Source organism: Ochrobactrum sp. AN78, assembly GCF_029909885.1.
Taxonomy (GTDB): domain Bacteria; phylum Pseudomonadota; class Alphaproteobacteria; order Rhizobiales; family Rhizobiaceae; genus Brucella; species Brucella quorumnocens.
The window spans coordinates 285,871-343,541 of sequence record NZ_JASAMU010000004.1 but is presented as its reverse complement, the minus strand read 5'-3'; the positions used below and the strand labels follow the sequence as shown (position 1 = coordinate 343,541).

Here is a 57,671-nt window from a genome sequence, read left to right as displayed (position 1 = left end):
CGCCGTACCCTTTTCGCCATTCCGGCCTGCAAAACGGTCGGCGATTGCCTGCTGCTCGCCCGAAAGAATGTTGAGGCAGAAATGACGTTCTGCATTAATTGTCGGCCACACCGATGCGGTCAGATTGATATTGACGATGATTGTCGGCGGTTCGACGGAAAGAGCGGTCGCAGACGTGACGGTTGCGCCGGTCTTGCTATCACCGGTTCCTGCGGTCAACACGCTGATGCCGGCAGCAAGCTGTCGCATCGCAGCTTTCAATTCATCCGCCGTGGCCGTATCGGGGCGTGAATCAAGCGCTGCTGGGTTCAGTCTGTTCGGGTGTGCCATCAATCATGCCAACCGGAAACCTTGGTAGCGCTTCCGGCCTTTTGTTTGGGGGATATAAATATTGCAGCCGCACCGTATGCTTGAGGGAGGAGGGCGATGCGGCTGCTTTCTTTATGTATGCTTTATTTCAGGCCGAGCAATATTGAGATGATCACGTAATGTCGAGCCCGTATATTCAGTGCGGAACAGACCACGTTCCTGCAGGATCGGCACAACCTGTCTGTTGAAGTCTTCAAGACCGCCCGGGAAATAAGGTGGCATCACATTGAAGCCATCAGCAGCTTTGCCCTCAAACCATTCCTGCATTCGGTCGGCGATCTGCTCAGGTGTGCCAAGAACTATATGGTGGCCACGGCCAGCGGCGACGCGAAGCGCCAGATCACGGATGGTGAGATTCTCACGGCGTGCCAGATCGCGCAGAAGCTCTGCACGACTGCGAAGCTGATCGGAAATTGGCAGATCAGGCAGCGGACCGTCGAGATCATAATCAGCAAGGCTATGACCGATGCGCTCTTCGAGAAGCGGCATGGCGCTCTTGATATCTGTCCAGCGGTTCAGCTCCTTGAGCTTTTCCGCAGCATCGTCGAAACTGTCGCCGATCACCGGCATGAAACCGGGCATTACGGCAACGCTGTCCGGGTCGCGACCGGCTTTCGCCACGCGTTCCTTCAGGCTTGCATAGAAGGCCTGTGCTTCGGCAAGGCTTTGCTGTGCCGTAAACACAATATCTGCAATACGCGCTGCGAGATCCTGACCAGGGCCGGACGAGCCTGCCTGAATGAGAACGGGATGGCCCTGCGGAGAACGCGGAATGTTGAGCGGACCCTGAACCGAGTAATATTTGCCCGCATGATTGAGCACATGCACTTTGTTGGGATCGGCATAGACTCCGTTTTCCTTGTCTTTCGGAAAAGCATCGTCGTCCCAGCTATCCCAAAGACCGCGCACGACATCGACGAATTCCTCGGCAACGGCATAACGCTCGTCATGTTCAGGATGGCTTTTCGAAAAGTTGTTGGCGGTGCGGGCATACGATGTGGTGACGATGTTCCACGCAGCCCGTCCGTGGCTCAAATGGTCGATAGACGCGAATGCGCGTGCGGTATGATAGGGCTCGCCGTAAGTGGTCGAAGCGGTGGCAGCCAGGCCGATCTTGTCTGTGACCATGGCAAGTGCAGAAAGCAGGGTCAGCGGTTCAAAACGCGCAACCATCGATGGGTGAGCGTCAACGCCGCTGGTCAGGCCATCAGCCAGAAATATCATGTCGAATTTCGCGTCTTCCGCTTCTTTCGCCACGCGGCGCAGCAGATCGAAATTCTCGCTGCCCGCTTCTGCATCCGGGTGCCGCCAGCCCGAAACATGGTGGCCTGCGCCTTGCAGGAAGAGGCCGAGATGCATTTGTTTCTTGGTCATGTCTTTTACTCCGGGGATTGGTTGAGCCACGAGATGAGCTTTTGCAAGTCGTCTGCGCTGGTCATGGATTGGACGAGGTCCGGGATACCTGCAAAGCGCGGATCATCCTTCGTTGCGTCCTTGAATTTGTCGGTTGGATCACTGATGCTCGGCAGACCATCGACACGCTGCGAAAGCGTCGAGCCGTCCTTGAGCGTTACATCGATGATGACGAAGCGGGTCTTAGGATCGGGCGAGAGCCGCGGCGCATTCTCGTCATGGCGTCGTGTTACCTTCGCTGCAAGTTGTGCCAGATCCGCATCCACCGGACGATCATCGAAATGAGCAATCGCCAGCTTTCCGTCGCGCAGTGCAGCCGCAAAGATATATTCCGGGCTGAACCGCGCATCGATGCCCGTCACAGGCCAGGTCGTCACAAGTGCAGCATCGCCGCCGGGCGGAAAGGTAATCGAAACCGCTGCGATTTGATCGGGCTGCAAAGCTTTCTCATTGCGTAGTGCCAGAGCGCCAACGCCAACCGGATGGGCGGCGGTGCAACACGGGAAGGCTTTGAGTGTCAGTCCCGGCACGATGATCTGCCATGGCTCACCCCAGCCTTGCGTCACGCGCGATACATCGTCTGCACCAAAGGCGAAGGCTTGTAAAAACCCGATAGAACTATCAATGAAATCCGGCGCACCCTGAAACCCGGCTTCGGCCAGTCGGGCGGCAGTGAGACCTGCGCGCGCGGCAAATCCTGCATGAAGCGGTTTCGCATCATAGCCAAATTGCAGGCGAAGGCCTGCCGATTGTGTGGCGGCCAGACCGAGCGCAACGGCGGTGGTCGCAGCATCGAATTTGAGAAGATGCGCGATGGCTGCTGCAGCCCCGATGGTGCCGAGCGTTGCTGTTGCGTGAAAGCCGGTTTCATAATGCTTAGTGCCCATGGCAAGGCCAAGACGCGCCATGGTTTCAAGCCCGACAATATAGGCAGCAACAAACGCGTCAGCACGGACGTTGTTTTCATCTGTAACGGCCAGAAGGGCTGGGACGATGGCAATTGTCGGGTGTCCGCGCACGCTGCCATGCACATCGTCATAATCAAGCACATGGGCCGCATGGGCGTTGATCAGCGCTGCCGTGAAAGGATCGGCTGTGCCGCTACTTCCAATCAACGCGACATTGCCGCTGGCACCCAGAACCTTTCTGACAAGAAGCGTGCTGCGATCATTCGCTCCGCCAAGCGCACAAGCAAGAAAATCAACAATTGCCGTGCGAGCAACAGCGATTGCTTCTGGCGATGGCTCAGAGCCGACAATAGCCTGACTTAGGTTCTTGGTTACATGATCGGCCATGTCAGATCCCTTCGCCACCTTCATTGACGCGGCTTGCATTGCCGCCAAGCCCGTTGACGAAGGCGCTTATGCGTGGGTTCGTTGACTTATAGAAAAGCTGCTCTGGCGAGCCTTGTTCGATGATGCGACCGTTTTCCGTGAAGACAATCGTATCGCTGATTTCTTCGGCAAAGCGCATTTCGTGGGTTACCAGAATGCTGGTCATGCCTTCATTGACGAGGTCGCGAATCACTGACAGCACTTCGCCGACCGTTTCTGGATCGAGTGCGGAGGTGACTTCATCGAACAGAACCAGTTCCGGCCGCATAGCGAGCGCGCGGGCAATGGCGACGCGCTGTTGCTGACCGCCCGAAAGCTCACCCGGATAGGCATCCGTCTTGTGTTCAAGCCGCACTTTTTTCAGCAGTTCTTTGGCGTGGCGCTCGGCTTCGGCTTTAGGCGTGCGCAGGATTTTGACCGGTGCAATGGTGATGTTTTCCAGAACCGTCAGGTGCGGAAACAAGTTGAACTGCTGGAACACAATGCCGATGCGCTTGCGCAGCGTAATGCGTTCAGCTTCGGTTTTAAGCTCGTCCACGCGGGTTGAGCCCACGGTGATCCTGCCCGATTGCGGGATCAGCAAACCGTTGATGCAGCGCAGGATCGTTGATTTTCCAGAACCCGATGGTCCGATGATCGAGACTGCATCGCCCTTGTTGATCTCGAGGTCGATGCCCTTGAGCACTTCATTCTGCCCGAAAGACAGATGAACGTTCTCCAGTTCGACCAGTGTAGTTTTGGTGGTGTCGCTCATGTGAATTTCAGATCCTTGTCAGCGGGAGGAGAGCCGCTTTTCGAGCCGCTGCGTGAAGCGCGACACGGGATAGCAGAAGAGGAAGAACGCCATCAGCACGGTCAGATAGATGATGACGGTGAAGTCATTGCGCTGGACTGCGGTACTTGCATCGGTAGCCGAATGTAACAGCTCATGCACGCCCACAAGCGAGGCCAAAGCCGTACCCATGGTGATGGAGGTATAGAGGTTCATCCAGGGCGGCAGCGAACGCTTGACGCATTGCGGCAGGATGATCCAGCGCAGCGATTGCAGGCGCGAAAAGCCAAGGCCCTGCGCCGCTTCCCACTGCGCGGTCGGGATCGACTGGATGGAGCCGCGAGTGATTTCCGCGATATGCGCGCTTGCCGGAATGGCAAGTCCGACAACCGCTTTGATCCAATCGGGGAAAGCGATGTAATTGCCGAAGATCACCAGCTCGAACGGGAAAATATAGGTTGCAGCAAAGATAAGCACGAGATGCGGCGCGTTGCGGAAAATCTGCACATAGGTCACAGCCGGTGCGCGGATGATCTTGTAAGGTGCCAGCTCCATGATGCCGAGCAACACGCCCGCAAAGGTGCCAAGCGTGATCGCAAAAATGCTGATCAGCACGTTCATGGCAAAGCCTTTGCCAAGATAGGGCAGCCAGTCGAGCCAGACCTGACTAAGCGACGGATCAAGATAGAACCAGAGTGCAGTGGCCAGAATGATAGTCGTGAATGTGAGGGTCGCAGGAGACAGCCAGAGGCTGGGCTTTTGTTCGATAGCGATGTTCATTGGCCATATCCCGGAATTGCAAGGCGCTTTTCAAACCAGTAGCCAACGCGCGCGACGATGAGATTGATGATGCTGAAGAACAGAAGAATGACCAGCATCAGCTCGACCACATTATCGCGCTGTGTCCAGATCAGGATCGAAGCGTAAGTGATTTCACTGACCGCAATGGCCGAGCCAACTGTCGTGAGCTTCACCAGATTGACGAGATTATTGACAACAGCCGGAAGTGCCGTGCGGATGGCCAGCGGCAGCTCGACATAGATCAGCACCTGAAACGAATTGAAGCCGATGGCGCGTGCCGCTTCGATCGTTGTGCCGGGAACAGCTTCAATACCGCCGCGCAGCGCTTCCGCATGCAGGGCTGCAATATGCAGACCCGTGATCGCAACCAGCCAGAAGAATGGTGTGAGCGGATTGTTCTGCGCGCCTCCAATGGCGTTGGAAATCAGCATATTGAGCACGAGAAAGCCGCACATCAGCTGAACGAGTGTAGGCGTATTGCGGGTGAGTTCGACATAGCCGCGTACCGGCACTGACAGCCAGCGCTTGCCGGATGTCAGCGCGCCTGCGAACAAGACACCGAAAAACAGGCTTAGTGGAATGGTGATCGCGACCAGCTCAAGCGTCGTGACCATGCCATTGAGCCACATATCAAGCTCATAGCCACTATTGAGAAATTCATAATTGAGGCCGATTGCGCTGGTGAGCTCGATGAAGCGCGAAATCAGAGCTTCTTTCATTGAAATGATCCGATTGCGTTTTAGAGCGTTGATCTGTTTGCATAAGATCAGCGCTCTGAAATTGCGGACGGATGAACCGCCCGCAAATATTCTGACAAGGTAGCGTTTTGAGGCTTACTGGCTCTTGAGCTTGTTATGCTCTTCTTCGAGATAGCTCAGGTTCGGCAGACGGTTTGCCTTGGCAATCTCGATCATCTTGCCCGATGCGTGCAGATCGCGGACGATCTTGTCGAGAGCGGCTTCGGTGTCGTTCTCGTCCTTTTTCAGCCAGATGACTGAATCCGAAGGGATGAGGTCGGTCGGGATCAGGATGCCATAATCCTTCCACTCCTCAGCACGGTCCTGAAGCATCAGGCCAAGTGTAGCGCTGACATGCACGGAAACGTCGCAATTGCCGCCCTTGAGCGCCAGCATTGATTCCGGCTGGCTTGGCAGCGCCTTGACGTTTGCGCCATATTCTTCAATCAGCGGCTGGGTGTAGTTGGAGCCCTGCGAAACGCAGGCGATCTTACCTTTGAGGTCTTTCCAGTCCTTGATGCCGCTATCCTTGCGGCCAATCGCTGCCCCACCCATACGGTCATAAGGCGTCTTCACATAGCCGAGCGACTTGGCGCGTTCTTCCGTATATTGCATGTTGGCGATCAGAATATCGACCTTGCCCTGCTGGAGGAACTGCACGCGGTTTGGCGGCGTAACGGTCTGCGTTGCAAGTTCCACGCCGAGGCCTTTCGCCAGTTCCTTGGCGATGTCGATGTTAAGGCCCTTCTGTTCCTGCGTCTTGGAATCAATATAGCCGAACGGTGCGCCTGAAAGGATGATGCCAACGGTCAGTTTGCCCTTGGCTTTGATGCGATCCAGTGTTGCGTCTGCATGGGCCGCACCCGACGCGGTAAGGGCCATGAGAGAGCCTGCAATAAGGGTCTTGGTGAGGTTTTTGACGCTGAGGATCATGGGGGGACTTCCTTCGATTAAGCTGGCGCGAATTTACAGGAAGGAGAACCCTCTTTACGACGAACGGAATTCCATTGCTGGAAACAGAATTAGAATATCGTTCTAATAATCTTGAAAATTGGCATGAATTTCTGGTCTGCCGATTAAGCTACAGCTAAAAGAAGCCTTGTCTGGTCAGGTTAGTCCTGTATCAGAGTCTATTCAGAAGTTCAGACACGAATCCAACTATCCAGCTCTGGATAAATTGATAAGGTCTGTTCTGGAGAGCGTGCGGGTCTGGTTCGATGACATCCGTGCGGAATGAGGGACAACTACAGAAGAGTGACATTCATGTCTATTCGGTTCAATCGGCTGATACTGGCCTTTACGACTGCGTTCTGCCTTGCGACATCATTCGGATTATCCTTTGGGGCTAGTGCTGCCGAAACACGACGCATCGAGACCACGCCCGATAGCGATTATTTCGGCTTCGATTTGAGAACCGAAAAGAATGTCTCGCTCGATCAGTGCAAAAGTATCTGCCTTGGCGATAATTCCTGTCTGGCCTTCACTTACAATCCGAAGGTCAAATGGTGCTTTCTGAAAGCCGATTTCAACAAGCTCAATCAGTCCGTCGGCTCTATCGCTGGCAAGGTTGTGACCGAAGCAAAGGCTGCCAAGGGCGAAGATCTTGGTGCCGCACCTGCCATCTCGTTCTTTGCCGCCAATCTGGTTGACGAAGCCCGTCGTCTGAAGCGCGAAATCAGCGGACTTGAAAGCTCTGACAGCCTGCGCGATCTGCGCAATGAGGCAGGCGCTGCTGGCATGAATGGCGATCCGCGCACGGCAATGGAAAAGTTCCGCATGGCTGCCAGCATGTCCCCTGACGAAAGCGAAATCTGGGCCGGATATGCGCTGTCGGCGCTTGCGACCGAGCCGTCCAATGGCCAGGAACGTTCCAAGTTCCAGCGCGATGCGACGTCTGCCTCGTGGTTTGCCTACCAGACTTCACGCACCAAGGATGAGCGCGCGCAAGCGCTTGCCGTCATGGCGCAGGCACTGGAAAAACGCGATGCATCGCGTCCGGCATTGCAGGCCTATGAAGCCAGCCTTGATCTCGTCAATTCCGCATCCGTTCGTGCAGCCTATGAAGATTTGAAAGCCCGCAAAGGCTTCCGCATCGTCAACAACACTGTTGATAATGACAATGCAGCACCACGCATCTGCGCGCAATTCTCGGAAGAGCTGGTGAAAAGCGGTGTCGATTATTCTAGCTTCGTCAAGCTCGACAATGGTTCCCCGCAGGCGGTTGAGGCCAAGGATCGCCAGATTTGCGTCGAGGGTCTGGAACATGGCCGCAATTATACAGTGACGTTCCGTCAGGGCCTGCCATCGGCTGTTGGCGAAGTGCTGCCAGCCCCGGTTAATCTTTCGATCTATGTGCAGGATCGTGCGCCATCGGTGCGCTTTACCGGCGACAGCTTCGTGCTGCCTGCCAAGGCACGTCGCGGCATTCCGCTGGTCAGCGTCAATCTCGATGCGGCCAAGGTCAAGCTGTACCGTGTTGGCGACCGTTCGCTCGCACAGCTTCTTTCCGGTTATCAGTTTCTGCGCCAGCTCGACAGCTACGACCTCAGCACGGTTTCCGAACAGATGGGCGCGCCTGTCTGGCAAGGCGAGATCGAGGTTGCAGGCAACGAGCTGAACAAGGAAGCGACAACCAGCTTCCCGGTCGATGAAGCGCTGCCCGAACGCAAACCGGGCGTTTATGTGCTGACCGCCGAACCACTGGTCCAGAAGTCCGATGACGAATACGGGACCAAGGCAACGCAGTGGTTTGTCGTCTCCGACATCGGCCTTTCGACCTATACCGGACAGGACGGCATCAATGTGTTTGCCCGTTCGCTGGAAAGCGCAGAACCGCTTAAAGGCGTTAAGCTGACGCTGCTTGCCCGCAACAATGAAGTACTGGGCGAAGCGACCACCGACAGCGATGGCCGTGCAACGTTCACGCCCGGTCTGACCCGCGGCACAGACGGCATGGTGCCAGCGGTGCTGATGGCCAGTCAGAATGATGATGATTTCACATTCCTCGATATGGCGCGCGCTGGTTTTGATCTTTCTGATCGTGGTGTGAGGGGCCGTGCAGTGCCCAAGGCGCTTGATCTTTATGCATGGACCGAGCGTGGCATCTATCGCGCTGGCGAAATTGTGCATGTGGGTGCGCTGGCGCGCGATGATCGTGCTGAGGCAATTGACGATCTGCCGCTTACTTTCATCTTCACGCGTCCTGATGGTGTGGAAGATCGCCGTCTTGTTTCCGACAGCAAGCTCGCCGGTGGTCATGCCATCGACCTGACATTGCCGACAAACGCCATGCGCGGCACTTGGAATGTTTCGATCTATACCGATCCAAAACAGCCAGCCATCGAATCGCAGATGTTTCTGGTTGAAGACTTTGTACCGGACCGGATCGAGTTCGATCTGACGTCTGACAAACCGGAAATCGCCGTGGGTGAAACGGCCAATATCACCGTAGACGGTCGTTTCCTCTATGGTGCGCCTGCCGCCGGTCTTGCGCTTGAAGGCGAAGTAACACTTTCAACCAAGCGTCAGTGGGACCGCTTCAAGGGCTATTATTTCGGCCTCGCCGACGAGGAACAGGGCGAAGCCACACGCCTTCCGCTTGATGGCCTGTCAAAAGTTGATGACAACGGCAAAGCGACTTTCCCGGTTGCAGTCGATGAAATGCCGTCGACGACACGTCTCGTCAACGCAGCCGTGACCGTTCGTATGCGGGAAACCGGCGGTCGTGCCGTTGAGCGCAAGATCGATGTCGCTATCCAGCCGGAAACTGATCTCATCGGCATTCGTCCCGATTTTTCCGGCGATGAAGTCCCGCAGGGCGGAACGGCGAAGTTCAGCTTGATCGCATCCGACAGCAAGGGTGATCGCAAGGCGCTTGATGGCGCACAATGGTCGCTGGTCAAGATCGAGCGTAATTATCAGTGGTATCGCAGCGGCAACAGCTGGAATTACGAGCCGGTGACATTGACCAAGGCCATCTCCAACGGCAAGATCGATCTCAAAACCGATAGCGAGGCTGAAATCAGCCTGCCGGTCGATTGGGGTCGTTATCGTCTGGAAATCGAAACTGCAGATGCTTCGGGGCCGACCACCAGCTATGAATTCGATGCCGGCTGGTATGTCAGCTCGACCTCGACCGAAACACCTGACGGGCTCGAAATTGCGCTCGACAAGGAACATTACGCAGTCGGCGATACGGCTGAACTGAAAGTGTCTCCGCGTTTTGCCGGTGAACTGCTCATCACCATTGGTGCGGAAAAGCTGCTCAAGACAATCACCGCAAGCGTGCCGGAAGGTGGAACGACCATCGAAATTCCGGTGGGTGAGGATTGGGGTGCGGGCGCCTATGTTACGGCAACGCTGTTCCGTCCGGGTGAGGCGATTGAAAGCCGTATGCCTGCGCGTGCGATTGGCCTTAAATGGCTGAAGGTCGATCCTGCCGACAAGCAGCTTGCTGTCAAGCTGACCCCGCCTGAAAAGATCGTTCCGCGGTCCACACTTTCTATCCCCGTTTCAGTTGAAAATGCGGGTGGCGAGCAGGCCTATGTGATGGTAGCAGCGGTCGATGTTGGCATCCTCAATCTGACGCGTTACCAGCCGCCGAACCCTGAAAACTGGTTCTTCGGTCAACGTCAGCTCGGCCTTGAAATGCGCGATATGTATGGCCGCCTAATCGATGGTTCGCTCGGTGTTACCGGCAAGCTGCGCACAGGTGGCGACGGTGGCAATATGGCAGCCGAAGGCAGCCCGCCCACCGAGAAGCTGGTCGCACTGTTCTCCGGTCCGGTTGAACTCGACAGCGATGGCAAGGCGAGCATAGACTTCGACATACCGCAGTTCAACGGCACCGCGCGTGTCATGGCGGTGGCATGGACCAAGAAGGCCGTCGGCCACGCGGTTACAGATGTCATCATCCGCGATCCTGTGGTCATCACCGCTGGTCTGCCACGCTTCATGGCCCCTGGCGATCAGGCCAATATCCGCTTCGATATTGCTAATACCGATGCGCGAGACGGCAATTATCGTGTGAGCCTTGAAACTACCGATAATCTCGGTGTCGAGGTTGGCTCCTATCCCGAAACAATCGCACTTGCCGGTGGCAAGCGGCAGTCAATTGCCGTGCCGCTCAATGCGGTGGCCACGGGTGCCGGTGGTGTGACGATCCGGCTTTCCAACGATGCAGGCCTCTCAGTCGAACAGGCACTTGCATTGCCGGTACGTCCGGTCGATCTGCCGGTCACGAGCCGTCATGTCGTCAATCTCGCGGCCAATGGCGGAAGCCTCAAGGTTGATGGCGGTCTTCTGTCTGAAAGCCTGCTTGATGGTGCTTTTGTCAGCGTTGGCGTCACGCGCAGTGCAGCCTTTGATGTGCCAGCTTTGTTGATGGCGCTCGACCGCTATCCTTATGGTTGCACCGAGCAGACCACGAGCCGCGCATTGCCGCTGCTTTATTTGAGCGAAATGGCGGCAGGCACAGAAGCTGCAGCGGGTCTGGAAAGTCAGGAAGAACTTAAAAAGCGCGTACAGGATTCCATCTTCCGCGTGCTCAACAACCAGTCTTCGAGTGGTTCGTTTGGCCTCTGGTCGCCGGGATCAGGTGATCTCTGGATGGACGCTTATGTGACCGACTTCCTGACGCGTGCCCGCGAAAAGGGCTATGACGTGCCGCAGCAGGCGATGCTGTCCGCACTTTCTAATCTGCAAAATGCGCTCGGCTACACCACCGACGTCAAGGAACGCGGCAACGACATTGCCTATGCGCTCTATGTTCTGGCACGCAACAAGAAGGCTTCAGTTGGCGATCTGCGTTACTTTGCCGATACCCAGCTTGAAAACTTTGCAAGCCCGATGGCCGTTGCCCAGCTTGGTGCGGCCCTTGCTCTTTACGGTGATCAACCGCGTTCGGAACGCGTATTCAATTCGTCGCTCCAGCTCGCAACCAGCCAGTCGAGCTACGATTATAATCGCTCCGATTATGGTTCGCCTTTGCGTGATGGCGCGGCCATGTTGGCCTTGGCTTCTGAAACCAAGCCTGCGCCGAAAGTGCTTCCCGCCCTTATTACGCTGGTCGAATTCCAGCGTGAAAAGGCGCGTTACCTCAGCACGCAGGATCAGGCATGGATGCTGCTTGCAGCACGCGGGCTTCAGGATGACAATGGCGCAATCAGCCTCGACATCAATGGCACAGCGCATCAAGGTGCGTTCTCCGAGCGTCTGAACGGTTCAGCGCTTGAAGCACAGCCTTTTGTCGTTACCAACACCGGCAAAGGCTCGGTCGATGCTGTTGTGACGGCGGTCGCACCGCCTGTACAATCGCTGCCAGCTGGTGGTGAGGGTTTCAACATCGAGCGCACTTACTATACCCTTGATGGCGAACCGGCCAATGTCACAGGCGTCAATCAGAATGAACGCTATGTGGTTGTTCTGAAAATCGACGATTTGCAGCAATGGCAGTCGCGTCTGCTTGTGACCGATCTGCTGCCAGCTGGATTCGAGATCGACAATCCGGGCCTTGTTTCGAGTGCTGATCTTGGTAATTTCCCATGGCTTGAAAGCACACAGGCAGCGCATCTCGAATTCCGCAACGACCGTTTTGTGGCTGCTTTCGACCGCTCCGCAGGCGAGAAGAAGCCGATCACGCTGGCCTATGTCGTGCGTGCGGTGACGCCGGGGCTCTTTACCCATCCGGCAGCAACCGTTGAGGACATGTATCGTCCGCAATTTGCGGCGCGCACGGCAACGGGCATGATGGAGGTGGCGGCACCGTAAGCCATGATGCCGAAAAGTGGGAACCGGTTTTCGGACAAGATCATGGCAAAAAAAATGAAAAGGCGTTGGAAAATAGCCATTGGCGGTGCCGCATTCTGTGGCATCGCTGCACTCGGAACCGTGGTTGGGCTTGACTGGCTCGACCGCGCTTTTCCTCCACCGTTGCCTGAACGGCTGACCATTTCCACTGAAGTCATGGATCGCGATGGCGCTTTGCTGCGCGCCTATGCAACGCCGGATGGCTATTGGCGTCTCAATACGCGGATCGAGGATGTCGATCCGAAATTCTTGAAAATGCTGATCGCCTATGAGGACAAGCGTTTTTACGATCACGGCGGCATTGATTTCTGGGCATTGGCGCGGGCGGCAACACAGCTCGCAGGGAGTGGGCGCATTGTATCTGGCGGCTCCACCCTTTCCATGCAGCTTGCCCGACTGATCGAGCCGCGTGAAATCCGCAGCTTCGGTTCCAAATTCCGACAGCTGGCACGTGCGATCCAGATCGAACGACGGCTGAGCAAGCCTGAAATTCTCGAACGCTATCTGACACTTGCACCCTATGGCGGCAATCTGGAAGGCGTGCGTTCGGCATCATTAGCCTATTTTGGCAAGGAGCCGCTGCGCCTTACTACATCGGAAGCCGCATTGCTTGTGGCTTTGCCGCAATTGCCAGAACGCCGCCGCCCGGATCGTGAATTGAGCAATGCGGTCGCGGCGCGGGATCGTGTGTTAAATCGCATGGTAACGTCCGCTGTGTTCACGGTCGAGGAAGCCGAGCGTGCATCGCGTGAACGCATATCCGATGTGCGCCATCCGCTGCCAGCGCTCGCGGCCCACTTTGCCGATCTCGCATTGAAACAGGCACCGACTCAGGCCCGGCATCACCTGACGCTTAAAAAGTCGGTGCAGGCGGGGCTTGAAGTTGTGGCGCGCGAAGCCGCCGCAAAGCTCGGTACAAAAGTATCGGTCGCCATGGTGCTCGCTGACAGTCGCAACGGCAATGTCTTAGGTGAAGTCGGCTCGGCTGATTATTTCGATGGGAAGCGGCAGGGCTGGATCGATATGACCCGCGCCGTGCGTTCGCCCGGTTCCACGCTGAAGCCCTTCATCTATGGGCTGGCTTTCGAGCAGGGGCTGATTGCACAGGAAACGATTATCGAGGACCGCCCGCAGGATTTTGCGGGTTATCGTCCGCGCAATTTCGACATGAGCTATCAGGGCGATGTCAGCATCCGTCAGGCGCTGCAAATGTCGTTGAATGTCCCGACCATCAGCCTGCTTGATGCCGTTGGGCCAGCGCGCCTGACGACGCGCATTCGTCAGGCGGCGGTCAATCTGCAACTGCCAAAAGGCGAAGCGCCGGGACTGGCTATCGGCCTTGGCGGCGCAGGCATCAGCCTGCGTGATCTGGTGCAGCTTTATACCGGGCTTGCCAATGGCGGTCGTGGTGCAGCACTTCGTGACGGCACCGAAGGCTCAGAGCCTGTGCAGCCATCGGCTCCTATTTTGAGCGAGCAGGCCACATGGCAGATTGGCGATATTCTGGCCGGTGTCATGCCACCGCAAGGCGCGAAACGCCTCGGCCTCGCTTACAAGACCGGCACGTCCTATGGTTATCGTGATGCATGGTCGGTCGGCTATGACGGTCGCTATGTGCTGGGTGTCTGGGTCGGTCGCGCCGATGGCGGTTCTGTGCCGGGCCTTGCTGGCTATGTTTCAGCGGCTCCCATCCTGTTTGAAGCCTTTGTGCGTTCGGGCGTAGCGTCAGTGCCGCTGCCGCGTGCACCGGCTGGTGCGTTTCGCACGGCGCGCGCCGATCTTCCGGTGACCCAGATACGCTTTTCGTCTGCGAGCGACCCCCTGCCTGTTCTCAAAGCCGCGATTGAACCTGCGCCGCGCATCGTGTTTCCACCTGATGGCGCGCATGTGGAGCTGAAAGCGCTCACTGATAATGCATCGCCGCTGGTGCTAAAATTACAGGGCGGACGCGCGCCGTTCCGCTGGCTTGCCAATGGCAAACCTATTTCCGAACCAAATCGCCGCCGCACGGCGACATGGTTGCCGGATGGCACCGGCTATTCGACATTGACCGTTGTTGATGCAGGCGGACGGGCTACAAGTGTGAAGGTTTTCATTGAATGAGGATAGTCGATAAAGGCCGCTCAAGCGGGAGAATTGATAGTTGGAGATTTTAATGCGTGTTCGTTCTCTTTTGGTCCCTTTCGTATTGGTGCCCGCGCTTTCAATCGCGCTTTTTTCCACGACATTGGCCAACGGTGCAGGCACTCAGGCCGAGGTCCCTGAAGGCGCAACGTCATGCGCGTTCAATGCATGGACCAACAATGACAAGGCCTTGATTGAGGTGCGTGCAGCGCCGTCTGCAGACGCCCAACTTGTGGGGCAGATACCGACGGTTTCCGCTGCCGGAGAAGCTGAATATGCCTACAGCATCAGCTTTGATGTTCTTGAAGCGAAAGACGGTTGGCTGAAAATAGCCAACGCCAGTGATGCCTATAATGAAGAGAGCGACGATTATGTTCCGCGCGAGGTCTACAAGGGCGAAGGCTGGATAAAATCAGACGAGGCCAGAGTTGGCATTCAGTCGGCGCGGGGCTTTCTCAAGCCTGATCCTCAGAGCGAGCGACTGCTTGATATTGGCAGCGACTGGCTGACAGAAATGGGCAGGATCAACAACATCCTCGCCTGTAACGAGGATTGGGTGCTGTTGGATTACACGGTGCTGCACAAGCGCATGGCGAGTGAAGAACTTGTCGAACTTGCCAGCGACGAACAGTTGGCCGGACGCGCCTGGTTTCGGGGGCTATGTTCGAATGCAGAAACAACCTGCGATATGAAGTCAGTTGATCAATAACTTTCAGGTATTTGACATGAAATTGAAACTAACCGCTCTGCGTCTTTCCGTTCTGGCTGCTCTGTGTGCTTTGTCCGCACCGGCCTGGGCAATTGATTGCAGCAAGGCACAAACGCCAAGTGAAAAGCTGATCTGCTCAAGCAAATCGCTCCAGAAAGCCGATAGCAGGCTGAATAAAACCTATGCTGCAACGCTGAAGGCTGCACCCGACGAGGAAATCCGCACTATGCTGGTGGCCAGCCAGAAGCGCTGGATTGCAGCCCGCGACAAGGCGCTTGAAGGCATTATTGAAGACAGCGCACCGGATGATAAAAGTGCCACTCAGGTCGCCAACGATATGATTGCCGAACGCACAGCGCAGCTTGAGGAAAAGGGCAGAACGAGCCTCATTGAAGTGGCACGCAAACAGCAGACGTTTCTCAAGCAATTCAGTGGCGGCGACTATGCGGGCTATGAGACGTCATGCGATATGCTGCCGCCTGACCAGACCTATAACTGCTTTCCAACGCGGCATTATCAGAACGATGATCGTGTGTGCAGCGTAGAGGAATATTGGGCGACCAATACCGGTTACACCAAACGCTTTATTGCCGATATCGTCGATGGAAAGCCAAAGCTGATTGCCAGCTGTTCATTCAATGGTGACGATAACACCTGCCCCACGACGAGCGGGGAAGGGCGGAGCTGGAATGTGAAGCCAGAAGCGCAGTCGGCACTCTACAGTTCAAAACCAGAGCTGAAACTTGACGGCGAAGTTAACGATAGCGACGACTATGACTGGCTCAAGACCTGCCTGACAGACAAGAGCTTTCCTGTTGCTGATCCGACGCGTTCCGGCGTTGCCGAATAGTCTGTGCAGGAGATAGCGGCTCGCAATTCGGTCTGGCAGAGAGCGTTCACGCATTTTTGCTAAAAAGTGCGATCGGTTTTGCGTGAGGCAAATGCGTAAAAACAAATAGTTACAGCGATTCCAACGATTCAGTCTTAACTGGAACCGCTATAACGCATGTCTATATCCTAAAACCGGTTCCCAGTTTCGGGGGGTGTGTTGCAAACTTTTCGCCAACGAATGAGCTGATAGGATCTTGGCTTTTAAAGAGCCGAGTATTTTGGATGTTTAAAGGCCGCCATTTCGAAAAGTCTTTCATTCTTTTATGTTTGCGAGGGTATCCTGCTTACAATCTGAGCCTGCGCAATCTAAAGTAAATGATGGCCGAACGCGGCATTGCGATGGACCATTCCACGGTGCATCGCTGGGCCCTCCATTTCAGTCCGAAGCTGCAGCCAGCATCACGCTCGCTGGCATCGAACTCATTCACATGATGCGCAAGCAACAAGGGGCCTTCGCCTCAGCGACACCGCTTTCTATCAAGCAGCAGATTACAGCGCTCGCAGTATAACTATGTCGAAAGTTAAGCCGTATTCCGTGCTGACCGATTTTCCGCAACAGAACCGATTTATTTCAAGCCGAAAAGCTTCAAGGCGAATCTGTGCCGTGAGGGTGCCATCGCCACCAAAGAATTCTGCCAGCAGTATGGCATAGATTTCAGCGTCATCGGCAAGCTCGTTGTCGCAACTGGCTAGCTCGAATTGACGCGCCTTAAAACGCTCAAAGAGAACGCTCTTCTCAACGACATCAAGGTAGAATGGCTCGATGCTTCAGCATTACGTGAGCGTGAACCGAATGTAACCGGTCGTGGCGCCCTGCTAGTCCGCGCTTCCGGCATTGCCGACTATCCGGCTGTTGCACGCAAGATGGCGCAACTGATCGCGGAAAAAGGTGGCGTTCTTATTCACGGCGTCGAAGTTTCAAGAGTCAATGACAATCCCGATTATGTAGAGGTTATTTCCAAAGAGCGTTGTTGGCTGGCGCGCAAAGTAGTTCTTTGCAGCGGCTTGCAGGCCGACCGTTTGGCCAGACGTTCGGGTGTTGAGACAGATTTCCAGATCGTCCCATTTCGCGGTGAATATTACCGCATTCACGAAGAGAAGAAGAACATTGTCACCCATATGATCTATCCCGTTCCGGACCCGGCATTGCCGTTTCTGGGCATCCACCTGACGCCGATGATCAATGGCGATCTGACAGTTGGCCCCAATGCCGTGCTTGGACTTTCCCGTGAAGGTTACCCTAAATTTTCCACTAATCTGCGGGACATGGCGACTTATCTCGCCTTCCCGGGCTTTTGGAAAATGCTCCGCAGCAATCTTTCATCCGGAATGGTTGAGTTGCAGGACTCATTGTTCAAGAAAAGCTATCTCAAAAAATGCCAGAAATATTGCCCTGACATAGAGCTTAGAGACCTCCAACCCTATCGTGCCGGTATTCGTGCGCAGGCAGTTACGCGCAAAGGCGAGATGATGCATGATTTCCATTTCCTGCAAACATCGAATGTCTTACATGTCTGCAAAGCGCCATCGCCGGCCGCTACTTCTGCTATTCCAATTGGCAGAATGATCGTCGAGCGAATATTGGAGGAGAGGGTGCGGCCTCAAGCCTGAATCATACCGGGACCATTCAATTGAGCGTTTCAGTAAAAGTGCGAAGCGGCTTTGTGTAGGATGATGCCTACAATATGAAATTATAACATTGGATGAATGAACAGGCGGTGATCGATCAGCGGCGCGTGTGGCAAATATTCCATTGCACCCGGTGCCAGTTTTGCCAGATGTTCATTTTTAAGACGACGTTGTTCAAGCAGAACAGGACGATTAGAAAATGGGATGCAAATAATATGATCATTGAGCACCATTGGATATCTCTGACCATAGATATTCAATAAAGTGTTCAATAATACCAGATTTATTGCTCATCCTGGGTCGAATTAGCCAAATATTGAATGTAATAGCTGGCTCGAACGGCCGAACGATCAAGCTGCCATCACCGGACCCAGCCGCACTGATAGGGTCCACCACTGACACACCGGCGCCAAGACTTACAAATGTACAGGCAGTTTCCGACTGTCCCGTCTCAATCTGCATTTTGCGCGGTACTTGCAGGTCATCGAAGATTTTGTCGATAAGCATTCGCGACTGGTCTTGGGGACCCAGGGAAATAAACTGTTCTCCGACGAGATCGGTTGCATGAATAATATCTTTGCAAGCAAGAGCGTGACCCGCAGGCAGGATGCATACAGCCTGTAAGCTTTTGAGGGGGATACTCTCAATCTCGTCTCGATCGCCAGGAATGAAGCTGATACCAAAGTCGAGCTGATGACTTGCGACCGCATCAATCAGGTTTCTTGAGATCATGCTTTGCAAATGAAAGACCACATTCGGTCGTTCGTTCGCATAGTCTGCTACAATTTTTGGAAGCACACGCCGCGCAATAGCTGGAAATGCACCGATTGTCAGAGCACCCCATTTTTGATCTCTTAGAGCCGTAGCCACTCGCGATACACGAGTAATACCAGCAAACATCACTTCGACCTCCACCAGCAAAGCCTCAGCTTCTCGAGTGTGGTGCAGGCGTTTTCCCTTGCGCTCAAAGAGCGGAAAACCGCAAAAAAGCTCTAACTGACTGATCAATTGGCTAACTGCAGGTTGAGAGACACAAAGCAATTCCGCGGCGCGACTGACGCTGCCCATCGTCATAACAGCCTTGAACGCCTCGAGTTGTCTAATATACACGCCTTTTCCTTATAAGTTAGCCTTATGTTTATTTAATAAATTAGTATTATTAATTATATCGAAATTGTCTATAGAGTTTTCTCAAATAACAAAATGGGGAAGTTCGATGATTATGAATTCGTTTATCCGGCTTTCAGTTGCAGCTGCGATTTCGGGATTAATGTTTGGTGCAGCCGCACGGGCGGACCAACTCGACGACGTTAAGGCGCGTGGCAAGCTCATTGTCGGCATTAAAAATGACTATGTTCCCTTTGGCTTTTTGACCAAAGACGATCAGCTCAAGGGCTTTGAGATCGATCTGGCGAAATACATAGCAGGAAAAATTGTTGGCTTAGACACGGATATTGAATTGGTTCCGGTCGTTGCCTCTAATCGTATCGAATTGCTCAACGCGGGCCGTGTAGATTTGATCCTTGCAACACTCGGTAAGAATGTGGAGCGGGGTAAAGTCATCGACTTTACTGAAGAATACTACAACATGGCGGGTGTGGTTCTGATGGCGCCAAAAGAGACCTCCATCACAAAGTGGGAAGACGTGCGCGGGCAAAAGCTGTGCGGCATGCAAGGCAATCTGTATAACCGGGCTTTGACTGGAACCTATGGTGCGCAAACCGTGCTGTTCACCGGAACTGCAGATATGTTCAAGGCATTTCAGAACGGTCGTTGTGCGGGCCTGGCCTTTGACGGCCCTATCTTGCAGCAAAAGCTAACGGATCCCGAGTGGAGCGAGAAATACAAGATTGCGCTCGATACCTTTGATTATATTCCAATCGCTGGTGGCGCGCGTAAAAACGAGCCGCGTTTTCTAGACGCTGTAAACAAAGCCATCTTGGCAGCCGAAGCAGCGGGCATTTTAGTGAACGCCGAAAAGGCCTACGATATGGGCGAAACAGAATATGTGGCGAAACGTGCCGCGGACGCCAAGGCGGCTGGATATTGATTCATACTGGATGCGTCGAGGCCGGGCTTTGCCCGGCCAAGACCAAGTTTTAGCCATCTCTTAATCCGCTCTCGCCCGCGCTCTTCATCACTACGTAGAACCCAAAACAAAATACCGGAATTCAATAATGCTCTTCGGTCTTGATTTTGAATGGCTGGCAGACCCGCTTTATCTGGGTTGGCTACTCGATGGGCTTGGCACGACGCTTGCTCTTACTGGTGCCGGCACGCTTCTGATGTTAAGTATCGGAGTAGCCGGTGCGGCGATCATTCATTTCAATATCCCGCTCGTCAAACCACTGACGATCATTATGATCGATTTGTTCAGGAATACACCGCCGCTCGTGCAGTTGTTTTTCTTGTATTTCATGCTGTCTGATCTGGGCTTGTATTATACTGATGGAGCGACCGGAGAACGGGTGCCGCTGCTGTCTGGCTTTGCTTGTGTAGTGATCTCGCTTGCTTTGTATAACGGATCCATTGCGATCGAGATTATCAGGTCCGGTATCAATTCTGTGCCACGTCAGACAGTTGAGGGCGCAATCAGCCTTGGATACAGTCGTGTGCAGATTTTCCGCTGGGTCGAATTACCAATCGCCCTTCGGCTGACGATTCCCAACATGACCAGCAATGTCGTAAGTCTCATCAAGACCTCCGCACAGGCTGCGCTCGTTGGAGTGACGGACATCATGTTTTATGCCACGCAGGTCACGCTCGAGACGTTCCTCAATCTTGAAGTAATGATCGTCCTTTGGCTCACTTATCTAGTCATTACCACGTTCGTTGTGTTCTTCGCCAAACTGCTTGCGAGAGTTCTGACTATCCCCGGATTTGGTGGTGGAGCAATGAAATGAGCAAAGAAACCAGGTCTGCTGCATTCGGCTTTATTGGCGTCATCGTCGCCCTGTTAGCCATCCTTTTTGTGCTGTACGGGCATAAAACCACCGATGCTATAAGCGTCCTTGTCGATCGATCATCTCTTCTTTTAACCGGAAGCTCTGATTTTTCGGGTTTTGGAGGGGGTTTCTCCGCTAACGTAATCATCAGCCTGCTTTCTATGCTGATATCACTCGTTGCGGGCTTCTTCCTTGGTGGCGCAATGGTCTCACCGAAGCCGTCGGTCAGAAATCCTGCGGTCATATTCATGAACTTATTGCGTAGTTCTCCATGGCTGGTCGTGCTCTATGCGATGCTCTATCTACTGCCGTTCAATGTTAGTATTCTGGGACACAATTTCTTTGTCTCCCCGTTCCTCAAGGCGGTTATTGGGCTGTCATTCCCTGTTACTGCTTATATCGCAGAAGCATTTCGCAACGGCATTCGCTCTGTCCCGGACGGGCAATGGGAATCCGCGCGTGCACTTGGATATCGTCGTAGCCAGATTCTGCGGCTCATCGTTCTGCCTCAGGCATTTCCGCTGATGTTGCCTAATCTGATGACGACCTATGCCATGTTGTTCATTGGCACAAGCCTCGTGGTGGTGACAGGCACATCCGATGTGTTGTCCATCGGAAAGACCGTGATTGCCAGCGACGGTGATGATTATGCGGCGGCAGTTTATCTTTACATTCTCCTGCTGTTTTTTCTGTTCGCCTACCCGTTGGCTACCTGGACGCGCGCTATTGAACGCCGCCTAAGCAAAGGCAAATGAAATGAACTCACCATTTTCCAAATCCGCTATTGAAGTGACCGAAATTCACAAGAAGTATGGTGCTGTTGCCGTGCTAAAAGGCATTTCTATGAGCATTCAAAGCGGAGACGTTGCCTGTATCATCGGTCCGTCGGGATCAGGAAAATCAACCCTTCTGCGTTGCCTCAATGGGCTTGTGCCTATCGATCGAGGACAGATCCGGGTTGGTGATTTTTTCGTTGAACGGTTGCATTCGGAGAAAGAGCTGGTCCCGCTGCGCCATAAAGTTTCAATGGTGTTTCAGCAATATAACCTTTTCCCGCATAAGACCGTGCTGCAAAATATCATGATGGCACCAATACAGGTGCTGCGTCATGACCGCGAAGAGGTTCGAGCGCGCGCTGTAGAGCTTTTGGCAAAGGTACAGTTGCAGGGCAAAGAACAGGCTTACCCGGGTGAATTGTCGGGTGGGCAGCAGCAACGTGTAGCCATTGCACGTGCGCTGGCTATGCAGCCAGAGATCATTCTTTTCGATGAAGTGACGGCGGCCCTTGATCCCGAAATGGTTCAGGAAGTGCTCAATGTTATCCGTGACCTTGCAGCCGATGGTATGACCTGCGTGCTTGTAACGCATGAAATGCGCTTTGCGCAGGAAGTCGCCGATCAGGTGTTTTTCACTGATGGGGGAGTCATGGTGGAGCACGGTGCTCCTGAAGAATTCTTCAATAAGCCGTCCGATCCGCGTCTCAAATCATTTCTTTCGAAGGTTCTGTAATCATCTGTCGAGGAAGACTCTATGCCGAGCTTTAAAATTCTGGTGCCGGACGCCCATTTGCGCGACCTTTCCATCGAAAGCGCCGTTTCGGGAGAACATTTCGAATATCTCATTTACGACGCAACAGATCCCGCGTCCATCCCAGAGAAGCATTGGCGCGAATGCGACGGTATCCTGGTCTGGCACCGCATGCGGATTGCGCCAGACACGGTTAAGCTTCTCGATAATTGCAGGCTTATTGTGCGGGTTGGAGTTGGCTTCGATAATGTCGATGTGGATGCCTGTCGCAACGCTGGCATCGCGGTAGCCAACGTCCCAAATTACGGCACGACGGAAGTCGCTGATCATGCAATTGCCATGCTTCTCTATCTCACACGCGGACTTGGTACTTACGAAAAACGCCTAAGGGCTGATCCGGTGGGCGGCTTTGTTGCCGAAAATGCGCCAGTTGTGCGACGTATTCGCGGACTGACCTTTGGTGCGATTGGTCTTGGCCGTATTGGAACTGCAATCACTCGTCGAGCTGCGGCTCTTGATATGAAAGTTGCATTCTACGATCCTTTTCTGCCCGAAGGGCATGAACTGGGCATCGGATTTGTGCGCAAGCAATCGATTGAGGAACTAGTAGCCAGTTCCGATGTTGTCAGTCTTCACGTGCCTCTTAATTCTGACACGCGTTCAATTATCAATGAAACGTTGCTGGCGCATTTTCGCGACGACAGTATTTTGATCAATATAGCGCGTGGCGGGCTTATTGATATCGACGCACTCTACAAAGCCTTAAAAAGTGACAAGCTTGGCGCGGTCGGGCTGGATGTCTTGCCCGTTGAACCGCCATCTCCTTCTCCGGCGCTCCTTGAAGCGTGGCGTAATGATGAAGATTGGCTGGCAGGGCGGTTCATCATCTCTCCACACGCCGCCTTTTATTCTGAAGCGGGATATGTGGATATGCGCACTTTTTCCGCTGAAATCATGATGGATTTCTTACTACGCAAGAAGGTTCGCAACAACGTTAATCCCGGTTGGGAAAATTATTCTCGCTCAATATAGGGCGGAACGCCGCTCATACAATGCTTTGTCCCATTCCGTTATAGAAGCTTAGTTCCACGCTTTTTGCGACATAATTCCGTGCATCAAGGAGCATGCCAAAATGGCATTTCAAAAAGTAGTCGCCCAGTTCAGCAGATTATCCGAGGTTGAATTGCAGGCATGGCGTGCCATCCCTCCCGCGGTCGCGTCTGATTGTCTTAATCGTACTCAGGCCATGAATGCGGTGATCAAACCTGTTGCCAGTGGCATTACGCTTTGCGGTCAAGCGCGTACGGTTACGGCTATGGCGGGTGATTGTGGTAGTATTTGTGAGTTGATCGGCATTGCCCAGAAAGGCGAAGTGATCGTCGTTGATGCTGGCGGTGTAGAAGATACTGCTGTCTGGGGTGGTATCATGACTGCAGAGGCCGCTCATCGGCAGCTTGGCGGTGCCGTTGTTTTCGGGGCTATCCGCGATGTGGAAGACGTGCGACGACTTCGTTTCAACATGTTCTGTAAGTCTGTCGTTCCGCGCGGCCCGCATCACGGTTTTGGCGGCATTATTGATGCTGCAATCTCAGTTGCAGGCGCAGTCGTACGCCCCGGCGATATCGTTCTTGGTAATGATGATGGCGTAGTAATTGTACCGCTCGAACGCGCCACCGAGGTTCTTGCTGCAGCACAGGCTCATATCATCAAGGAACAGTCTTGGCTTGATGGAATCCGTAGCGGTCGCACCATCCAGCAGATGTTCAACATGCAGACGTCAGCGCACGACTAAATTTGGTGAAGCGAGAATGAAGATAATTAAAGACGTTGAGGCCGCGAGAGCACTCAGCTATAAACCGCTGATAAACGCACTTGCTCAGGCTTTTGCTGCTGGCTGCGAGTGCCCGCCCCGTCATCATCATACGATTGACAATCGTGACACGGTCGATTCGACACTATTACTTATGCCCGCATGGGATGTCGCGAATGCCGATTGCCGTTTTCTGGGTATTAAGATTGTCACCGTCTGCCCGTCAAACAGCACTCGCAATCTGCCTGGACTGACTTCGACGTATGTGCTGTATGATGCCGAGACCGGTCAACAGCTAGCCTTTATTGATGGCAACACTATAACCACGCGCCGTACCGCTGCTACCGCAGCGCTTGGTGTCCGTTATTTAGCGCGCACCGATGCCAGTCGACTTGTGATGATTGGCTCTGGCAAAGTGGCAAGCCTTGTGCCTGAAGCGTTTCGCGCCATTCGCCCCATCACGGACGTTGCCGTTTGGGACATTGACCAAAACAGCGCCGAAAACCTTGTTCGAACTTTAAATGACAGTGGCTTCAAGGCACATGTTGCAGTCGATCTGGAACTTGAAATCGGCGAGGCCGACATTGTTAGCGCAGCCACATTGGCAAATGAACCAATTATTCATGGGGAATGGTTGAAGCAGGGTACACATGTGGATTTGATCGGCAGTTTCACACCTACGATGCGCGAAGCAGACGATATCGTAATGCAGCGCGCGATGATCTATGTTGATCGGCCGGAAGCCCTTATGGAATCGGGTGACATCATTCAGCCTCTGGAAAATGGTGTCATTACCGAAGCTGAAATTCTTGGCACTTTGCGGGATCTGACCCGTTCTGACCGCTTGGCAAGAAAATCGACGCAACACATAACCGTGTTCAAAGCGGTCGGCTCTTCGCTGGCGGATCTGGCTGCGGCTAGAATGATTTATACAATTGCGTCTTTGGGTAGTTGATAATGACGCGAAGCATGCTGACCCAAGTAAGGTTAATTGAAGCCAAGCCTGCCTGAGGGTGGTTCTGTTGCAAACTTTTCGTCAAAGAATGAGCTGATAGGGTGTTGGCTTTTAAAGAGCCGAGTATTTTTGATGTTTAAAGGCCGCCATTTCATGTCTGTCATTCTTTTATGTTTGCGATGGTATCTTGCTTACAATCTGAGCCTGCGCAATCTAAAGTAAATGATGGCCGAACGGGGCATTGCGATGGACGATTCCACTGTGCATCGCTGGGTCCTTCATTTCAGTTCAAAGCTGCATGAGAGTTTCAATCGCAGGAAGCGCAGGTGACACGGAAGTTGAACCTAGACGCGACCCATGTGAAGGTCAAAGGTGAATGGCTGTATCTGTAGCGCGCCATTGATAGCAATGGCGATACGGTTGAGTTCTACTTCAGTAGAGGATGCGACCTGACCGCCGCCAAAAGCTTCCTGCGCAAGGCTCTGGCCCGCCACGGCAGACCAGAGCGGATCACCATTGAAGGTAGCCAGACCAACCGCATTGCCATCCTGCAATGCGGTGCTGGATACAGGCTGAAACGCTCTGGCGACCCCATCATGATCCGCTCCAGCAAATATCTGAATAACACGATTGAGCAGGACCATCGACGCGTCAAACGCCGGATAATATTCATGCTCGGCTTCAAGTCCGAAGCTGCAGCCAGCATCACGCTCGCTGGCATCGAACTCATTCACATGATGCGCAAGCAACAAGGGGCCCTCGCCTCAGCGACACCGCTTTCTCTCAAGCAGCAGTTTACAGCGCTCGCAGTATAACTATATCCAAAGTTAAGCCGTATTCCGTGCTGACCGATTTTTTGCAACAGAACCAGCGCCATGGGTGCGATTAAGTGTGACACGCTCTAGGCTTTCCGTAGACTGCATTCCAAGACGATATTTGCGATAGGCGACAAAGCCTGAGAGATAGTGCTCGACATCATCGATACGCACGCGAAAAGCATGATGCCGAATGAAGAAGCTGCCTTCGATCCGTGCCGGATTGCCATAAAACATCGCAAGTTCGGGCCAGAAATGGCCATTGAGTAAGTGATGCGCACGTTTTTCCAGCGCGAAATAAAACTTCTTGAGATCGACCTTGGCCAGAAGCGGCGCGAGCTTCGGATCGACCTCAATCCGCTTGACCATCTGCTGCGCTGCCATCATCAGTTCGAGAAGAGTCGGGAAAGTTGTGATGCGGTTGCTGACGAAATCCAGATAATCCGCAAAATTACGGATGCCGAATTCGTAATATTTCTGCTTCGGTCGATAGCGGGTCAGTTCATTGACGGAATAGGAAAGCCAATGATCATGCGCCTTCCAGTGATCGGCTTCGATGAAATGCTGAAAAGCTTTTTCCACCGCGTCCAGCCATCGGGCGTCGTGGGTTAGCGAATAAAGTCGCATCAGCCCGAATGCTGCTTCGCCATCGTAATAGATGATGCGGAAAGATTCTTTGACGCTCAGCGATGGATAATTGAGGACGTGGTTGAATTTTCCCGTTTCCCGATCCTGCATATGCAAAATGCCGAGCGCGAGTTTTTCCAGCAATGGCAGATAGCGGTCGGTTCTCGTCAACTCGCTGTATTTGACCAGAGCCAGCAGGCAAACGGCATTGCCGCCAAGTTTGATTTCGCTATTCTCTTCCGTGAGAAAAGCCAGCTCCCTATCATCGTTATCGACTGTCTTGATGAGCTTGGTGGTGAGATGCATAAGCCCGCGCTCAATCGCATCTTTCAGCGCGTCGTCTCGGGTGACTTCCCAGGATTCAAGCATTGCATAAAGCGTGCTCGTGTGGCGGAGCGTGTTGTAGGTCTTGATCTGATTGTCGAAGCACGGATGCCAGCCATAGATAAAGCGTCCGTCCTCACCCACCTGGCTTGTGAGAAACCGACTGCCGCGTTCAATCAGCCCGTCGACATCGGCGATATCCATCATTTCGACTGTTCTGCGTCCGGCGTTCGGCCCCGAACCGGGGATCAGATGGACGGTATCTTCCTCATCAGTCGTGAACAGCGCTTTTGTGGAGAAAACATAAAACTGCTCCACTTCAGACACCGGGATTTTCTCAAATCCCCGCGAGCGCTTTGCATAGCGGTTGAAGTTCGCTTCATTGAGAATTGCGGTCGGGATCGATGGACCGCCGTAAAGCATGGCGTTGCCATTCAGTTCAGTTTCGAGAAAAGCCGTCTGAAATCGCGCATCGAGTGCGATGCCATAGCGGAAATAATTCCGTTTGACGTGACCAAGACGCTTGATCAGTTCCTGGTCATCGATCTCTTCAACGCTTTCCACCCAATCGATCCGCAGCCATTTTATATCGATTTTCGACTTGGCGATGGCCTGTCGCAATTTCTCCAGGCCTGCGTTCCAGCAGTCTTTGAAGCTTCCGGCGGTGGCGGTCAGTGTTTGTGCGCGGGATTTCGTGTCGGTGAAAGAAAAGAAAAGAATAAAGGGAGGCGTTTGCCCATTGAGTGGCTGGATATCTCGTTCAAGTGCCTGATGAACACGCGAAATCATGTTCTGCAGCTTGTCTGATACCATGCCAGCACCTCCCTATGTGTTTTAAAAATCCGCAGCTTTGTTAAAAGTAGCGGTATCTCCCACACCTCATTTATGCTGGCGGGACCTGTTCATGGTCAAGCCTGATAAAAACTCGCTTTTCGTATTTGTGTATGGCTCGCGCCATGGCATGGAAGTTTGCCACAAGCGACGCTATGTTCGGCGGCAATAGCAATCGTGGAGAACTCCATTGAAAATTTTCATTTTCGGCAGTGTGAACGTGGATGTAAGCGCCAGAATGGCAGCACTGCCGCGTCCCGGCCAGACACTCAATGCGTCGGGCTATGGGATTGGCCTTGGCGGTAAGGGCGCCAATCAGGCAGTAGCTGTGGCAAAGCTTGGCGGCGACATTCGCTTTGTCGGTGCAGTCGGCAAAGATGCTTTTGGCGAACTGGCTGTCAAAGAGATGCAGCAGTTCGGTCTGAATACCGACGGTGTTAAAATGATTGATGGTGCCGATACCGGCATTGCAATCATTCAGGTCGAAGAAGCAGGGCAGAACACGATTGTTGTTTGCGCTGGTGCCAATGCCAATTGGTCGGCTTCCGATATTAATGCCTATGCGCCTGATATCGCCAAGGCGAAAATCACGCTGTTGCAGCGTGAAGTCCCGCATGAAGCCAATCTGGCTGTTGCAAAGGCTGTGAAGGCGGCAGGCGGCACCGTGTTGCTCGATCCGGCACCGGTGGGTGACGCAAGCCGCATGGCTGATCTGATTTCACTGAGCGAAATCATTTCGCCTAATGAAACCGAAGCCGCTGAGATCACCGGCATTGAGCCCACCGATATTGCCTCTGCGGAAGCTGCTGCTCGCAAGCTTCTCGAACGTGGCCCGAAGATCGTCATCGTCAAGCTGGGCGGGCGCGGCTCATTGCTTGTGACCGCTGATGAGGTCAAGCATTTCGAGCCGTTCAAGGTGAAAGTGGTCGATACGGTTGCGGCTGGTGACAGTTTCAATGGCGGCTTTGCCGTTGCCTATTCGCAAGGTCAGTCGCTGCATGATTGCGTGCGTTTTGCGTCTGCCGCAGGTGCGATTGCCGTGACCCGCGCTGGTGCCGGTTCGGCTGCACCGACAGCAAAAGAAGTCGCGGAACTTCTGCAAAAACAGCAGTAAAACCGCACAAAAAGCCCTTTAAATAAAGGCTAAGTAGCCGCAATTTTATGGTAATTGCGGCTGCTTTGTGGCGATTATGTGTTTAGAGTGTTGCCAGACGCTCGGTCAGCAGTGCAAAGAAGCCATCCGCATCGACGTCCTTGATGAAGAGCGCGTTCTTCGGACGATCGGTCACTTCCCACCAGTCGACGACTGTTTCACCAATCGTCAGTTCCGAGTTGATCTCGATTTCCACGTTGCAATGACGGCCTGAGTAAAGTTCTGGTTTCAGCAAATAAGCGATGACGTTCGGGTCATGCAGTGGGCCACCGTCGGTGCCGTATTTCGCCTCATCGTAACGCTCGAAGAATTCGAGCCATGCCGCGACCACCTCGCCGACATGGGTGCCGATGCCGCGAATGGCTGCGATGCGTTTCTCGGTGGTCAGTACCTTATGCGTCACATCGAGCGGCATCATGGTGATCTGAATGCCCGATTTGAACACAACCGCAGCAGCATGTGGATCGACATAGATGTTGAATTCTGCGGACGGCGTGATGTTGCCGCCTTCAAAATAGCCGCCGCCCATCAGCACGATTTCCTTGACGCGTTCGGCAATCTTCGGCTCGCGGATCAGCGCGGATGCGATATTTGTCAGAGGGCCGAGCGGGCAGAGGGTAACAGTGCCAGCTTCTTCCTTCATCAGCGTTTCAATAATGAAATCAACGCCATGTTGCGCCTGAAGCGGCATGGTTGGGGCAGGCAGATCATAGCCATCAAGGCCGGTTTTGCCATGGACATTTTCAGCCGTTACCAGCGGACGCACCAGCGGACGGATCGAACCGGCGAAGACTTTTGTATCTGGCTTTTTTGCCACTTCGCAGATTGTGCGGGTGTTGATTTCGGTGCGGGCCAGCGGGCCGTTGCCGGCAACAGCGGTGATGCCGAGAATATCGAGTTCCGGGCTTGCGAGTGCCAGAAGAATTCCGACTGCATCGTCCTGACCGGGATCGGTATCGATAATGATTTTACGAGCCATAAGAGCTTCCTGATAAAAAGATTTAGAGAGCGTTGCGCGCTGCATCAACGGTCTGGTCGACGAGCGCTTTGAAGGAGATTTTCGCCGGACGACGCATATAGGTGACAATGTCGTCGGCCAGAAGCGGCTTCGACCAGCGTTCTGCGATGATTGCGGGGCCATGCTGAATAGCGATCATGCTGAGAATCTGCGCTGCATTGCAGTCGACATCATGTCCGATGCCGCAGACAATTTCGAGCGTGCGGTCGAAATCACCTTCGCCAAACCACAGTGCCACCACTTGTGCGGCAGCGTTTGGCGTGACGTGAATCCAGTTAAATTCGGCATATTCTGCATCGCATTTTGCCCATGCATCCTGCCAGTTAACAGCCGTATGGCAGGCATCCAGCGCGAACGCCAAAACCGCACCATATTCGGTATCGGTCGAGAAAAGCGTTGCCGTGGAGACAAGCAATTCGCGCGTGTCACTCACTGCAAAGGCGCGTGCGGCCATGACGGCATTGAAAACTTCGCCCAGAATTCCGTTTCCGGCGTGGGAGATTTCTGCATCCATCCATGCGAGACGGGCAGCTTCGCGCGCGCGTCCCGGCACGACCATGCCGCAGATCGTGCCACGCATCTGTGCGCCGATCCATTCATCAAATGGATTGTCAGATGTGCCGGTTTCTGGCGCTGTAAGCCCCCGACGCATGTTGGAAAGTGCGATTGCCTCCGCAGACCAGCCAAGCGGGATGAGCGACGTCCAGCGTTCAGCAATGTCGGCACTGGTAACGGCAGACCCCTTGTCGCCAAAGGCTTCGAGAAAGGCGATCTCGAAGGTGATATCGTCATTATAGGTGTTGGGTTCGCGTACATAATCGCGGATTGGGCCGAAGACTTCTGCGATGTTTTCGGCTGTATAGCCTTCAAGGGCCGTGCCAGCGGCTGCCCCCACCAGCTGTGCCATCCACGCGCCCGAGGTGCGCGCGCGGAAATCATCGGAGCTAAGATCATAAGCCACGTCTTCCGGCCATTTGACCGTTGCGTCAAAGACTTCCCATGATGCAAAACGCGTAGTCTTTTGCGATGGGTGGCTCGGGTCCGGCTTTGCCGTCCGCATCAGCACGCGCAAATGCATATCGATGCGATAAAGCGTTTCAAAGTCGCCGCGCTCCAACGCTGCAAGCCCATCGCGCAGAAGCTCCGCATATGGTGCCAACACATAGCCCTTGTTCTCCAGCGATTGCAGCGCGCCAGCCATCAGACATTCAGGCGCTGCCGATCCCGGCACATTGCTATTCCAGAACATTGCCATGAGGTCGTCCTGCGCCTTCATGACAGCGCTTGCATCCCATGTCTGTTCTTCTGCTGTGCGTATGACAGGTTTGGTGTCGCGCAACAGATCGCGTGTAAGCTCCCAGGCTTTCATGTTTTTCTCATTCTTATGCATGTCAGGATTTCTTCAATTGTCTTGCACGCCGCTGTCTTCTGGCGGCATGCACTGTCAGCACCACGACGGGCACGAGATAAGGGATCATCTGCATCAGCTCGAACGGTAGTCCAAGGCTTTGCAGCGTAATGGCAAGAGATTCTGCGGCAGCCAGCACAAGGCTTGCGGCCAGTGTCCCCCAAGCAGTTCCCTGTCCCATAACCTCCGCTGCAATGGCAATGAAGCCGCGACCGGCCGTCATGTTCTGGCCAAACCATGTGACATAGCCGAGCGAAAGATAAGCACCCGAAGCACCACCGAATATGCCCGAAAGCACCAGCGCCTGCATTTGCACACGCTTGACGTGAATGCCTGCCGCGCGTGCGGATTTGGGATCAACGCCCGTTGCACGCACATGAAGGCCGAAGCGTGTACGCATCATCATGAGGCTAACAGCAGGCACAGCGAGCAATGCTGCAAAGCTCAGTATGTGGATATTGCCGATATAAGGTATGGCAAAGCTTGGCAGTGCGCCGCTTTTCAACGCGCCTGACATGCCTTTGTCGCCGGTAGCAAGAAAAAGCCCCAACGTCGTGCCTGCAGCCGCTGCAATATTGAGCGCGATACCGGTCATGATGAGATCAGTACCGAGCCGATTGACGGAGAATGACATCAACCAGCCAAGGAAGGCCCCCACAATAAGAGCTGCGAGCAGGCCGATGGCAGGACTTCCCGTTGCGGCACTTGCGAGAACGGCAATCAATGCTGCAATCAGCATCATGCCTTCCATGCCGATATTGAGCACGCCCGCGCGGTCAGAGATCATCACGCCCAATGCCGCCAACAAAAGAGGCGTGGCGACACGCAGGATTGTTGCGATGAAGGAAGGATCGAGAATTTGTGCAAGAACGGCGCTCATGACTGTTCTCCTTCCCGGTTGCGCAAGTTTCGGATCAGACGCAGCACAGTTGGATGATTGTGAATGACGCTGGCCGTTGCACCCACCATGATGGCGGCGGTCACAAGTCCCACGACTTCGGTCGGAATATTCATGTTCCGCGCCAGAAGATCGCCGCCCACTTGAACAAAGCCCAAGAACAATGCTGCCGGAATAACCAGAAACGGGTTTTCGCGCGCGAGAATTGCAACGACAAGGCCAGTCCAGCCATAACCGGGCAGATCGAGCCATGCGAAACGATTGTGCAAGCCCAGAACTTCGAGCGCGCCAGCCATGCCTGCCACTAGACCGCCAATGATCTGCGCACGCATGACAATGCCCTTGAGTGGCAGGCCAAGATGGTTGGCGAGGCCGGGGCTAGACCCTGCAATACGGATATTGAGTCCCGAGCGCGTCCAGTAGAGCCAGATGCCACCTGCGATGCAGGCGAGGATCGCAATGATCGAGCCGCTGTTAAGGCGCGTGCCTGCCAGAAGTCGTTCGAGCTTGGCGTCAGGCGGAATGCGCATGGACATCATACCGCCGGCTGCAGGATCACGGATCACGTAATTGAGCACGAACAGCCCCAAAAACAGGAAGGCATAGTTCAGAACCAGTGATGTCACCATTTCGGATGCGCCAAAGCGCAGGCGCAATGCCGCTGGAATTGTGCAGGCAAAGCTACCCGCAACCGCACCGCATAAAATGGCGACAGGCAGCGAGAACCAGCCAAGCGAAGGCAGCAGAACCGCACCCGCAACCGCACCCAGACCACCGAGATAAAAGCCGCTTTCTGCGCCGAGATTAAACAGGCCAGAGCGGAACAGAATGGTGATAGCAAGACCTGTAAGCATGATCGGCGTTGCGGCTTCAACCACATTGCCCATATGGCGAATGCTGCCAAAGGGGCCGAGGAAGAAGGTTCTGAGAACGCCTGCCGGATTATCCTGCATCAATGCCAGAGGCACCAGCAGGACCGCCATGATGACACCGATTACCAGCACGGTCAGAAAGAAGGGAATAAGATAGGATATAAATCTACGCATCAGGCAACATTCCTCGTGCCAAGCATATACGGGCCGAGAACCGCTGGAGTGATGTCTGGTCCATTCTTGAGAACGGCAACAATGCGACCATTGAAAAGCACGACGATACGGTCGCTGAGCCGCAGCAATTCATCAAGATCAGCACTGACCAGAAGCACAGCACAGCCACCCTGCGCAACCTCATCAATACGACGATGCAGGAAGGCTGCTGCTGAAACATCGATGCCACGTGTGGGCTGGTCGGCGATGAGAAATTTCGGATTGGTGGCGAGTTCGCGTGCAGCGATGAGCTTCTGAGCATTGCCGCCCGACAAGGAGTCGAGCCGTTCGGTGATTGCGCCTGCACGCACCGAATATTGTTTGATCATGCCGCTGACGCGTGCCTTGATCGCATTCCAGCGGAGGAAAGGACCCCAATAGATTGGGGAACCTGCGGTCTTGTTGTTACGACCGGTTCTGGCACCAGTACCAGCAATAGCGTTTTCCGCCAGCGAAAGACCGGGCGCGCCGCCCTGCGAAAAGCGATCGGCTGGCAGATAGGCGAGGCCTTTTTTGCGCCAATTTGCGGTTTTGGCAGCAAGCATATCTGCGCCATTCAGACGAATAGCTCCGCTGCTTGCTTCCATAAGACCGGAAAGGACCGAGACAAGTCCGCGTTGTCCGCTGCCATCGACACCGGCAACGCCAACGATTTCGCCTGCGCCGATTTCAAGGTTTACATCGCGGATGCGGTCGGCGGGATCGAGTGCCTGTGTGGTAACGCCTTGCATTTCGAGGACTGTTTCCGTCGGCCCCTGCTTATGGACGCGCTCAGGAATGTCGACGGCGTGACCCATGACCATTTCCATGATGGCATCATCAGGCACGTCGGCTAGCTTTTCGGTGCCGGTTACCATGCCGGCGCGCAACACCGTGACGCTTTCAGCAAGTTCGCGCACTTCGTTGAGCTTGTGCGAAATGAAGAGAATGGTGATGCCTTCATCGCGCAACGCTTTCAGTCTGCGCATCAGTTCTTCGATTTCCGGAGGCGAGAGAACAGCGGTCGGTTCGTCAAGGATCAGCAGACGGGTGCGCCGCGACAGCGCTTTGAGTATCTCGATCTTCTGTTGTGCAGCAACGGACAGCGTACCCGTGATCGCGTCCGGGTCGGCATGCAAATCATAATGCTGCATGAGTTCTTCGACCGTTTTGCGTGCACTTGCACGGTCGATAAAGCCGTTCTTCACCGGCTCATGGCCGAGAATAATATTCTCCGTGACGGTCAGCGTCGGCACAAGCGAGAAATGCTGGTGCACCATGCCAATACCCTTGGCGCTGGCATCTTCCGGCGACCAGGAGGTAATATGCTGGCCGTCGATGATGATTTCGCCTGCGGTGGCGTTCTCGATGCCGAACAGGATTTTCATGAGTGTGGATTTACCAGCGCCATTCTCGCCGCAAATGGCGTGGATAGACCCGGCGCGGATCGAGAACGACACATCGCGCAATGCCTGCGTGCCGTTCGGATAGACCTTACTCACATCGCGGAAAGCGACGATTGGGCGGAAGGCGACGATTGCATCGTCGCCTTCATTGTTTTCAGCTTGTTTTTCCACGATCAGGGACGAACCTTGTTGCGGATCGCGTTGAGATCCTCGGTGCTCATGCCAAATGCGGTTGGAACCGTGATCTTGCCTTCGGAAATCCCGTCGGAAGCCTTCTTGATGGCATCCTTCATGTCCTGAGAGGCCATGGACGCCATATTGCCGTCCTGTACGATGCCCACAGCGCCTTCCTTCAGACCAAGCGCTTCCGCTTTGCCGAATGGCAGATTGCCTTCCTTGAAGCGGTCGTAGGCTTGCAAAAGACTGACATCGACGTTCTTCAGAACGGAGCTGACAACCTGCTTGGCCATCGCCGGATCGCTGTCCTTGAAGATGCCTTCCTGATCGGAATCAACGCCCAGAACATATTTGCCGGTTTCTTTCGCTGCTGAAAGCTGGCCAAGGCCGGTCTGCGAGGCAACGACGAAGCCGAGCGCCACATCGGAGCGATATTGTGCGAGGCCGAGTTCCTTGCCCTTTGCCGCATCCATGAAGGAGCCTGCATAGGAAATGGCGATTTTCACGTCTGGCGAAATTGCCTGAGCACCGGCAACATAGCCGACGAGGAAGTCGTTGATAACCGGAATGTCCATGCCGCCGAGGAAGCCGAGATTCTTGCCAACATCACCAAGCTTGCCTTGCTTGAGAAGCTCTGCCGCAAGCATACCGCCGAGGTAAGAACCTTCGTTCTGCTTGTACTGGATCGAATAGACGTTGTCGTAGCCGCCTTCTTCATAAGGGACGCTTGCATCATAAAGGACATATTTCTTGTCCGGATATTGCTGCGCGACCGAGCCTACGGTTTCCGACATCTGATAGGTGCCGCCGATGATCAGGTCCCAGTCCTGTTCGGACGCATCGAGGAAAACCGGCTCCCATTTGGTCGGATCGTCGCCGATTTCCAAAATCTTGGTTTCGACGTCGTCGCCATACTTGTCCTTGATCATCTTCATGCCATTGGCAGCGGAATCGAAGAAGGATTTGTCGCCGAGCGCGCCATTGATGATGAGCAGAATCTTGTCCTGCGCTTGCGCTGCCGTGGTGGCAACAGTGCCCATCGCTGTGGAAGCAGCGAGCGCAAAAGCAAGATGAAACATTCCCCGTCTGGTGGACTTGAACACAACAGAACTCCATTTTTATAACACTATAGAGATGGAATTTCTGCTTTGGGCTTATCGCCTCGTTCTACAGATCCCCCACACTTGCCCGATCAAACGACGGCGCATGGTGCAAGTCAATCTCCAATTTAAGGACCCGCTGTGGACAAGGTAAGGCTATTGCGTCGAAAGCTGTTAAAGCTTTCGATTATTTCACAAATGCCTGGCTTGGATGGCGCAGAGTGGGATCAAAAGGATTGAGTTTCTCGGTAATAATGGCTGCTTCCTTGCGCAAAAGCTCGGTGATCGTGTGCTGACGTTTTTCTGTTAATCGTGAAGCCAAAGTGCCGATACTGAGTGCCGCTACTGCTTCGCCATTGCGATTGAGCACAGGAACGCCGAGGCCTGCCATGCCATCGATCATGTTGAAGTTGAAGGTGGATGCACCGGTTTCGCGCACTTCCGCGATCATGATGCGAAGATCAACTTCGTCAATGGTGGCCTTGTCCAGAATGCGGGGCATGTTGAAGCGAATGATGGCTTCGCGCTCTTCTTCCGGCAGAAAGGACAGAATGGCGAGACTGCCCTGACCGATGCCGAGCGGCACTTTGCCGCCGATATCGCCGGTATAGGAGCGGATCGGAAAAGGACCTTCCACGCGATCAAGACAGACGGCATCGAAATTGCTGCGCACCAGCAAGAAGACCGTATCGTTGAACGTTGTTGAAAGCCTTAAGAGCGATGGGCGCGCAAGGCTCAGAATGCCATCACGCTGACGGGCCTGTGCTGCCATGGCGAAAAAGTCCAGCGACAGGCGATAGGCTTTCTTGTCGGGAAGCTGCTCGACAAGGTCCTCGGCAATCAGCGTCTTCAACAATCGATGTGCCGACGGCTGGCTCAATTCGAGATCCCGCGCCAGATCGATGAGCCGAACGCCGTCTTCCGTGCTTGCCGCCAGACCTTTCAGAATATGAATTGCCTTCACCAGACTTGAGTTAAGCGAGGCACCAGATTTCGTATTCTCTGATATATCATCCATAAAGTTGCTTCCAAATTCTGTATTTTGAAAGAAATATATAATTTATTCCGAAATTGAAAATTATAATTTGTAATCGTTCAAAATTTTCTGCCATTTGAAATCGTCGCCAATGGGAAGGTCAGGCAAGGCATTGAATGGATGCCGAGCGGATCGGCGGTATTTGCTTCAGACTTGGGGAACGCTGCGGCTGCACAAGCGGTCGAACGGTCATGCGTTCAAACAATCAGGTCCGATAAGCGCTCAAATGCGCGATCAAGCCGCTCCCCTCAGCCAGTCCTATGAAGAGGCGACGTGAACCAATATCGCGGCGCTTCCGTTCCCCCACTTTGACTGGCGGAAGTCTTGCCGAGAGGGAGACGCAATGAGCTTTTTGACCCTTTCCAATATTTCCCGTTACTACGGCAAGTTCGCAGCCGTTGATAACTTCAATCTGGAGATTGAAAAGGGAGAGTTCATTTCACTTCTCGGCCCGTCGGGTTGCGGCAAAACCACGACATTGCAGATGATCGCCGGTCTTGTGCCACCATCATCGGGTGCGATTACGCTCGATGGACGCGATATCACCCGGCTGGCTCCTGCCAAGCGTGAATTGGGTGTGGTGTTCCAGAGTTATGCGCTGTTTCCGCATATGACGGTTGCGCAGAATGTCAGCTTCGGTCTGGAAATGCGCAAAGTGCTAAAGGCGGAACGCGAAAAGCGTGTACGCGATGTGCTGGAACTGGTTCGCCTCAGCGCATTGGCCGAGCGCTATCCGCGCGAAATGTCGGGCGGTCAGCGTCAGCGCGTCGCTATTGCGCGCGCGCTGGTCATCAACCCGCCGGTGCTTTTGCTCGATGAACCTCTGTCCAATCTTGATGCGCAGCTGCGTGAAGAAATGCAGTTTGAACTGCGACGCATCCAGCGCACCGTTGGCATTACCACTATCATGGTGACCCACGATCAGGCCGAAGCGCTGTCGATAAGCGACCGCATCGTGGTGATGGAAAAGGGTGTGATTACGCAGGTTGATGCACCTTACAAGCTCTATGAGCACCCGCATAACCACTTTATTTCCAACTTTGTTGGCAAGTCGAACTTCCTGAAGGCGCAGGCCGATGGTGCGACTGTTTCGGTTGCCGAAACCGATATTCGCTTTCCGTCAGCAGACCAGAGCGTTTCGGGTGAAGTTTCGGTATTCATTCGCCCGGAAAAAGTCCATCTCGTTGATGCAGGCGAAGGCCAGATCAGCGGCGAGGTGACAACACGCTACTTCATGGGCAGCCAGTGGCTGCTCGGTGTATCGACCAAGGCTGGTCAGCTTTCCGTGGCTTTGCCAAATCTGGGCAATCCACCGCCTGCGGAAGGCACAACGGTTGGCCTTGCCTGGAACCATGAAGATTGCCGCATCCTGAATGCAGGAGCGAACTGATCATGAGTGCCGTTTCGCAGACAACGACCGGGGAAACAAAAGAGCGGCGGAATTATTTGCCGTTATTCCTGACCGGACCTTCCACCCTTTTGTTCTTCGCGCTGGTGCTTTTGCCCCTGGCGCTGACCGTCATGTTGTCGTTCAACTCGTACAGCTATGACAAGGGCATTCAGGACGTCTTCACCGTCGCCAATTACACGCAGGTGCTTCAGGACCCCTATTACCTGAACATCTTCTGGCGCACATTGCGGCTTGCGCTGATTACCACGGTGATTGCAGTCATTATCGGTGTGCCGGAAGCCTATATTCTCTCGAACATGCGCGCGCCTTGGCGCTCGATCTTCCTGCTGGTCATCATTGGGCCGCTTCTGGTTTCGGTTGTGGTGCGTACATTCGGCTGGAGCATGCTTTTAGGCCGTAACGGTCTCGTCAACAGCACGCTCGAACTGCTGGGCCTGCCCGCAGCGCAGATCCTTTATACCGAAACGGCAATCGTGATTGGTCTTGTGCATATCATGCTTCCATTCATGGTGATCCCGGTCTGGACCGTGCTGCAAAAGCTTGATCCGACGGTTGAAGCTGCGGCGCTGACACTGGGTGCCTCGCGTTTTACAGCACTACGTCGCGTGGTGTTCCCACAGGCCGTTCTTGGCATTTTGTCGGGTAGCCTGATCGTCTTCGCGCTCTCGGCAAGCTCGTTCGCAATCCCCGGTCTGTTGGGTGGTCGCCGTCTCAAGATGGCGGCAACGGTTGTCTATGATGAGTTCCTGATCGAGCTCAACTGGCCGCTTGGTGCTGCCATCGCGATCATCGTTCTCCTCGCCAATCTCATCATCATGATTGCCTATAATCGCATGCTCGAAGGGCAAGCGAGAAAGAAGCTGGGGTAACCGCAATGACAAAGAACGGTCCTTTCGCACTCTTCTTTCACACGCTGGTCGTCATATTCATGCTGGCGCCGATGGTTGTGGTCTGCCTCGTGGCGTTCACGCCGGAAAACACGCTGTCTATGCCTTGGAACGGATTCTCGCTGCGCTGGTTCAAGGCGGTGTTTGCGCATAATGATTTCATGACTTCGTTCTCGAACTCGCTGCAGCTCGCCTTCTTCTCGGCGACGATTTCAACACTGCTTGCTGTTCCTTCCGGCCTTGCAATCGCTCAGTACAAGTTTCGGGGCCGTGATGCGCTCAATGCGTTGTTTCTCTCGCCGCTGATCATCCCGCATCTGGTGCTGGGCGTCGCGTTTTTGCGCCTGTTCTCGCTGATGGGCCTGACCGGCTCGTTCGCATGGCTGGTGGCAACCCACGTGATCGTCGTCACACCTTATGCGTTGCGTCTGATCCTGGCATCGCTGAGCGGTATGGATCGCAATGCGGAAAATGCAGCCCGCACTTTGGGTGCCGGTGAATGGACAGTGTTTCGCCGCGTTACGCTGCCACTTTTGCTGCCGGGATTGTCGGGCGGCTGGTTGCTTGCCTTCATCAATTCGTTCGATGAACTGACTATGTCGATCTTCGTCACCTCGCCGTCAACCGTCACATTGCCGGTACGCATGTATATGTATGCAAGCGAATCCATCGATCCGATGATGGCTGCGGTGTCGGCGCTGATGATCCTGGTTGCGACGGTGACCATGGTGATTATCGACCGCCTGTTTGGTCTCGACCGCGTCCTCGTGGGCAAGGGCTGATAGGGGCGCACATATCATGGCGGTTACAGTTTCGCCTTTAACGGCTCAGTTCCGCAGGCGGTATCGTCTCAATGAACAGCCGGTTGGCTTCCTGCTCGATGGCGTTCCCTTTGAGGGACGCCGTGGAGACACGGTGCTGACAGCTATTCTCTCGGTGCAGGGTAAAGTGCGTCATACAGAATTTACTGGCGAGCCGCGTGCAGGCTTCTGCCTCATTGGTGCGTGTCAGGATTGTCATGTCATGACGGTAGAAGGCAAACGCCTGCGCGCCTGCACAACGCTGCTTGAAGACGGCATGGAATTTGTGACAGGGGCAGCGCTATGACTGTAGCTCTCGCGCCTGTCATTGTTGGGGCTGGCCCGGCGGGCATTCGTGCCGCAGAAATGCTGGTGAAAGCCGGGCATCGTCCGATTGTGCTTGATGAGGGCATGCGTGCTGGTGGACAGATTTACCGTCGTCCACCTTTCGATGACGGGCGCAGCTATAAAGCGCGTTATGGTTCGGAAGCCCATAAGGCTGAGGCGCTTCACAAGACGTTCGATTATTTGCACGAAGCAGTTGATTATCGTCCCGAAACGCTGGTCTGGAACATTTCACGCGACAATGGCAACAGCCTTGATCTCCTGACGGGCGGCGTTCATACGCAACTTCCCTTCAGCCATTTGTTGCTTGCGACGGGGGCTACAGATCGTGTCTTGCCGTTTTCGGGTTGGACCAAGCCGGGTGTCTATACGCTCGGTGCCTCGCAAACGGCGCTGAAAGCACAAGGCTGCACAATCGGCGAGCGCGTTGTCTTCATGGGATCCGGGCCGCTGCTTTATCTCGTTGCGTGGCAATACCACCATGCCGGTGCGAAGGTTGCGGCAGTTCTGGATACCGCTCCCTTCCGTTCGAAATTTCACCTCGCGCATCTGGCCCTGCACGCGCCGCGCATTGTGGCGCTCGGTGCTTATTATGGCTTCCGCCTGATGCTTGGTGGCGTGCCGGTCCATTACAATGTGCGCCCTGAACAAGTGTTGGGCGAGGGCCACGTCGAGGGTATTCGGTATCAAAAGGCTGGCCGCAGGCGGGAAATCGAATGCGATGCACTGGCCTACGGTTTTGCATTGCGTCCCGAGACCCAGCTTGCTGATCTTGCCGGTTGTGAATTTGGCTTTGAAGATCGTGACCGTGCCTGGCTTCCTGTCGCGGACCCGCTTGGCCGGACCAGTCAGGCCGGGGTTTATGTTGCGGGCGATGGTGCAGGCATTGCAGGCGCAGATGCGGCTGAAATTCGTGGGACATTGGCGGCGATTGCCATGATCCGTGATCTTGGTGGCACGGCGGACACGACGCTCGAACGCCGTTTGCTCGGCGAACTTGATGCGATCTATCGTCAACGTCTGATCGTGGAGAAGGTTTTTCCATTTCCGCGCGACTGGTTTGAAACGGTTGGGCAGGATGTAACGCTCTGCCGTTGCGAAGAGATTAAGCTCAGCGAAGCCCGAGCGGTCATCAGTGACGGCAATACAAGCGAGATCAATCGACTGAAAGCGTTGAGCCGTGTGGGTATGGGCCGTTGTCAGGGCCGTATGTGCGCGGCTGCGGCGGTCGAACTTCTGGCAGCAATGCAGGATAAATCTCCATCAGAAGCAGGCCGTATTCGTGCGCAGGCACCGGTCAAACCGATCCCGCTTGGCTTCGGCGCAAAATCTGCGCACGAGGTGCGGTCATGACAAAGCGCCTTCAGGCTGATGCTTTGATTATCGGCGGTGGAATTGTTGGCGGTTCAGCGGCGCTTTTCATGCGCCAAGCCGGGTTGTCGGTTATCCTTCTCGACAAAGGCTTCTGCGGCGCGCAGGCAAGCGGCGTCAATTATGGCGGCGTGCGCAGGCAGGGCCGCGAACCTGAGCAAATCGCCTTGTCGCAGCGCTCGTTTGATCTCTGGGCGCGTCTGCCTGAATTCATTGGCATCGACGGCGAGTATATTCGCAGTGGTCATTTGAAACTTGCACGCACGCCAGAGAGCTTTGCGTCTCTTGAAGCCTATGCGGAACGGGTCAGGCCGCTTGGACTTGAGCTGGAACTGATCGGTGGCAACGCCGTGAAAGAGCGCTTTCCATGGCTGACGGGTGATGTGGCTGGCGCCTCGCTTTGTGCGGAAGACGGTCACGCAAATCCGCGTCTTGTTTCGCCTGCCTTTGCGCGCGCTGCAAAGGCTCTGGGTGCAACGGTACTGGAAAATACGCCTGTCCACGAAGTGCAGACAACAGGTGATGGTTTCGCGGCGCTGGCGGGTGACGGCATCGAAATTCGTGCGGGCATGGTCTTTAATTGCGCAGGTGCCTGGTCGGATCGCTTTGCAGCATCCTTTGGCGAGCCGGTTCCTTTGAAGCGGATTTATCCCTCGATGGTCGTGACGGAGCCGATGCCTTTGCGCTTGCCGATGAGTCTCGGCGAAGAAGGCGGCGGTTTCTATGGTCGTCAGGTCACGCGTGGTAATTATGTGATGGGTGGTGGGCGTGCAACACCGCTTGAAAACCCGGATTTCTCGCGTCCTTCGGTCAATGCTGCATCATCTGTGATGCTGCGTGCCATCGAACTGTTTCCACATCTTCAACATGCACAGGTCATCCGCTTCTGGTCGGGGACGGAAGCAGAGATGCCGGATGATAATCCGGTTATTGGGCCAAGTGGCCGCGTCAAAAACCTCTTTCATGGCTTCGGCTTTAACGGTGCCGGTTTTCAGACCGGACCTGCCGTCGGCGCTGTGCTGTGCGATCTGGCCGTCAAAGGCGAGACAGAAACACCGATCGAGGCTTTCTCGATCAATCGATTTAACCATCCAACCTCAAATCACAAAGGGAACTAGCATGAAAAAGCAACACATGGCTGCAATGTCCGCACTGGCGCTTGGCTTGTCGGCAGCTTTCGTTTCGGGCGCGTCCGCTCAGACTAAGACGCTTTATATTGGCATGAATGGTGGCAATATGGAGCGCGCTTTTACCGAGAACGTGCTGCCGGAATTCGAGAAGGCCAACAATGTGAAGGTCGTTGTCGTGCCGGGTACATCTGCCGATATTCTCGCCAAGGCGACTGCGCAGAAAGACAATCCGCAGATGCACGTTATGCTGCTCGATGATGGTGTGATGGTGCGCGCAATCAATGCAGGCCTTTGCCAGAAAATCTCTGATGATCCGGTTCTCGCCGACATTCAGCCTGCGGCACGTCTCAAGGGCGACATGGCAATCGGCGTCGATATGGGCATGACCGGCATCGCTTATAACAAGAAGCTGTTCGACGAAAAAGGCTGGGCCGCTCCAACCTCATGGATGGATTTCGCCGACGAGAAATACAACAAGGCTGTTGTTTTCCAGTCTGCGTCCGCTTCGACCTTCGGCCTTCATGCATTCCTTATGTTTAACCGTATTCAGGGCGGCGACGACAAGAACCTCGAGCCGGGCTTCGAGAAGTTCCCGGACCTGATCGGCGAGAACGTTCTGGAATTCATCCCGTCATCGGCAAAGATTTCGGAAATGGTTCAGACCGGTGAAGCTGCAATCTTCCCGCTGACACCAACCGGTGTGAACAACCTCAAGGACAAGGGCATTCCGGTTGAATACGCTCAGCCGAAGGAAGGCTCAGTCGTTCTCGCTGTCACCGAATGCGTTCTGGCTGGCAACAACGAACCAGAACTGAGCCAGAAGCTCGCGCATTATCTGCTTTCAGCCGATGCTCAGAGCAAGGCGCTTGATCATGGCAACGTGATCCCGTCGAACCAGAAGGCCAAGGCCGGTTCGCCAGAAGCGCAGGCCAAGCTCGATGCGTTCAACGGTTACATGAAGACAGCCAACACGCTTGATTGGGATGCCGTGAACGAAGGTCGTCAGCAGCTCAACAACCGTTGGAATCGTACGATCGAACAATAATACCAAGGCGCTAGAGCGTTTTCAATTTTCTCCGAACCAGAGAAAACGCTCTAATTATTTGTTTTTGAGCATGTCTTTATCCCATCGTAGCGGGATCAGAAATCAGTCCGGTGGACTGATTTCCCCGCGAAGGCGGTTCTCACTTTTGGGAGACATGCTCTAGAATGCTCACGCATCACGCCTTGAGAATGTTCAAGCGTCGCTCGGGCTTAATCAAAGTCCAATGAGCTTCACTCAATGAACTTTGGTACAAGATCATATGACGAACAAGAAAAAGCCCGCTCCGAGCAATCGGGGCGGGCTTTCTTGTTAAGCTACGCTTTGAGCTTTCTGCTTTCGGGCCGACTGCCAGACCAGCGGGACGAGAATGAGGGCAACAGTCGGGAAGATCAGCCAGTTGATTGTCTCCCAGCCGGATGAATGCAGCAGCGAACCGGCAAAGAAGGAAGCACATGCAACCGTGCCGAAGACGAGAAAATCATTGGCACCCTGCGCCTTGCCGCGTTCTTCCGGCGTATGACATTCCGCGACCATGGCTGTTGCGCCAATGAAGCCAAAATTCCAGCCGACGCCAAGAAGGATCAGCGAAATCCAGAAATGGGTCAGATCAAGGCCGGACAGAGCGACGATTGCAGACAACGCGATAATCAGAAGGCCGACTGCAGTAATACGCTCTTTCCCGAAACGGGTGATGAGCATGCCGGTGAAGAAGCTTGGCCCAAACATGGCCAGCACATGCCACTGAATACCCAGCGCTGCGTGATTGACGGAATGACCGTGGCCAACCATGGCAATCGGCGCTGCAGTCATCACGAAGGTCATCAGGCCATAGGAGACGACACCAGAAGCCACCGCCAGCATGTAACGCGGGCTTAGCAAGATCTCCTTGAGCGGGCGTCCGTTGCTTCCGGTATTGGAAGATTTTGCGGCTTTGGGTGAGCGCAAAAGCATCAAGACAGGTATTGCCATCAGCGCGAGAGCGGCCTGACTCAGAAAGCTGCCAGCATAGGGCGTGTTGGGCAGTGCATCCCGCGTCCAGATGACAAGTTGCGGGCCGATGATGGCTGCGATCAGACCGCCGACCATAACCCAGGAAATGGCGCGGGCCCTGAGCGGTCCTGTTGCGGCATCAGTTGCAGCAAAGCGATAGCTCTGCACGTAAGCGGCATAAAAGCCCGCGATGAAAGTGCCGAAGCAGAAAATGACAAAGGAGGCCGAGAAGATACCGAAAGCGGCGACCAGACCGGCCGTCATGCCAAAGCCAGCGCCGAGCAGATAGCCATTGCGGCGTCCGAAGGACCGCATGACGAAAGCCGCCGGCAGAGTTCCCAGCGCCAGGCCGAGATTGAACAGGCTGACAGGAAGTGTGACCAGCGCCGGATCAGAAGAAAGCTGCTGCCCGACCAATCCACCCAGCGAAATGATGATCGGTGGGCTTGCTGCACCCAGAGCCTGTGCCGCAGTCAGCACGAAAATATTGCGTCTGGCGATTGTCTGGTCGGTCATGTCTGCACTTCTTCAAAGTTGCCTTGATAATCGTGCCGGGCCTATTCAGCTGGCACCTGGAAATGTGTGCAAATCACCGCCATCACCTGCCGCGCTATATCGCTTTCAACGCGATACCAGATCGTTTGCCCGTCGCGACGCCCGGCAATGATGCCATCACGTCGCAGCAAAGCCAGATGCTGCGAGACAGTGGAGGCACGCAAGCCGATCAGTTCGGCAAGCTGCCCCACTGACTTCTCACCACCATGCAACCGGCAGAGGATCATGAGCCGGTGATTGTTGGCGATTGCCTTGAGGAATTCACTTGCCTCGTCGGCCGCAAGATGGGTTTTTACGCCGGGGTCGATTGGGTTAGCTTTATTCATACCTACGTATCTACGAAACTATGAAGATATAGTCAATCTTACTCAAAAAACGGGTATCAGGAAATTTCATTCCGATTTCCGTTTCAAACTGTAAGCGGTGGTGAAAGCGCTTCTGTCTGCAGTAATGATATTGTAGCGTTGGTGCATTGCTGTTTTTGGGTCGGGCTATTTTTTGGGTTGGAGTCGTCGTGCGTATATCGGTCTTGTGGGTTGTGTTTGGAGTTTTATTGTCTGGTCAGGCACATGCAGAAGATGACTGGAAAGCCGTCGAAGTTATAAAACCCTACGCAATTACTGGCCGCACCGGCCCTGAGCTTTATGAATCCATCGGCGAGCGGGGCCCTAAAGCCGGCAAATCCCGCGTGATCGCGCACACGACCTTTGTGTTGACCTGGGACCGCAAGTTCGACAATTCCAACAATGGCTGCACAATTGTTTCGGCCAAACCCAAGCTGAAAATCACCTATACGCTGCCGAAGCCTTCACAGAAGCTGTCCTCCCCGGTGAGAGAGAACTGGGAACGCTTCTATGATGGCATCTACAAGCACGAGCTTGTTCATGGCGACACCGCCAAGGACATGACGCGCGAAATCGTCCGCACAACGGTTGGGCTTTCGATCCCGAATGATCCAAGGTGCCAGAAAATGCGCCGGGAACTGATTAATCGCATTACTGCGCTGGTCGAGGTTCAGCGCCAGCAAGGCCGTGATTTCGACCGTGTTGAAATGGGGTCCGGCGGCAATGTCGAGCAGCTCATTCTGGCGTTGGTCAATGGAGGCTAGAATTTCCAGCAAAAGTGCGTGAGCCTTTTGCGTCGGATAATGCGTTATGAAAAAGATAGAGCGGTTCCCAATTGGAACCGCTCTGGCCCATGCCAGCAATCCGGCATGGGCTTTTGTGTTTAAATGAGTTCGGCGCGTAGCGCTTTCGCTGCCGCCACCATGTTGACGAGGGCGGGGCGCACCTCGTCCCATTTGCGGGTTTTCAAACCGCAATCGGGATTGACCCAGAGCTGTCCATCGGAAAGCTGTTTGCGGGCAAGCGCCAGCAGGTCTGTCATTTCGCTGACTTCCGGCACGCGTGGTGAGTGGATGTCATAAACGCCCGGTCCGATATCATTCGGATATTTGAACGACTTGAACGCATCGAGCAGCTCCATGCGTGAGCGTGAGGTTTCAATCGAAATCACGTCGGCATCCATATGAGCAATGGCGTCGATGATGTCATTGAACTCCGAATAGCACATATGGGTGTGGATTTGTGTTTGGTCGGCCACACCGCTTGAACACAGACGGAAGCTTTCGACAGCCCAATCGAGGTAGGTCGACCAGTCAGCGCGACGCAGCGGCAAGCCTTCGCGCAAGGCAGCCTCGTCGATCTGGATCATGGTTGCACCGGCACCTTCCAGATTGCTCACTTCGTCACGGATGGCGAGCGCGATCTGTCGGCAGGTTGCGGCGCGCGGAATATCATCACGAACAAACGACCAGTTGAGGATCGTCACAGGCCCCGTCAACATGCCCTTCATAGGCTTATCCGTCAGTGACTGCGCGTATTTCCACCAGGCAACTGTCATCGGCTCAGGACGGGAAACGTCACCGAAAATGATCGGAGGGCGGACATAGCGCGAGCCATAACTCTGCACCCAGGCGTATTTTGTGAAAGCGAAGCCCGAGAGCTGCTCGCCAAAATACTGAACCATGTCGTTACGCTCGAACTCGCCATGCACCAGTACATCGAGGCCGATTTCTTCCTGCCAGCGAATGGCGGCTTCAGTTTCGCGCTGGATGAAGCTCTCATACTGCGCATTGCTGATCTCGCCTTTGTTGACCGCTGCGCGTGCTTTGCGCACTTCAGGGGTCTGCGGAAAAGATCCGATTGTCGTGGTGGGGAAAGCGGGCAAGCCGAGCTTGTCGCTTTGAATTTTGCGTCGCTCGGTGAACACGCTGTTGCGCTTCTTTTGAGCTTCCGTGACAGCGGCAACGCGCTGTTCAACAGCCGGACTGTGGACCTTTGGCGATGCGCGGCGGGCTGCAATGGCCTCACTTGCGGCTTTCAGTTCTGAAAGAACCGTGCTTTTGCCTGACGAAAGCGCACGTCCCAGGATAGCAATCTCATCGATCTTTTGTGCTGCAAAAGCGAGCCAGTTTTTAAGTTCTGCATCGAGCCCGGTTTCCAGTTCAAGATCAATCGGTACATGCAGGAGCGAGCAGGATGGGGCAATTTCGATGCGTTCCAGCCCGCGCTTTTCAACGATGGGCTGAATGCGGTCGATGATGGCATTGAGATCGGCGCGCCAGATATTGCGGCCATCAATTACACCGAGAGAAAGATGCTGATCGGGGCGTGCTTTCGCTACAATGTCGTTAAGCTGATCTGCGCCGCGTACCAGATCGACGTGAAGACCCGCGACCGGCAAAGCCAATGCAGTGCCGAGATTGTGGCCCAGCTCACCGAAATAGGTAGCAAGCAGGATTTTCGCGTCGGAAGCAGTGGCAAGACGTTGGTAAGCAAGTTCAAATGCAGCCTGTTCATTTGGGATGAGATCGAGAGCCAGCGCTGGTTCGTCAATCTGCACCCAGTCGGCACCGGCATTTGCAAGTTCACGCAGCAGCTCTTCATAAACAGGCAGCAGCTTTGGCAGCAAGGCTACAGGATTGAAGCCTTCAGCGGTGGATTTAGCCAGCTTCAGGAATGTAACCGGGCCAAGAATAACTGGACGTGTGTGGATACCCAGTGCCTTGGCTTCGAGGAAGTGTTCGACCGGCTTGCGGGCCGAAAGCCTGAACTCCTGATCATCGCTGAGTTCTGGCACCATGTAGTGATAATTGGTGTCGAACCACTTGGTCATTTCAAGCGCAGTCACACCATGAACATGTGCATGTTCCTGGTTTCCACATCCGCAATCGCTGCTTGTTTTGCCTTCGCTGCCACGCGCCATGGCGAAATAAGTCTGGAGCGATACGTCGCCGCTTGACCAGCCGTAACGGGCAGGGATGGCGCCGACCATTACAGCCGTATCAAGCACATGATCGTAAAGAGAGAAGTCGTTGGATGGAATTTTCGTGATGCCGTGATCGCGCTGTTCGGCCCAGTTTGCTGCGCGCAAAGCGCTGGCAATAGTGAGCAGTTCTGCTTCAGACGATTTACCCGCCCAGAAAGCTTCGAGTGCAAATTTCAGTTCGCGATGACGGCCGATGCGCGGCACACCAAGGGTGGCGGTAGCGACGGTGGTTTGTGACATGGCTATATATACCCCGATATAGATGGGGGCGCGGGTTCACAGACGTGCGCGAAAAGGCTGCTTCTGGCAACCAGACCTGCGACACTCCGGGACACCCCGCCCGTGGACGTTGTTTTGTCATGGCAGGTCTCCTGGCTCGCGGGTCAGCGCCTCGATCCGCCTTCCCGAAACTTTCGTTCCAGTGGCATGATGGATTTCAGCTCGCCGCTTACAGTTGCGGGGGCAGCACCGGTTTTGTCTTTAACGCACCGGTTTCCCTCTTAGCTTTCGTCTGAAGGCTGACGGAAGACCATAACGCTCGTTAGTCTGGCGGAAGCCTCGTCGCTTGTCAATATTACATAAAGAAATGTTTATGTGTTTATGTGAAAAAATCGCCTGCAATTATTGCTTAGCCGAAAGTACTAAGGGGATAGAACCAAGACCCGATGGCTTGTTTAAGAGAACTCGAATAAAAACAGATAATTAAGGGGTCAGCGCGTAATCTTCGTGAGCGCCGGAAATATCAATTGATATGGCTCTGCAGGTGGGACTCATGCTAACGGTGCGACTATTGGGCTGGTTTTACGGTCAGATTTCTGAGCTAGATATCTGATTTCACTGATTAAAAAGAGTTGGGTTTAGCCGAATCCTCAACGGCGATTGTTCGCATTCTCGCCTTGAGGGGGCAGGATATATTCGTATGAGTTTCAGATATCCCTGGCAGAGACTGGCTTTGTTACCGCGTGTCGGTAAGCAGATCATACTTCTGTTGAGCGACTGCCTCTTGTTGTTGCTCAGTGCCTATCTCGCCTTTGTTATGCGTCTTGGCTTTGTTTTTGTCCCGACACAGACGCAGATTTTCCTGATCGCTATTGCTCCGGCTCTGGCTATTCCAGTCTTTATTCGTTTTGGTCTTTATCGAGCGATTATCCGCTATCTCGCCGAGCGGGCCATCTGGCCTATTTTTCAGGCAACGGCGATTGCGGCCCTGTTCTGGGTGGCACTGGTCTTTCTTATGGAGTCCTATGGCGGCGCTGGTTTGCCGCGTTCGGTTCCGCTGCTCTACTGGCTTTTGAGTACTGTCCTTATTTCGGCGAGCCGCTTTGGTGCAAAATGGCTTCTACGCAGTGCTGAAACCAGCAAGGTCTATTCAAGTACCGCGCTGATTATTGGTGTGGGCGAACCCGGGCGCCAGCTGGCGACGGCACTGAGAAGCCATAGCGATACGCATGTGATCGGTTTCGTGGACCCGACGGGCCAGCTCAGCGGAATGGATATTATCGGGCTTCGCGTTTACGATGTATCTCAGATCCCCAACCTGATCGAAAACTTTGGAATTCGTCAGGTCGTCATTTCTGAGCCGGAACTGGATCAGAAGCAGCGACAGGAGTTGGCGCGTCTGCTTGGCCGTCTCCCGGTCAGTACGCGTATTCTGCCCCCAATCGCTGATCTGACTGCGGGCAAATATCTTGTCAGCGCTCTGCGCAATGTCGAGATTGACGATTTGCTTGGGCGCTCGCCTGTACCGCCTGATGTTGATCTCCTCCGTGAAGTTGTCGAAGGCCGACGCATTATGGTGACGGGCGCTGGCGGGTCGATAGGCAGTCAGCTTTGCCGCACAATTGCACAGTGGAATCCCAGCTGTATCGTTCTTTTTGAATCGAGCGAGTTCGCGCTCTATCAGATTGAGCGCCAGTTACGACAGATCGCGCCATGCGATGTCATTCCGGTACTCGGCACAGTCGCGAACCAGCATTGCGTCGAAAAAGCAATCCGCGCTCATGCTGTTGATACGGTCTATCATTGTGCAGCTTATAAGCATGTGCCGCTTGTTGAGCAGAATCCGCTTGTCGGTATCAGCAACAATGTGTTTGGAACTCTGAACGTTGCAGCGGCAGCGCTTGCGACCGATGTCGAACGAATGGTGCTGATTTCATCCGACAAGGCCGTGCGACCAACGAATATCATGGGCGCGACAAAGCGCTGGGCAGAACTTGTCGTTTATTACTACGGAACACTCGCTGAAAAGGCGGGGCACCATAAATTGTTCTATTCCGTCCGCTTCGGCAATGTTCTGGGCTCCAACGGTTCGGTGGTTCCGCTTTTCCGCGAACAGATTGCCAATGGTGGACCGGTTACGCTCACACACGAAGACATGACGCGTTATTTCATGTCAATCAAGGAAGCTGCCGAGCTCATCGTGCAGTCCGGTGCCATTGCCAAATCCGGCGATACGGTGCTTCTCGAAATGGGTGATCCAGTCAAGGTTCGTGATCTGGCCGAGAATATGATCCTGCTTGCGGGACTGACGGTGCGTAGCGCCGACAATCCCGACGGCGATATTGCGATTGAGGTGACGGGCATTCGCGAAGGTGAGAAGATGTATGAAGAGCTTTTCTACGATCCGTCTCAGGCTCAGACGACGCGCCACCCCAAAATTATGCGTGCACCAAAGGGTCAGAAGGTTGCTGTGGACGTCCCTAAAAGCCTTGATACTCTTCGGGCTGCGATGGAGACAGAAGATGCCAACGCTGCCCGCAAGGTTCTGTTTGACGTCATAATTTCCTGAAGCGTCCGCGGAAATCGAGCAGCAGCAAAAGCACTGCGACCGCGGCGATGAGCACGAATATAATCTGCGAAAGCATATGGTCGAAAACCATAATCGCTGCCGCACATGCTGTCAGAATGATATTGAGCAGTGCAACGTGGCTCACCACCTTCCACACGCTCCACCCGGCTCGTTTGGCGACCTGATAGGCGTGTTTTGAATGAGCTTTCAGGATATTATCGCCTGCCAGACCGCGTAAGATGATCGTCGTGCCGGCATCAAGCACGTAATAGAGCGGCAGAATAAGCGCGACCGCTATATGCGTTTCCCGTGCCAAAAGTAGAAGCGCGGTTCCAGCAAGCAGCCCCAGCGGAAAGCTGCCGGAATCGCCCAAAAAAACGCTTGCGGGTGGACGGTTGTAAAAAGCAAACCCGAGAAGCCCGCCCGCCGTGATTGCAGCGATCGTGCCGCTTTCAACGCCTGCGAGCTGAAACGCTGCCAGCAGTGCGACTCCAGCCATGGGCACGCCAATGCCTGCGACAGTCATGCAATCCAGGCCATCCATGAAGTTTGTGACATTGATTGCAGCGACAAGCGTGATGACGATCAGCGGGATCTCAGCCCAATGAGGCAAAAGCTCTGGCAATAGTCGGAAATCGGGGCCGAGCCCATAAATCACGAGGCATGCGGCCACAAACTGCGAGCCAAAGCGCGTTGTGACGGAAAGCTCGAAACGATCATCCAGACCTCCGATAACCCAGAGCAATAAACAGGCACCGCTTAGACAGAGGACCAGATCAATAGTCAGTCCAAGATCTGTGCCGAACATTAAAAGCGAGACAATAATCGCCGGTATGAGCGCAAGGCCGCCGATTTGCCTGGCGGCGACGCTATGATTGGAACGCGCATTGAATTTTGCCGCAAGAAAGCTTGCTGGCAGACGCGCGGATAAAACATAAAGCCCGACGCCGCAAAGAATGACGCTTGCAAGAAAGGAGACTAGCAACAAGATCATTGCAACAACCAATAAAAAATGACTCTATCATCGAATTACCAGCTTTGGATGCGAAGGCAAATCCCTGTGCTTGGCTGATTTGCGTTACTGATCATACTCTGACGAAATTCTTTATCCCCAGTCCTTGTTAAGCTTTTCAGATTTCGTCGATAGGCGATTGCACTTGGCGCGGGGAGCGGCTATAAGCCCGCCCAATCGATCGCATAGATCTGATTTGTTGGGGCGTAGCCAAGCGGTAAGGCACCGGTTTTTGGTACCGGCATCCCCTGGTTCGAATCCAGGCGCCCCAGCCATGAATTAAGAGCAACATCAGCGGCCTATTGATTTTGTTCAAATTTCCCTCTGGCTGGGAATCCTCATTATTTTCATATTCGCCGGATGCGCACTTAACTGTGGCACAGAGCAATCACACATGCCGATTCTTGTGAATTTCGGTTTCGTGTCAGCTCCAGACCGCGGATATGACATGACAGTCAGACATCAGGTTCAGAATCATCAGCGGCGCGGAAATATTTTCTATTGGCGTCCCGTCTCCCCCGCTCAGTGCATCGGCGGCAGGAACTTTGGGCGGCACAGACTACTCTCCATGGCAAAAGCATAGGAGCCATTGAATCATTACCGGCAAACGAAGCCACGGCCTTCCTTAAGTCACCAACAAAATTGCAAGCTTTTCACCGGTCTCCGTACGAAACCTTGCAAATATCAATACTTAAATCTGAGAAGGTGATATTAAATATCAAAGGGTTGGCCATTGTTCACCGACGACTACATATCTTGAACCGCCTCATCTTGGGCGGTTTGAAAATGGGCCTTAATAAAAATTTTCAAAGGATGCTTGGTCGTTTTTTATCGAATGTTAGCGGAATATGGCCCCAAAAGAGCCTTATTGAATGGTAACGACGGAGTTGACTTAGGAGAGCTGTTTCTTCAATTACGCTATAACGCATTGATAAGAAAATTATTCGAGAAAGTGGCAGTCGTGACAAATAGAAGATTGGCCCGGATAAAATCATGAGTACCGACATTTCTACAGCAAATGTGACCCATGAGGTTGTAATCCCCGAGCCTACAAAGGGAGTGAAGGTCGCTCTTCGTGATATCTCGGAAGCTCTGTCAAAATATCGATTAGCTTTGATTTTCGGATGGCAGGATGTTGCGCAGCGCTATCGTCGCTCCCGCGTCGGTGCATTCTGGCTTACTTTAAATATGGCTGTGTTTATTGGCGCGCTTGGCTTGATTTTTGGAACGCTTTTTCAAAGCGAGATGCGTGAGTTCCTGCCGTATCTTTGTGCTGGTGTTATTACTTGGGGCTTTATCTCGACGTGTTTGAATGAGGGGTGTACAACATTTACGTCTTCGGATGGAATAATCCTGCAAGTTAGAATGCCATTGTTTACACATATTATGCGCGCGGTGTGGAGAAATGTAATAATATTTGCCCATAATATTGTTATTTTTCCTATTCTACTTCTTATTTTGGGCAGGATGATCAGTTTAAATGCGCTCTGGGCGATTCCTGGTTTTCTTCTATTGTGTCTGAACCTATCTTGGATGATGCTCATTCTAGCAATTTTATGCGCTAGATTTCGGGATATGACCCAAGTGGTAACAAATATTCTTCAAGTGCTGTTCTACGCTACGCCCATCATGTGGATGGTTAAGATTCTGCCTGATCACGTCTCCCGAGCATTCATTGAGTTAAATCCATTTTATCACTTTATAGAACTTGTAAGGGCTCCACTATTCGGCTCTCCGCCATCCTTGCTTGATTGGGCCTTTGGTTTTGCATGCGCGATAATTGGTTGGGGTGTCGCAATCATATTTTTCGGGCGCTATCGTTGGCGCGTAGCGTATTGGTTGTAGAAAATGAGTTTAATTCAACTTCAGAATGTTAGCGTCGAGTTTCCGATTTATAACTCGACAAGCCGTTCGCTCAAAAACAGGGTTCTCAGCATAGCAACGGGTGGAAAAATCGAAAGGCGCAGTGATCGTCTGGTGATTGTGCGTGGACTCGATGATGTTTCCATGACTTTCAGGGATGGAGATCGGGTTGGCCTGATTGGCCATAATGGATCTGGGAAAACCACTCTACTTCGTGTGTTGTCGGGCATTTATACGCCGACACATGGAAGCTCAGTCATCAATGGTAATTGCGTATCATTGATCAATATCAATCTGGGCATAGACCCAGATGCGACAGGTAAAGAGAATATTCGTCTGCGTTCCGCAATGATGGGTATGCCGCCTGAGGAAATTGCTGATAAGTTTGATCAAATCGCTGAGTTTTCGGGTCTTGGAGAATTCTTGGATGTTCCGTTCCGCACTTACTCGTCTGGTATGCAGTTACGGCTGGCATTTGCGACTTCAACGGCTGTTCGGCCTGAAATTCTGATAATGGATGAATGGCTTTCAACCGGCGACGAGGATTTTAAGGAACGTGCAAACATCCGTATGCGTGAACTTGTCGACTCCACGAAAATACTCGTTCTCGCGAGTCATTCAAAGGATCTGATGAAGAAGAATTGCAACAGAATAATCTGGCTTGAACACGGACGAGTTAAAATGGATGGCTCTCCAGATGAGGTTTTGACAACTTACTTCGGCGAATGACAAGTTTGCATCTGCGCTTTTAGAAGTCAAAAACGCGTTGTAATTGGGTTAAGCACAATACGCTATTCTTATCGTGTCTCTTATAAGCCGAAAATTTCTTTGGCTTTTGAAAATCAGTAGCCAAGCCACTTTCATATCAATGGCTTACCGGGGCAATTGTTAACGCTAGATAGTTCCCGCATGCGAGTTTTCTGTTTTCCATTACAAGGTATTGTACAAATCATGCCAACATTCGGTAGCCGTTTCAGACAGTTGACTAATGCGCTGCGCTATCTTACACGCGGAGACTTATCAGGGCTTTTGAACCGCCTGAAATGGTATGGTCGGGAATATTCTCATGTGAAATTGCGTCAACGCCTCGCAAATGGAAACGGCGTTGTGTGGGGAATTCTTTGCACTCCGCACACCGTCTTTATAGCACGCACAATATCTGATCGTTTGGCGTTCCACGGGATCGAGAGTGAAATCGTAACTGGCTCGATGAAGAGTTTCGATCATGATTTTTATATCGTACTATGCGCACAGATGTTCGGGCGACTTCCGCCAGCAAATAAACGTGTCATATTTCAGCTCGAGCAATCGGTGAGTTCGAGATGGTTCACACCGAAATATATCAAAATTCTCACTGATTCATTGGGAGTACTTGATTATTCTTTAACGAACATTGATTTTCTGGACAAGAATGGACTGAAGTATCCAAAAGTACATTATCTGCCTATCGGTGCTTCGCTGGAAGGAGCCCTTGAAGGGAATGCAAAGCCCAAAAAATATGATTTTGTATTTTATGGCGATAGTTCAAGCAGCGAAAGACGACGTAGATTTCTTGAGAAACTTCAGGAGAAATATAGCGTAAAAATATGCAACGATTTGTTTGGAAGTGAACTTTACGCTATTATACAGGAATCAAAAGTTGTTATAAATATTCACTACTATGAAGGTGCATTGTTAGAAATGCCTCGGATATGCGAGTGTATTTCCTTAGGTATCCCTGTTCTTTCCGAAGGTACGGCTGATCAGGATGAATATCCTGAACTTGAAGGGGCCGTAAAATTCTTCGATGAGGGGTCTATCGATAGCATGATGGCCTCTGCTTTGAATATGCTGAACAACTTGGAGACTATAAGCAAAACTCTTGAAACGGCTGTTTCAGTTAGTGCCGCACGGTTCAATTTTATGATGGACCGCTTTCTGGTGGCGATTGGAGTTGTTCCAGCCAATGTTATTCTCGAACACCCAATATATGTGGCCCGAGAAAGTGACTTTTTCGCTCTTTCATTGCCCGAAACGATACAACGGCGGAGAAACATAGCCCAGTCTCTGCCGGATAGTTGTGAATTATTTGATGGCATTCGACATAATTTGGGCTGGGTCGGCTGTGGGGGCAGTTTTAATGCCTTATCGCGCTATGCGATTGCGAACGAAGTGGACAGGTTGACCGTTATTGAAGATGACGTGGAACTACCCGAGAATTTCACTGCCATCCTTCATGAGATTAATGAATATCTCGATATGCGTAAATCGAATTGGGATATATTTTCAGGCCTGATGGCAGATGTTCATTCCAGTGCGAAGGTTATCTCTGTCGAACAATTTGGCGAGCGAACCTATGTCACTATAGACAAGATGACTAGCACGGTATTCAATATATATAATGAAAGTTCTTTGAAACTATTGTCACGATGGGATCCGCTTAATTTTGATGCTGTCACGAATACAATCGACAGGTATCTGGAGCGTCAGGAAAATCTTCGGGTCGTTGTTGCCTTACCGTTTATTGCTGGCCATAAGGAGGATGCGACATCAACGCTGTGGGGCTTCGAGAACGAGCGTTATACCCCAATGATCGTAGATGCACAGCGAAAGATTGAATCGCTGGTTCAAGAGTGGCGGCGTTCTCATCCTCAGATAAATTATGATTAACGAGTTGAATTATATATCGAAATCGCACACGTCTGTTCCAAAGAATGCTCTTTTGTCGCGTTTGACAGATAAAGGCCTATCAATTACTCCAAACTTAGAGTCATGGAGATGAAGGTTTTGTCCAATCAAAGAGTATTGGTGCTGGGTGGTGGCGGATTTGTGGGTACGCACCTATGCAATCGACTATTATTGGCTGGTTACAACGTACGCGCGTTCGGAAGAAAAGAACCAGACTCATTGCACAACGATATTGAGTTCCTGAGCGGGGATTTCTCTGATATAGATCAAGTAAGACATGCTCTTGTCGGACAGGATTATGTTTATCATTTAATTCATGGTACAAGCCCACCAAAAGTTAACTCTGATATCACTGGCGACATTATAAGAACTATTAATCCAACACTTTCATTGCTTTCTCAATGCGCAGAATATGAAGTAAAGAAAGTTATATTTGTTAGCTCTGGTGGTACGGTGTATGGCAATAATGGGATGATTGCTTCAAGAGAAAGCGACCCGACAATGCCAATAAGCGCATATGGGGCGCACAAACTTCTTATCGAAAACTATCTCAGAGTGTTTTCCTCTACTAAGAAGCTCGACTATCTAATTTTTCGTTTGTCAAATCCTTACGGACCGCTGCAATCTGTAAACAAAGGGGTCGGGCTAATAGCCGCTGTAATCGATGCCATAAGAAATGATCGCGCCGTCGACATATATGGTGACGGTGAAACGCAGAGGGACTACATTTACATTGGGGATGCCGTTCGGGCAATGGAGGCGGCCATATCCTATGAAGGAACTCATAAGATTTTCAA

The 57,671-nt window shown here is 53.4% G+C and carries 47 protein-coding genes, 1 tRNA gene, 2 pseudogenes and 1 riboswitch (2 of these 51 only partly in view); of the genes and pseudogenes, 29 read left to right on the top strand and 21 right to left on the bottom strand.

All coding sequences use genetic code 11. The features are described from left to right. The 7 genes from QBD00_RS10870 to QBD00_RS10840 all read right to left on the bottom strand — a co-directional run. Positions 1-330 carry the 5' portion of a flavin reductase family protein gene (locus tag QBD00_RS10870; RefSeq protein WP_318579467.1) on the bottom strand. The gene continues 204 nt to the left of window position 1, outside the view, so the window shows 330 of its 534 coding nt (coding positions 1-330); its start codon is at positions 328-330; its stop codon lies beyond the left edge, outside the window. 111 nt (positions 331-441) lie between these two features. Continuing rightward, a complete protein-coding gene (locus QBD00_RS10865) occupies positions 442-1,743 on the bottom strand; it encodes an LLM class flavin-dependent oxidoreductase (protein ID WP_318579466.1) in 1,302 nt (433 codons plus the stop codon). A 5-nt stretch (positions 1,744-1,748) separates the two neighbouring features. Then, complete coding sequence (locus QBD00_RS10860; protein ID WP_318579465.1) at positions 1,749-3,077, bottom strand: MmgE/PrpD family protein; 1,329 nt, start codon at positions 3,075-3,077, stop codon at positions 1,749-1,751. Position 3,078: 1 nt separating this feature from the next. Continuing rightward, positions 3,079-3,870, bottom strand: a complete 792-nt coding sequence (locus tag QBD00_RS10855; RefSeq protein ID WP_318579464.1) for an amino acid ABC transporter ATP-binding protein — start codon at positions 3,868-3,870, stop codon at positions 3,079-3,081. An 18-nt stretch (positions 3,871-3,888) separates the two neighbouring features. Further along, complete coding sequence (locus tag QBD00_RS10850) at positions 3,889-4,668, bottom strand: amino acid ABC transporter permease (protein ID WP_318579463.1); 780 nt, start codon at positions 4,666-4,668, stop codon at positions 3,889-3,891. Then, entirely contained in the window at positions 4,665-5,408 is a 744-nt protein-coding gene (locus QBD00_RS10845; protein ID WP_151091235.1) for an amino acid ABC transporter permease, read from the bottom strand. Before QBD00_RS10845 ends, QBD00_RS10850 begins: the two co-directional genes overlap by 4 nt. A 114-nt stretch (positions 5,409-5,522) precedes the next feature. Next, positions 5,523-6,359 (bottom strand): transporter substrate-binding domain-containing protein, encoded by an 837-nt coding sequence (locus QBD00_RS10840; RefSeq protein ID WP_318579462.1) that lies wholly within the window; start codon positions 6,357-6,359, stop codon positions 5,523-5,525. A gap of 330 nt (positions 6,360-6,689) precedes the next feature. Between QBD00_RS10840 and QBD00_RS10835 the strand changes: the two genes are divergently transcribed. The 6 genes and pseudogenes from QBD00_RS10835 to lhgO all read left to right on the top strand — a co-directional run bounded on the left by QBD00_RS10835 (position 6,690) and on the right by lhgO (position 17,568). Beyond that, positions 6,690-12,194, top strand: a complete 5,505-nt coding sequence (locus tag QBD00_RS10835) for an alpha-2-macroglobulin family protein (protein WP_318579461.1) — start codon at positions 6,690-6,692, stop codon at positions 12,192-12,194. A gap of 54 nt (positions 12,195-12,248) precedes the next feature. Further along, positions 12,249-14,336, top strand: a complete 2,088-nt coding sequence (pbpC, locus tag QBD00_RS10830; RefSeq protein WP_318579460.1) for a penicillin-binding protein 1C — start codon at positions 12,249-12,251, stop codon at positions 14,334-14,336. 52 nt (positions 14,337-14,388) lie between these two features. Then, positions 14,389-15,066 (top strand): hypothetical protein, encoded by a 678-nt coding sequence (locus QBD00_RS10825; RefSeq protein ID WP_318579459.1) that lies wholly within the window; start codon positions 14,389-14,391, stop codon positions 15,064-15,066. 16 nt (positions 15,067-15,082) lie between these two features. Next, positions 15,083-15,916 carry a lysozyme inhibitor LprI family protein gene (locus QBD00_RS10820; protein ID WP_318579458.1) on the top strand — a complete coding sequence of 278 codons (834 nt, stop codon included), beginning with the start codon at positions 15,083-15,085 and terminating at the stop codon, positions 15,914-15,916. Positions 15,917-16,179: 263 nt separating this feature from the next. After that, positions 16,180-16,347 (top strand): annotated as a pseudogene (locus QBD00_RS10815) (IS6 family transposase); the annotation flags it as partial. Positions 16,348-16,656: 309 nt separating this feature from the next. Then, complete coding sequence (gene lhgO / locus QBD00_RS10810; protein WP_318579457.1) at positions 16,657-17,568, top strand: L-2-hydroxyglutarate oxidase; 912 nt, start codon at positions 16,657-16,659, stop codon at positions 17,566-17,568. A gap of 80 nt (positions 17,569-17,648) precedes the next feature. Here the strand turns inward: lhgO and QBD00_RS10805 are convergent, their stop codons facing one another. Together QBD00_RS10805 and QBD00_RS10800 are read right to left on the bottom strand one after the other, a co-directional pair. Next, positions 17,649-17,819: a hypothetical protein gene (locus QBD00_RS10805; RefSeq protein WP_318579456.1), complete on the bottom strand. Its 171-nt coding sequence runs from the start codon at positions 17,817-17,819 to the stop codon at positions 17,649-17,651. After that, positions 17,806-18,696, bottom strand: a complete 891-nt coding sequence (locus tag QBD00_RS10800) for a LysR family transcriptional regulator (RefSeq protein WP_318579455.1) — start codon at positions 18,694-18,696, stop codon at positions 17,806-17,808. The genes QBD00_RS10805 and QBD00_RS10800 overlap by 14 nt, the downstream gene beginning before the upstream one ends. A 106-nt stretch (positions 18,697-18,802) precedes the next feature. On the opposite strand from QBD00_RS10800, the gene QBD00_RS10795 reads away from it, so the two are divergent. From QBD00_RS10795 to QBD00_RS10760, 8 genes and pseudogenes are all read left to right on the top strand, one after another. Further along, positions 18,803-19,636 carry a transporter substrate-binding domain-containing protein gene (locus tag QBD00_RS10795; RefSeq protein WP_318579454.1) on the top strand — a complete coding sequence of 278 codons (834 nt, stop codon included), beginning with the start codon at positions 18,803-18,805 and terminating at the stop codon, positions 19,634-19,636. A 127-nt stretch (positions 19,637-19,763) separates the two neighbouring features. Next, positions 19,764-20,489: an amino acid ABC transporter permease gene (locus tag QBD00_RS10790; RefSeq protein WP_318579453.1), complete on the top strand. Its 726-nt coding sequence runs from the start codon at positions 19,764-19,766 to the stop codon at positions 20,487-20,489. Continuing rightward, positions 20,486-21,286, top strand: a complete 801-nt coding sequence (locus tag QBD00_RS10785; RefSeq protein WP_318579452.1) for an ABC transporter permease subunit — start codon at positions 20,486-20,488, stop codon at positions 21,284-21,286. Before QBD00_RS10790 ends, QBD00_RS10785 begins: the two co-directional genes overlap by 4 nt. A gap of 1 nt (position 21,287) precedes the next feature. Next, positions 21,288-22,040, top strand: a complete 753-nt coding sequence (locus QBD00_RS10780) for an amino acid ABC transporter ATP-binding protein (RefSeq protein ID WP_264233853.1) — start codon at positions 21,288-21,290, stop codon at positions 22,038-22,040. Positions 22,041-22,061: 21 nt separating this feature from the next. Further along, positions 22,062-23,090: a C-terminal binding protein gene (locus QBD00_RS10775; RefSeq protein ID WP_318579451.1), complete on the top strand. Its 1,029-nt coding sequence runs from the start codon at positions 22,062-22,064 to the stop codon at positions 23,088-23,090. A 100-nt stretch (positions 23,091-23,190) separates the two neighbouring features. Continuing rightward, a complete protein-coding gene (locus QBD00_RS10770; protein WP_318579450.1) occupies positions 23,191-23,850 on the top strand; it encodes a hypothetical protein in 660 nt (219 codons plus the stop codon). A 16-nt stretch (positions 23,851-23,866) separates the two neighbouring features. After that, the gene (locus QBD00_RS10765) at positions 23,867-24,823 is read left to right on the top strand and encodes an ornithine cyclodeaminase family protein (RefSeq protein ID WP_318579449.1); all 957 of its coding nucleotides are present in this window, start codon (positions 23,867-23,869) and stop codon (positions 24,821-24,823) included. A 132-nt stretch (positions 24,824-24,955) separates the two neighbouring features. Continuing rightward, positions 24,956-25,638 (top strand): annotated as a pseudogene (locus QBD00_RS10760) (IS6 family transposase). Positions 25,639-25,650: 12 nt separating this feature from the next. Here QBD00_RS10760 and QBD00_RS10755 read toward each other — a convergent pair. Continuing rightward, complete coding sequence (locus QBD00_RS10755; RefSeq protein ID WP_318579448.1) at positions 25,651-27,402, bottom strand: hypothetical protein; 1,752 nt, start codon at positions 27,400-27,402, stop codon at positions 25,651-25,653. Between the two features lie 256 nt (positions 27,403-27,658). Here QBD00_RS10755 and rbsK point away from each other — a divergent pair, with 256 nt between their 5' ends. Continuing rightward, entirely contained in the window at positions 27,659-28,534 is an 876-nt protein-coding gene (gene rbsK / locus QBD00_RS10750) for a ribokinase (RefSeq protein WP_318579505.1), read from the top strand. Positions 28,535-28,616: 82 nt separating this feature from the next. Here the strand turns inward: rbsK and QBD00_RS10745 are convergent, their stop codons facing one another. From QBD00_RS10745 to QBD00_RS10715, 7 genes are all read right to left on the bottom strand, one after another. Further along, complete coding sequence (locus QBD00_RS10745; protein WP_151091241.1) at positions 28,617-29,552, bottom strand: nucleoside hydrolase; 936 nt, start codon at positions 29,550-29,552, stop codon at positions 28,617-28,619. Between the two features lie 22 nt (positions 29,553-29,574). Beyond that, positions 29,575-30,960: an ADP-ribosylglycohydrolase family protein gene (locus QBD00_RS10740; RefSeq protein ID WP_318579447.1), complete on the bottom strand. Its 1,386-nt coding sequence runs from the start codon at positions 30,958-30,960 to the stop codon at positions 29,575-29,577. Positions 30,961-30,982: 22 nt separating this feature from the next. Next, positions 30,983-31,879 carry an ABC transporter permease gene (locus tag QBD00_RS10735; RefSeq protein ID WP_318579446.1) on the bottom strand — a complete coding sequence of 299 codons (897 nt, stop codon included), beginning with the start codon at positions 31,877-31,879 and terminating at the stop codon, positions 30,983-30,985. Then, a complete protein-coding gene (locus tag QBD00_RS10730) occupies positions 31,876-32,943 on the bottom strand; it encodes an ABC transporter permease (RefSeq protein WP_318579445.1) in 1,068 nt (355 codons plus the stop codon). The genes QBD00_RS10735 and QBD00_RS10730 overlap by 4 nt, the downstream gene beginning before the upstream one ends. After that, positions 32,943-34,538, bottom strand: coding sequence for an ABC transporter ATP-binding protein (locus QBD00_RS10725; RefSeq protein WP_318579444.1), 1,596 nt, complete (start codon positions 34,536-34,538; stop codon positions 32,943-32,945). The genes QBD00_RS10730 and QBD00_RS10725 overlap by 1 nt, the downstream gene beginning before the upstream one ends. 2 nt (positions 34,539-34,540) lie before the next feature. After that, positions 34,541-35,647: a BMP family ABC transporter substrate-binding protein gene (locus QBD00_RS10720; protein ID WP_318579443.1), complete on the bottom strand. Its 1,107-nt coding sequence runs from the start codon at positions 35,645-35,647 to the stop codon at positions 34,541-34,543. Positions 35,648-35,831: 184 nt separating this feature from the next. After that, positions 35,832-36,662, bottom strand: coding sequence for an IclR family transcriptional regulator (locus tag QBD00_RS10715; RefSeq protein ID WP_024896961.1), 831 nt, complete (start codon positions 36,660-36,662; stop codon positions 35,832-35,834). A gap of 361 nt (positions 36,663-37,023) precedes the next feature. On the opposite strand from QBD00_RS10715, the gene QBD00_RS10710 reads away from it, so the two are divergent. From QBD00_RS10710 to QBD00_RS10680, 7 genes are read left to right on the top strand one after another with little or no spacing between them, the layout of a single operon-like run. Next, positions 37,024-38,070 (top strand): ABC transporter ATP-binding protein, encoded by a 1,047-nt coding sequence (locus tag QBD00_RS10710; RefSeq protein ID WP_318579442.1) that lies wholly within the window; start codon positions 37,024-37,026, stop codon positions 38,068-38,070. A gap of 2 nt (positions 38,071-38,072) precedes the next feature. Continuing rightward, positions 38,073-38,960, top strand: a complete 888-nt coding sequence (locus QBD00_RS10705) for an ABC transporter permease (protein WP_318579441.1) — start codon at positions 38,073-38,075, stop codon at positions 38,958-38,960. A 5-nt stretch (positions 38,961-38,965) separates the two neighbouring features. Further along, positions 38,966-39,760, top strand: a complete 795-nt coding sequence (locus QBD00_RS10700) for an ABC transporter permease (RefSeq protein ID WP_318579440.1) — start codon at positions 38,966-38,968, stop codon at positions 39,758-39,760. A 16-nt stretch (positions 39,761-39,776) separates the two neighbouring features. Beyond that, positions 39,777-40,085, top strand: coding sequence for a (2Fe-2S)-binding protein (locus QBD00_RS10695; protein WP_264232297.1), 309 nt, complete (start codon positions 39,777-39,779; stop codon positions 40,083-40,085). After that, the gene (locus tag QBD00_RS10690; RefSeq protein WP_318579439.1) at positions 40,082-41,476 is read left to right on the top strand and encodes an NAD(P)/FAD-dependent oxidoreductase; all 1,395 of its coding nucleotides are present in this window, start codon (positions 40,082-40,084) and stop codon (positions 41,474-41,476) included. Before QBD00_RS10695 ends, QBD00_RS10690 begins: the two co-directional genes overlap by 4 nt. Continuing rightward, on the top strand, positions 41,473-42,612 hold the full coding sequence (locus QBD00_RS10685; protein ID WP_318579438.1) for an FAD-dependent oxidoreductase: 1,140 nt from the start codon (positions 41,473-41,475) through the stop codon (positions 42,610-42,612). Before QBD00_RS10690 ends, QBD00_RS10685 begins: the two co-directional genes overlap by 4 nt. A gap of 1 nt (position 42,613) precedes the next feature. Beyond that, positions 42,614-43,669, top strand: a complete 1,056-nt coding sequence (locus tag QBD00_RS10680) for an ABC transporter substrate-binding protein (RefSeq protein ID WP_318579437.1) — start codon at positions 42,614-42,616, stop codon at positions 43,667-43,669. Positions 43,670-43,978: 309 nt separating this feature from the next. Here QBD00_RS10680 and QBD00_RS10675 read toward each other — a convergent pair whose 3' ends face one another. Then, a complete protein-coding gene (locus tag QBD00_RS10675; protein WP_318579436.1) occupies positions 43,979-45,175 on the bottom strand; it encodes an MFS transporter in 1,197 nt (398 codons plus the stop codon). 41 nt (positions 45,176-45,216) lie between these two features. Then, entirely contained in the window at positions 45,217-45,540 is a 324-nt protein-coding gene (locus tag QBD00_RS10670; RefSeq protein ID WP_134155793.1) for an ArsR/SmtB family transcription factor, read from the bottom strand. A 194-nt stretch (positions 45,541-45,734) separates the two neighbouring features. Between QBD00_RS10670 and QBD00_RS10665 the strand changes: the two genes are divergently transcribed. Beyond that, positions 45,735-46,322 carry a DUF922 domain-containing Zn-dependent protease gene (locus QBD00_RS10665; RefSeq protein ID WP_318579504.1) on the top strand — a complete coding sequence of 196 codons (588 nt, stop codon included), beginning with the start codon at positions 45,735-45,737 and terminating at the stop codon, positions 46,320-46,322. Between the two features lie 119 nt (positions 46,323-46,441). On the opposite strand, the gene metE is transcribed toward QBD00_RS10665, so the two are convergent. After that, a complete protein-coding gene (gene metE / locus QBD00_RS10660; protein WP_318579435.1) occupies positions 46,442-48,784 on the bottom strand; it encodes a 5-methyltetrahydropteroyltriglutamate--homocysteine S-methyltransferase in 2,343 nt (780 codons plus the stop codon). Positions 48,785-48,887: 103 nt separating this feature from the next. Next, positions 48,888-49,093, bottom strand: a riboswitch (cobalamin riboswitch). 370 nt (positions 49,094-49,463) lie between these two features. Between metE and QBD00_RS10655 the strand changes: the two genes are divergently transcribed. Continuing rightward, positions 49,464-51,332, top strand: a complete 1,869-nt coding sequence (locus tag QBD00_RS10655; RefSeq protein WP_318579434.1) for a nucleoside-diphosphate sugar epimerase/dehydratase — start codon at positions 49,464-49,466, stop codon at positions 51,330-51,332. On the opposite strand, the gene QBD00_RS10650 is transcribed toward QBD00_RS10655, so the two are convergent. Then, positions 51,319-52,326 carry a glycoside hydrolase gene (locus tag QBD00_RS10650; RefSeq protein WP_318579433.1) on the bottom strand — a complete coding sequence of 336 codons (1,008 nt, stop codon included), beginning with the start codon at positions 52,324-52,326 and terminating at the stop codon, positions 51,319-51,321. The two genes, QBD00_RS10655 and QBD00_RS10650, sit on opposite strands and share 14 nt — an antisense overlap. Positions 52,327-52,544: 218 nt before the next feature. Between QBD00_RS10650 and QBD00_RS10645 the strand changes: the two genes are divergently transcribed. The 5 genes from QBD00_RS10645 to QBD00_RS10625 form a co-directional block, all read left to right on the top strand. Next, positions 52,545-52,619, top strand: a tRNA-Gln gene (locus QBD00_RS10645). Between the two features lie 718 nt (positions 52,620-53,337). After that, the gene (locus tag QBD00_RS10640; protein WP_318579432.1) at positions 53,338-54,189 is read left to right on the top strand and encodes an ABC transporter permease; all 852 of its coding nucleotides are present in this window, start codon (positions 53,338-53,340) and stop codon (positions 54,187-54,189) included. A gap of 3 nt (positions 54,190-54,192) precedes the next feature. Continuing rightward, a complete protein-coding gene (locus QBD00_RS10635; RefSeq protein WP_318579431.1) occupies positions 54,193-54,936 on the top strand; it encodes an ABC transporter ATP-binding protein in 744 nt (247 codons plus the stop codon). A 222-nt stretch (positions 54,937-55,158) separates the two neighbouring features. After that, positions 55,159-56,856 carry a methyltransferase type 11 gene (locus tag QBD00_RS10630; protein WP_318579430.1) on the top strand — a complete coding sequence of 566 codons (1,698 nt, stop codon included), beginning with the start codon at positions 55,159-55,161 and terminating at the stop codon, positions 56,854-56,856. A gap of 108 nt (positions 56,857-56,964) precedes the next feature. After that, on the top strand, positions 56,965-57,671 hold the 5' portion of the coding sequence (locus QBD00_RS10625; protein WP_318579429.1) for an NAD-dependent epimerase/dehydratase family protein. Its footprint extends 211 nt past the window's final position; only the first 707 of its 918 coding nucleotides appear in the window; its start codon is at positions 56,965-56,967; its stop codon lies off the right edge, out of view.

Coding starts and splice junctions, on each gene's coding strand:
- QBD00_RS10865 (WP_318579466.1), bottom strand. CDS start 1,743: ATGACCAAGAAACAAATGCATCTCGGCCTCTTCCTGCAAGGCGCAGGC.
- QBD00_RS10860 (WP_318579465.1), bottom strand. CDS start 3,077: ATGGCCGATCATGTAACCAAGAACCTAAGTCAGGCTATTGTCGGCTCT.
- QBD00_RS10855 (WP_318579464.1), bottom strand. CDS start 3,870: ATGAGCGACACCACCAAAACTACACTGGTCGAACTGGAGAACGTTCAT.
- QBD00_RS10850 (WP_318579463.1), bottom strand. CDS start 4,668: ATGAACATCGCTATCGAACAAAAGCCCAGCCTCTGGCTGTCTCCTGCG.
- QBD00_RS10845 (WP_151091235.1), bottom strand. CDS start 5,408: ATGAAAGAAGCTCTGATTTCGCGCTTCATCGAGCTCACCAGCGCAATC.
- QBD00_RS10840 (WP_318579462.1), bottom strand. CDS start 6,359: ATGATCCTCAGCGTCAAAAACCTCACCAAGACCCTTATTGCAGGCTCT.
- QBD00_RS10835 (WP_318579461.1), top strand. CDS start 6,690: ATGTCTATTCGGTTCAATCGGCTGATACTGGCCTTTACGACTGCGTTC.
- pbpC (WP_318579460.1), top strand. CDS start 12,249: ATGAAAAGGCGTTGGAAAATAGCCATTGGCGGTGCCGCATTCTGTGGC.
- QBD00_RS10825 (WP_318579459.1), top strand. CDS start 14,389: ATGCGTGTTCGTTCTCTTTTGGTCCCTTTCGTATTGGTGCCCGCGCTT.
- QBD00_RS10820 (WP_318579458.1), top strand. CDS start 15,083: ATGAAATTGAAACTAACCGCTCTGCGTCTTTCCGTTCTGGCTGCTCTG.
- QBD00_RS10805 (WP_318579456.1), bottom strand. CDS start 17,819: ATGGTGCTCAATGATCATATTATTTGCATCCCATTTTCTAATCGTCCT.
- QBD00_RS10795 (WP_318579454.1), top strand. CDS start 18,803: ATGATTATGAATTCGTTTATCCGGCTTTCAGTTGCAGCTGCGATTTCG.
- QBD00_RS10790 (WP_318579453.1), top strand. CDS start 19,764: ATGCTCTTCGGTCTTGATTTTGAATGGCTGGCAGACCCGCTTTATCTG.
- QBD00_RS10785 (WP_318579452.1), top strand. CDS start 20,486: ATGAGCAAAGAAACCAGGTCTGCTGCATTCGGCTTTATTGGCGTCATC.
- QBD00_RS10780 (WP_264233853.1), top strand. CDS start 21,288: ATGAACTCACCATTTTCCAAATCCGCTATTGAAGTGACCGAAATTCAC.
- QBD00_RS10775 (WP_318579451.1), top strand. CDS start 22,062: ATGCCGAGCTTTAAAATTCTGGTGCCGGACGCCCATTTGCGCGACCTT.
- QBD00_RS10770 (WP_318579450.1), top strand. CDS start 23,191: ATGGCATTTCAAAAAGTAGTCGCCCAGTTCAGCAGATTATCCGAGGTT.
- QBD00_RS10765 (WP_318579449.1), top strand. CDS start 23,867: ATGAAGATAATTAAAGACGTTGAGGCCGCGAGAGCACTCAGCTATAAA.
- QBD00_RS10755 (WP_318579448.1), bottom strand. CDS start 27,402: ATGGTATCAGACAAGCTGCAGAACATGATTTCGCGTGTTCATCAGGCA.
- rbsK (WP_318579505.1), top strand. CDS start 27,659: ATGGCAGCACTGCCGCGTCCCGGCCAGACACTCAATGCGTCGGGCTAT.
- QBD00_RS10745 (WP_151091241.1), bottom strand. CDS start 29,552: ATGGCTCGTAAAATCATTATCGATACCGATCCCGGTCAGGACGATGCA.
- QBD00_RS10740 (WP_318579447.1), bottom strand. CDS start 30,960: ATGAAAGCCTGGGAGCTTACACGCGATCTGTTGCGCGACACCAAACCT.
- QBD00_RS10735 (WP_318579446.1), bottom strand. CDS start 31,879: ATGAGCGCCGTTCTTGCACAAATTCTCGATCCTTCCTTCATCGCAACA.
- QBD00_RS10730 (WP_318579445.1), bottom strand. CDS start 32,943: ATGCGTAGATTTATATCCTATCTTATTCCCTTCTTTCTGACCGTGCTG.
- QBD00_RS10715 (WP_024896961.1), bottom strand. CDS start 36,662: ATGGATGATATATCAGAGAATACGAAATCTGGTGCCTCGCTTAACTCA.
- QBD00_RS10710 (WP_318579442.1), top strand. CDS start 37,024: ATGAGCTTTTTGACCCTTTCCAATATTTCCCGTTACTACGGCAAGTTC.
- QBD00_RS10705 (WP_318579441.1), top strand. CDS start 38,073: ATGAGTGCCGTTTCGCAGACAACGACCGGGGAAACAAAAGAGCGGCGG.
- QBD00_RS10700 (WP_318579440.1), top strand. CDS start 38,966: ATGACAAAGAACGGTCCTTTCGCACTCTTCTTTCACACGCTGGTCGTC.
- QBD00_RS10695 (WP_264232297.1), top strand. CDS start 39,777: ATGGCGGTTACAGTTTCGCCTTTAACGGCTCAGTTCCGCAGGCGGTAT.
- QBD00_RS10690 (WP_318579439.1), top strand. CDS start 40,082: ATGACTGTAGCTCTCGCGCCTGTCATTGTTGGGGCTGGCCCGGCGGGC.
- QBD00_RS10685 (WP_318579438.1), top strand. CDS start 41,473: ATGACAAAGCGCCTTCAGGCTGATGCTTTGATTATCGGCGGTGGAATT.
- QBD00_RS10680 (WP_318579437.1), top strand. CDS start 42,614: ATGAAAAAGCAACACATGGCTGCAATGTCCGCACTGGCGCTTGGCTTG.
- QBD00_RS10675 (WP_318579436.1), bottom strand. CDS start 45,175: ATGACCGACCAGACAATCGCCAGACGCAATATTTTCGTGCTGACTGCG.
- QBD00_RS10670 (WP_134155793.1), bottom strand. CDS start 45,540: ATGAATAAAGCTAACCCAATCGACCCCGGCGTAAAAACCCATCTTGCG.
- metE (WP_318579435.1), bottom strand. CDS start 48,784: ATGTCACAAACCACCGTCGCTACCGCCACCCTTGGTGTGCCGCGCATC.
- QBD00_RS10655 (WP_318579434.1), top strand. CDS start 49,464: ATGAGTTTCAGATATCCCTGGCAGAGACTGGCTTTGTTACCGCGTGTC.
- QBD00_RS10650 (WP_318579433.1), bottom strand. CDS start 52,326: ATGATCTTGTTGCTAGTCTCCTTTCTTGCAAGCGTCATTCTTTGCGGC.
- QBD00_RS10640 (WP_318579432.1), top strand. CDS start 53,338: ATGAGTACCGACATTTCTACAGCAAATGTGACCCATGAGGTTGTAATC.
- QBD00_RS10635 (WP_318579431.1), top strand. CDS start 54,193: ATGAGTTTAATTCAACTTCAGAATGTTAGCGTCGAGTTTCCGATTTAT.
- QBD00_RS10630 (WP_318579430.1), top strand. CDS start 55,159: ATGCCAACATTCGGTAGCCGTTTCAGACAGTTGACTAATGCGCTGCGC.